General features: G+C 32.4%; 42 protein-coding genes and 1 rRNA gene (1 of these 43 only partly in view). 5 read left to right on the top strand and 38 right to left on the bottom strand.

Features of this window, described 5'->3' with window-relative positions; translation table 11 throughout:
- The 3 genes from ACU68W_RS06865 to ACU68W_RS06855 form a co-directional block, all read right to left on the bottom strand.
- Positions 1-114, bottom strand: a 16S ribosomal RNA gene (locus tag ACU68W_RS06865); the annotation flags it as partial.
- Between the two features lie 397 nt (positions 115-511).
- Positions 512-1,006, bottom strand: a complete 495-nt coding sequence (locus ACU68W_RS06860) for a threonine/serine exporter family protein (RefSeq protein ID WP_094205969.1) — start codon at positions 1,004-1,006, stop codon at positions 512-514.
- On the bottom strand, positions 1,006-1,800 hold the full coding sequence (locus ACU68W_RS06855; RefSeq protein WP_094208846.1) for a threonine/serine ThrE exporter family protein: 795 nt from the start codon (positions 1,798-1,800) through the stop codon (positions 1,006-1,008). Before ACU68W_RS06855 ends, ACU68W_RS06860 begins: the two co-directional genes overlap by 1 nt.
- A 44-nt stretch (positions 1,801-1,844) precedes the next feature.
- On the opposite strand from ACU68W_RS06855, the gene ACU68W_RS06850 reads away from it, so the two are divergent.
- On the top strand, positions 1,845-2,348 hold the full coding sequence (locus ACU68W_RS06850) for a nitroreductase family protein (protein ID WP_094223629.1): 504 nt from the start codon (positions 1,845-1,847) through the stop codon (positions 2,346-2,348).
- Between the two features lie 55 nt (positions 2,349-2,403).
- Here ACU68W_RS06850 and ACU68W_RS06845 read toward each other — a convergent pair whose 3' ends face one another.
- The 7 genes from ACU68W_RS06845 to ileS form a co-directional block, all read right to left on the bottom strand.
- Positions 2,404-3,519, bottom strand: coding sequence for an NADH:ubiquinone reductase (Na(+)-transporting) subunit F (locus tag ACU68W_RS06845; protein ID WP_094205972.1), 1,116 nt, complete (start codon positions 3,517-3,519; stop codon positions 2,404-2,406).
- Positions 3,520-3,528: 9 nt separating this feature from the next.
- Positions 3,529-4,113, bottom strand: coding sequence for an NADH:ubiquinone reductase (Na(+)-transporting) subunit E (locus ACU68W_RS06840; RefSeq protein ID WP_002837117.1), 585 nt, complete (start codon positions 4,111-4,113; stop codon positions 3,529-3,531).
- A complete protein-coding gene (gene nqrD / locus ACU68W_RS06835; RefSeq protein WP_094205973.1) occupies positions 4,113-4,727 on the bottom strand; it encodes an NADH:ubiquinone reductase (Na(+)-transporting) subunit D in 615 nt (204 codons plus the stop codon). Before nqrD ends, ACU68W_RS06840 begins: the two co-directional genes overlap by 1 nt.
- The gene (locus tag ACU68W_RS06830; RefSeq protein WP_094224904.1) at positions 4,727-5,332 is read right to left on the bottom strand and encodes an FMN-binding protein; all 606 of its coding nucleotides are present in this window, start codon (positions 5,330-5,332) and stop codon (positions 4,727-4,729) included. Before ACU68W_RS06830 ends, nqrD begins: the two co-directional genes overlap by 1 nt.
- A complete protein-coding gene (locus ACU68W_RS06825; RefSeq protein WP_242430483.1) occupies positions 5,325-6,320 on the bottom strand; it encodes an RnfABCDGE type electron transport complex subunit D in 996 nt (331 codons plus the stop codon). The genes ACU68W_RS06830 and ACU68W_RS06825 overlap by 8 nt, the downstream gene beginning before the upstream one ends.
- Positions 6,321-6,587: 267 nt before the next feature.
- Positions 6,588-7,643 carry a lysylphosphatidylglycerol synthase transmembrane domain-containing protein gene (locus ACU68W_RS06820; protein WP_278725593.1) on the bottom strand — a complete coding sequence of 352 codons (1,056 nt, stop codon included), beginning with the start codon at positions 7,641-7,643 and terminating at the stop codon, positions 6,588-6,590.
- Positions 7,644-7,771: 128 nt separating this feature from the next.
- Positions 7,772-10,879 carry an isoleucine--tRNA ligase gene (gene ileS / locus ACU68W_RS06815; RefSeq protein ID WP_446756317.1) on the bottom strand — a complete coding sequence of 1,036 codons (3,108 nt, stop codon included), beginning with the start codon at positions 10,877-10,879 and terminating at the stop codon, positions 7,772-7,774.
- Between the two features lie 369 nt (positions 10,880-11,248).
- Here ileS and ACU68W_RS06810 point away from each other — a divergent pair, with 369 nt between their 5' ends.
- Together ACU68W_RS06810 and ACU68W_RS06805 are read left to right on the top strand one after the other, a co-directional pair.
- Positions 11,249-11,593, top strand: coding sequence for a DUF5684 domain-containing protein (locus ACU68W_RS06810; protein WP_094207361.1), 345 nt, complete (start codon positions 11,249-11,251; stop codon positions 11,591-11,593).
- A 9-nt stretch (positions 11,594-11,602) separates the two neighbouring features.
- The gene (locus ACU68W_RS06805) at positions 11,603-13,150 is read left to right on the top strand and encodes a cell wall-binding repeat-containing protein (RefSeq protein WP_446756316.1); all 1,548 of its coding nucleotides are present in this window, start codon (positions 11,603-11,605) and stop codon (positions 13,148-13,150) included.
- Positions 13,151-13,224: 74 nt separating this feature from the next.
- Here ACU68W_RS06805 and ACU68W_RS06800 read toward each other — a convergent pair whose 3' ends face one another.
- The 3 genes from ACU68W_RS06800 to ACU68W_RS06790 are packed head-to-tail and all read right to left on the bottom strand — an operon-like array spanning position 13,225 to position 18,350.
- On the bottom strand, positions 13,225-14,202 hold the full coding sequence (locus ACU68W_RS06800; RefSeq protein WP_102164646.1) for a CAMP factor family pore-forming toxin: 978 nt from the start codon (positions 14,200-14,202) through the stop codon (positions 13,225-13,227).
- A gap of 12 nt (positions 14,203-14,214) precedes the next feature.
- Positions 14,215-15,927 (bottom strand): CAMP factor family pore-forming toxin, encoded by a 1,713-nt coding sequence (locus tag ACU68W_RS06795; RefSeq protein ID WP_094223635.1) that lies wholly within the window; start codon positions 15,925-15,927, stop codon positions 14,215-14,217.
- Positions 15,928-15,983: 56 nt separating this feature from the next.
- Positions 15,984-18,350, bottom strand: coding sequence for a lectin like domain-containing protein (locus tag ACU68W_RS06790; RefSeq protein WP_446756315.1), 2,367 nt, complete (start codon positions 18,348-18,350; stop codon positions 15,984-15,986).
- Positions 18,351-18,744: 394 nt separating this feature from the next.
- Here ACU68W_RS06790 and ACU68W_RS06785 point away from each other — a divergent pair, with 394 nt between their 5' ends.
- Positions 18,745-21,876 (top strand): lectin like domain-containing protein, encoded by a 3,132-nt coding sequence (locus ACU68W_RS06785; RefSeq protein WP_094223637.1) that lies wholly within the window; start codon positions 18,745-18,747, stop codon positions 21,874-21,876.
- A gap of 93 nt (positions 21,877-21,969) precedes the next feature.
- Here ACU68W_RS06785 and ACU68W_RS06780 read toward each other — a convergent pair whose 3' ends face one another.
- From ACU68W_RS06780 to ACU68W_RS06680, 21 genes are all read right to left on the bottom strand, one after another.
- Positions 21,970-22,710, bottom strand: a complete 741-nt coding sequence (locus ACU68W_RS06780; protein WP_094205984.1) for an amino acid ABC transporter ATP-binding protein — start codon at positions 22,708-22,710, stop codon at positions 21,970-21,972.
- Complete coding sequence (locus ACU68W_RS06775) at positions 22,700-24,280, bottom strand: ABC transporter permease subunit (RefSeq protein WP_094223638.1); 1,581 nt, start codon at positions 24,278-24,280, stop codon at positions 22,700-22,702. Before ACU68W_RS06775 ends, ACU68W_RS06780 begins: the two co-directional genes overlap by 11 nt.
- 12 nt (positions 24,281-24,292) lie before the next feature.
- Entirely contained in the window at positions 24,293-25,027 is a 735-nt protein-coding gene (truA, locus tag ACU68W_RS06770; protein ID WP_094223639.1) for a tRNA pseudouridine(38-40) synthase TruA, read from the bottom strand.
- Positions 25,024-25,821 (bottom strand): energy-coupling factor transporter transmembrane component T family protein, encoded by a 798-nt coding sequence (locus ACU68W_RS06765; RefSeq protein WP_094223640.1) that lies wholly within the window; start codon positions 25,819-25,821, stop codon positions 25,024-25,026. The genes truA and ACU68W_RS06765 overlap by 4 nt, the downstream gene beginning before the upstream one ends.
- Entirely contained in the window at positions 25,818-26,669 is an 852-nt protein-coding gene (locus tag ACU68W_RS06760) for an energy-coupling factor transporter ATPase (protein ID WP_094223664.1), read from the bottom strand. The genes ACU68W_RS06765 and ACU68W_RS06760 overlap by 4 nt, the downstream gene beginning before the upstream one ends.
- A gap of 5 nt (positions 26,670-26,674) precedes the next feature.
- Positions 26,675-27,511, bottom strand: a complete 837-nt coding sequence (locus ACU68W_RS06755) for an energy-coupling factor transporter ATPase (protein WP_094208858.1) — start codon at positions 27,509-27,511, stop codon at positions 26,675-26,677.
- A gap of 60 nt (positions 27,512-27,571) precedes the next feature.
- Entirely contained in the window at positions 27,572-31,180 is a 3,609-nt protein-coding gene (gene rpoC / locus ACU68W_RS06750; RefSeq protein ID WP_094223641.1) for a DNA-directed RNA polymerase subunit beta', read from the bottom strand.
- 16 nt (positions 31,181-31,196) lie between these two features.
- Positions 31,197-34,751, bottom strand: a complete 3,555-nt coding sequence (gene rpoB / locus ACU68W_RS06745) for a DNA-directed RNA polymerase subunit beta (protein ID WP_094208859.1) — start codon at positions 34,749-34,751, stop codon at positions 31,197-31,199.
- A gap of 196 nt (positions 34,752-34,947) precedes the next feature.
- The gene (locus ACU68W_RS06740) at positions 34,948-35,634 is read right to left on the bottom strand and encodes an acyl-[acyl-carrier-protein] thioesterase (RefSeq protein ID WP_094208860.1); all 687 of its coding nucleotides are present in this window, start codon (positions 35,632-35,634) and stop codon (positions 34,948-34,950) included.
- A 1-nt stretch (position 35,635) separates the two neighbouring features.
- Complete coding sequence (locus ACU68W_RS06735; protein ID WP_446756314.1) at positions 35,636-37,456, bottom strand: ATP-binding protein; 1,821 nt, start codon at positions 37,454-37,456, stop codon at positions 35,636-35,638.
- On the bottom strand, positions 37,456-38,409 hold the full coding sequence (locus ACU68W_RS06730; protein WP_094208862.1) for a DNA double-strand break repair nuclease NurA: 954 nt from the start codon (positions 38,407-38,409) through the stop codon (positions 37,456-37,458). The genes ACU68W_RS06735 and ACU68W_RS06730 overlap by 1 nt, the downstream gene beginning before the upstream one ends.
- Positions 38,406-39,233, bottom strand: coding sequence for a 16S rRNA (cytidine(1402)-2'-O)-methyltransferase (gene rsmI / locus ACU68W_RS06725; RefSeq protein WP_446756313.1), 828 nt, complete (start codon positions 39,231-39,233; stop codon positions 38,406-38,408). Before rsmI ends, ACU68W_RS06730 begins: the two co-directional genes overlap by 4 nt.
- A complete protein-coding gene (locus ACU68W_RS06720) occupies positions 39,214-39,927 on the bottom strand; it encodes a tRNA1(Val) (adenine(37)-N6)-methyltransferase (protein ID WP_094208985.1) in 714 nt (237 codons plus the stop codon). Before ACU68W_RS06720 ends, rsmI begins: the two co-directional genes overlap by 20 nt.
- Before the next feature lie 50 nt (positions 39,928-39,977).
- Complete coding sequence (locus tag ACU68W_RS06715; protein WP_002835022.1) at positions 39,978-40,148, bottom strand: DUF362 domain-containing protein; 171 nt, start codon at positions 40,146-40,148, stop codon at positions 39,978-39,980.
- A gap of 88 nt (positions 40,149-40,236) precedes the next feature.
- The gene (locus ACU68W_RS06710; protein ID WP_094208864.1) at positions 40,237-41,079 is read right to left on the bottom strand and encodes a PSP1 domain-containing protein; all 843 of its coding nucleotides are present in this window, start codon (positions 41,077-41,079) and stop codon (positions 40,237-40,239) included.
- Positions 41,072-41,890: a DNA polymerase III subunit delta' gene (locus ACU68W_RS06705; RefSeq protein ID WP_094208865.1), complete on the bottom strand. Its 819-nt coding sequence runs from the start codon at positions 41,888-41,890 to the stop codon at positions 41,072-41,074. Before ACU68W_RS06705 ends, ACU68W_RS06710 begins: the two co-directional genes overlap by 8 nt.
- Positions 41,890-42,162, bottom strand: a complete 273-nt coding sequence (locus ACU68W_RS06700) for a cyclic-di-AMP receptor (RefSeq protein WP_094208866.1) — start codon at positions 42,160-42,162, stop codon at positions 41,890-41,892. The genes ACU68W_RS06705 and ACU68W_RS06700 overlap by 1 nt, the downstream gene beginning before the upstream one ends.
- Before the next feature lie 8 nt (positions 42,163-42,170).
- A complete protein-coding gene (locus tag ACU68W_RS06695) occupies positions 42,171-42,497 on the bottom strand; it encodes a cyclic-di-AMP receptor (protein WP_002837271.1) in 327 nt (108 codons plus the stop codon).
- Positions 42,494-43,105 carry a dTMP kinase gene (tmk, locus tag ACU68W_RS06690; RefSeq protein ID WP_094208867.1) on the bottom strand — a complete coding sequence of 204 codons (612 nt, stop codon included), beginning with the start codon at positions 43,103-43,105 and terminating at the stop codon, positions 42,494-42,496. The genes ACU68W_RS06695 and tmk overlap by 4 nt, the downstream gene beginning before the upstream one ends.
- A gap of 50 nt (positions 43,106-43,155) precedes the next feature.
- Positions 43,156-43,794: a 50S ribosomal protein L25 gene (locus ACU68W_RS06685; protein ID WP_094208868.1), complete on the bottom strand. Its 639-nt coding sequence runs from the start codon at positions 43,792-43,794 to the stop codon at positions 43,156-43,158.
- A gap of 95 nt (positions 43,795-43,889) precedes the next feature.
- A complete protein-coding gene (locus tag ACU68W_RS06680) occupies positions 43,890-44,129 on the bottom strand; it encodes a pro-sigmaK processing inhibitor BofA family protein (protein WP_094208869.1) in 240 nt (79 codons plus the stop codon).
- A gap of 86 nt (positions 44,130-44,215) precedes the next feature.
- Between ACU68W_RS06680 and tpx the strand changes: the two genes are divergently transcribed.
- A complete protein-coding gene (tpx, locus tag ACU68W_RS06675) occupies positions 44,216-44,722 on the top strand; it encodes a thiol peroxidase (protein WP_094208870.1) in 507 nt (168 codons plus the stop codon).
- Positions 44,723-44,838: 116 nt separating this feature from the next.
- On the opposite strand, the gene ACU68W_RS06670 is transcribed toward tpx, so the two are convergent.
- From ACU68W_RS06670 to ACU68W_RS06655, 4 genes are all read right to left on the bottom strand, one after another.
- Complete coding sequence (locus ACU68W_RS06670; protein ID WP_094208871.1) at positions 44,839-46,914, bottom strand: heavy metal translocating P-type ATPase; 2,076 nt, start codon at positions 46,912-46,914, stop codon at positions 44,839-44,841.
- Positions 46,914-47,240 (bottom strand): DUF6110 family protein, encoded by a 327-nt coding sequence (locus tag ACU68W_RS06665; RefSeq protein WP_094208872.1) that lies wholly within the window; start codon positions 47,238-47,240, stop codon positions 46,914-46,916. Before ACU68W_RS06665 ends, ACU68W_RS06670 begins: the two co-directional genes overlap by 1 nt.
- 202 nt (positions 47,241-47,442) lie before the next feature.
- The gene (gene trxA, locus ACU68W_RS06660) at positions 47,443-47,751 is read right to left on the bottom strand and encodes a thioredoxin (RefSeq protein WP_094208873.1); all 309 of its coding nucleotides are present in this window, start codon (positions 47,749-47,751) and stop codon (positions 47,443-47,445) included.
- Between the two features lie 9 nt (positions 47,752-47,760).
- Positions 47,761-48,980 carry the 3' portion of a D-alanyl-D-alanine carboxypeptidase family protein gene (locus ACU68W_RS06655; protein ID WP_446756312.1) on the bottom strand. Its footprint extends 154 nt past the window's final position, so only the last 1,220 of its 1,374 coding nucleotides appear in the window; its start codon lies off the right edge, out of view; its stop codon occupies positions 47,761-47,763.

The raw sequence follows: 48,980 nt of genomic DNA, 5'->3' as shown, positions 1-48,980 counted from the left end.
CACTCTCATTAGTAATCTTCCACCGAGGCTTCTGTTTACTAAATCCCGTTCGACTTGCATGTGTTAAGCACGCCGCCAGCGTTCGTCCTGAGCCAGGATCAAACTCTCAATTTAATGTTTGTTTGAAGCTAGCTTTTCAGCTGACTTTTGCTTTTTTATTCTCACCGAATTATTGTTTGGTTTGTACTTCTCTCAAAGTATTTACTTTATTTAATTTATTAAGGTTCTATAGTTTGTTGTCTTAATGACAACTTTCTTCGCACTTTCGTAACGACTTTGTTAGTATATCACACTAACTTTTCTTTGTCAACACTTTTTTTCGAAATATTTTTCATTCAAAATGTGTTTTCTTGAAATGTTACTTTAGTGAACTATTATAGTTTACTATCATCATTTCATTTTGTCAAGTGTTTTGTAAAACTTTTTTTATTTTCGTTTTACATGCATTACTTGCTTTTGAGTAATTTAAAAAGCACTTAACTCAAAGTGCTTATTTATAATATCAAGGTTTTTATTTTTTGTCAAGTGTTTTTTTGTTTTTTATTTTAAAAATAGAATTTGTTTGTAAATGCTCTATTGTATTATGCTTAATCGACTTAGATGATAAGGATGCTACAAGTATTCCAAGAGCTATACTGGCGGCAAATAACATTGCATTTCTCGCATGTGAAAAAGCTAGTTTAGAATTTTGCTGAATTGTGTAATACATTGTGTAATACATATCTGCCCCTGGAACCAAAGAAATTATTCCTGGTATTACAAAAACCGTGACTGGCATGTGAACTTTTCTTGAAGCTATCTCTCCTATTATTCCTACGGCAATTGATGCAAACAGAGCTGCGATAAATTTGTTGTTTAAAATCATTGTTAAATATTTGTAAACAAACCACGCTACAAATCCAGATACCATAACTATTTTATAAGATCTTTTTGGTGAATCGTAAAATAGTGAGAATCCTAATGTGGCAAATGATGAAATGATTGATTCTATAATTATATATAACATTAAATCGCCTCCATCATAACCGCAAAATACAATATACTACCAACACCTAGAGCTATACTCAACGCTGTAATCACAGCGTTAATCATAGAACTTATCCCAGATAATAAGTCCCCACTAAGTACATCTCTTACAGAGTTTGTGATGGAAACACCAGGAACAAATGGCATGATACAACCAACGATAATACTGTTCATATCCAAAGCCACATTAAACATTCCAAAAATTTTCAATGTAAATAAAGTTAGAAATGTCATAAACGCAACTGTAATATATGTATTAACAAATTGTGGGTTTTCTTTTCGTTGAAAAAATCTAAAAACTAGCATTTCTAATATAGATATAAAGAAAGCTACGACAGGTTCAATAATGCCACCTACTAATAAATGTGCGAATAATCCTGAAGCTGCGGATGCCCCTATGATGTACAATTTTTTATCTACAGCTCTATTATCTATTTTGTTTATTATTTCTATTGATTCATCCAAAGTGTACACATCTTTTACAAAATTTCTGGAAAAATTATTGATTTCATGAATTTTCCACAAATTTGTAGCCTTTGGAATTGTTCTTCTCATAGTAACAAGATCTCCAAAATCAAAACTCAAACATATAATGATACATGTATAAGATACAAATACATTTATTTTATTAACTTTTTGAATACTTTTACTCATTCTAAAAGCTGTATCTTCTACACGATATGTTTCTGCACCACTCTCGAGCAAAATTCTTGCAGTGTCAGCGACGACATCCATTAGATTTTGGCAATCTTCTTTTGTTTTAACAAATTGCAAAATATCTCCTCCAGTATTAAAATTATAACATATAGGAGGCAATTATGGATATTATCAAAAACAGAAGATCGAGAAGAAAATTTACATCTAAAAAAGTATCACTAGAAAATATGAAAAAAATCGTAGAAGCTGGAACCTATGCTCCAACCGGTATGAATAAACAAGACAACATAATCGTCGCTATTTCTGATGATAGTACAATCGAAAATTTATTAAAATCCATCAGAAAGCACTTAAACAATGAAAACTACAACGGATTTTATAATTGCAAAAATATAATTTTGATTTTGAGTCCACACGATAACAGAAATAGAAAATTCGACTGTGGATGTATAATGCAAAATATGATGTTAAAAGCTTGTGAATTAAATGTAGCAAATGTTTGGATTAATCAATTTTATGATTCTTATGATAGCAAACATATTAGAAAATTCTTAGAATCTATAGACATCGATGATCATTATGAAATAACTTGTGCACTTGCTTTAGGTCACAGCGAAGAAACCCCAAAAATCAAGCCAAACAAATTTAAAACTAAATTTATCTAAAAAAAAGATCGATTGAATTCTGACTCACAATCAGTTTTCAATCGATCTTTGTATTTTAGAAGTTATCGTAATAAATTCTGTCGTCAGTTACTCCAACTTCGTTCAATGCTTTTGTCAAAGACTCTATCATTCTTGGTGAACCGCATAGGTAAGCTGAGCTGTTCTTACCAGTTTCTTTGCAATATTTCTTGATTGCATCGTCAGCATGTCCAGTTTCTCCTTCCCAATTCATTTCAGGAGTTGTTCTTGACAATACTGGGATAAATTTGAAATCGTACAAATCTTCTTCAAATTCTTTCAATTCATCTAACAAGAATAAATCATCTGGAGTTTTGGCCCCAAAGTAGAATCTTGCTTTTCTCTTAACATCATGATCTCTCATATGGTTAAGGATAGATCTTATTGGTGCGAAGCCAGTTCCAGCTGCTCCCAATATAATTTCAGTATCTTCATCATGATAGTAGAAATCACCATAAGGACCATTAATAGTAACCTTATCGCCTTCTTTAAGAACTTTGTGGCAATAAGTTGTACAGATACCCTTGGTATAACCAATTAACAATTCTATATGTTTTTCATCTCTAATACTAGATGCAATAGAATATGCTCTGAATACTTCTTCATCTGATCCCTCATATCCATCGCCTTTTGGATATTCTTCTGCTTTTAATTGTACATATTGACCTGGCTTAAATTTGATTGTTTCTCCTTCTGGAAGTTCAAATCTAAACTTAGTTATTCTATCAGTCAAAGGTAACTTTTCAACAAGAGTTGTTTCGTATTCTTTTACATTAAATAATTCTTCTGGAATTTGAATCGAAATATCTTTTTTAACTTTTACTTGACAAGATAATCTAACGCTATCGTTAAGTTCATCTTCTGTTAACATTGGTTTTTCTGTAGCAAGTACAGGACCTGCTCCATCCAAAACTTTTACTTTACAGTAACCGCATGATCCCTTTCCACCACAAGCTGATGGAATGAATACTTTTTGGTTTCTAAGTGTAGATAATAAACTATCTCCACCATCTACCGTAAATTCTTTATCGTTATTAATAGTTAGTTTTACTTCACCATAATCTGCAATGTATTTATCTGCAAATGAAAGTAGCAATGCAAATAATGCACATAACACAGACACTACAATTGTTGTTATAATTATTTGTCCCATGATTCCTCCTTATGATATTTGAACTATACCAGAGAATCCGATGAATGCCATCGCCATGATTCCAGTTATAATTAAAGTTAGAGGAGATCCTTGGAGACCTTTTGGTACAGATGAATCTTTGATTTTGGATCTAATCCCTGCCATTGATACAATTGCTAGCATCCAACCAAGTCCACTTCCTATTGCAAATCCAACTGTTTGCAAGAAGTTGTAGTTTCTGATTACCATGAACAAACTTACACCTAAAATCGCACAGTTTACTGTGATAAGTGGCAAGAATATTCCCAATGCGTAATACAAGTTCGGAATGTATTTTTCCAAAATCATTTCCAATAATTGAACAAATGCTGCTATCGATATAATAAATATTATATATCTCAAATATTCTATATTAAATCTAACAACTAATTTGTATAAGAAAAAGTTGATTATAGTTGTGATTGTCAATACGAATGTTACAGCTATTCCTAATCCTGTTGCAGTTTCAATTTCTTTACTTACTGCTATGAATGAACACATTCCCAAAAAGTTTGAGAAAATCATGTTTGAAGTAAAGATTGATGCAAAAAATATAACTAAAGGACTAATTGTCATTACTTAGCATCTCCTTCCTTTTTTAGATGAGCATTAGCAATCCACATAACAATAGGTAAAATGAAGAATGCTGCTGGTGGCATAACCATCATTGTCCAAGGCACAAAACTTTCAGGCATTATTCTGAATCCAAATACACTACCGAATCCCAATAATTCTCTGATTAAAGCTATAAGCACAAGTACTACAGTATAACCCAAACCTGATGCCACACCATCTACAAAACTACTTACAGGATCGTTACTAATAGCAAATGCTTCTGCACGTCCCATTATTATACAGTTGGTAATAATCAATCCAACATAAGGTCCTAATGTTTTACTCATTTCTGGCATGTAAGCCTTTAAGAAAATATCAACTATTATTACGAAGAACGAAATAATAAATACTTGAACCATCATACGAATGTGTTTTGGAGTTACTTTTCTAAGTAAACTAATCAAAAACGATGAACATCCTGTAACAAACGCTAGGGCGAGTCCCATAACCAAGGAGTTCATACACAAGTTTGTTACTGCTAATGTGGAACAAATTCCAATAACTTGAATAAGAACAGGGTTGTCATCAAGCAATCCATTTTTCAATAATTTGGTATATTTATTTGAATTAGCCATTATTTACCTCCATTCTCAATAAACTCATTCACATCTTCATTAATCATATTAACAACAAATGTAGATGTTTGAGTTGCACCACTTATAGCATCAATGTTACCGCCGTTTGCTGGTTTATTGATTACAATTTTACCGTCAACTGGCTTTGAAATATCCAAATCTCTATATTGGTTTTTGTATTCATCTTCTGTAATACGTCCACCCAAACCAGGAGTTTCGTCTTGTTTAATGAATTCTATTCCAACAAGTTTTTTCATATCTTTACTTATCCCTACATATCCACTGATTGAACCCCAAAGACCAGGTCCGTTGATAGGAACTGCATAAGCTTTTTCTTCGCCATCTTGTTTTAAAATGTAAAGTTTATTGCCTTTATAGTCTTCTTCTTCGACATTGTCTTTAAAAGTCTTGTCAATGTTTGATGCAGAAGTATCTTCAGGTAAGATATTAAATACATTTAAAATTTTTTGTTTTAATTCGATATCTTGATTGAATTCTATTGTAGGAGTTGTAACATGATTTAACAAAGCCAACGCTAATGTCAAAACTAGTGTCAATCCCAACATAAAAATTACTGGATATACAACTGATTTTTTCTTAGCCATTAACCTTGACCTCCTTATTTGCTTTTGCTTTTTTATTAGCTTGAACTTTATTTACACAATAATCAATTATTGGTGCAAAAGTGTTGCCAATAAGAACTGCAAACATAACACCACCTGCAAATAGTGCAAATCCTCTTATAATTACAGTTACAATTCCTATTATGAAACCATAAATCCATTTACCAATTGGAGTCTTAGCTGCAGATACTGGATCTGTTGCCATGAACACTGTACCGAATAAGAATCCTCCCATTAACATTCCGTAAATAGGATTAGGAACAGAGGTTACACCTACTGCGTTAAAAATTAAACTTAATGTGCAAAAACCAAGCACACTTCCTGCCATAATTTGCCAACTTGCAACTTTTTTATAAATCAAATAAATCGCTCCAATAATAATCAAAACTTTGCAAGTTTCACCGATAACGCCAGGAATTTGTCCTAAAAGCATAGTTGGAATTGTTTCAAATGCTGAGTTAACCTTAAATGCTGTCATTGGAGTTGGTTGTGTCATAGAATCCAATGATTGAGTTAAGTAAGTTCCAAATCCTCCAGGAAAACCACCTACAGCTTTGTTCCAATAAATAGTCATTTGTTGAGGAAAATTAACATAAATAAATACACGAGCCACTAAGGCTGGATTGAAAACATTTTTTGCAAATCCTCCAAAAACCATCTTCCCGAAAAATATACCAAACGCTATACCAACCGCTGAAATCCAAAAAGGAATAGATGGTGGTAATGTCATTGTATACAAACAGGATGTGACAATAGCTGCTTCAGATATTTTGTTTCTTTTGAATATCTTCGCGTTAGATAAATACTCAACAAGGCATGCAACAATTATGTTTAGCAAAAACAAAGCTAACACTCTTAGCCCATAAAAATATATCGCCACTACAGCAATCGGCAAAAGAGCAAACATAACAGGATGCATCATTTTTTGTTTCATAAAATACTTATTATAAAACTCTTTCAAACCTTTCACCCCTTATAAAATTTTTTATATATAAAATCCATAAAATACGGATTTGTTTTCATAAATAAAAGCTTTTCATTATGTACTTAAAAAAATATTTCTTTTATTTATCATATCATAAGCCCTCTCAAAATCAATGATAAAATTTGTTATTTTTAATAAGTACAATATCATGCACCAAATATATTGACCATATATAATATACCCATTTGATTAAAAAATATTTAACACGTATCATTTTTTAATAAAAAAATCGATCTAAATTAATAGATCGATCTACTGTTCTTGATTCAGTTTTATAAGACTGTTGTTTTTCTGATAATTTTTACGATTAGTCTTCACTAATAAAAAGTATAGCCCTGCAAAAGGAACCGCTAAGTAAAATGTAACAAATCTATTGATTGCCATAATACTAAATGCCAATGATTTTGGCATAAAAGAAGAATACACAAGCATCATGCTACCTTCGATAACTCCTACACCTCCAGGAATGTGAACACTTTCGAATGAAATTGTAACCACAGCTTGAATCAGAACCAGAGTCATAAAATTATATGAATTTAGTCCAAATGATTTGTATAAGATTGCAGGAATTGCAAATGAAAACAAAAGCATCGGCATCGAAATGCACAATAATTTCGCAAAAACTTTTTTGTTATTTATCAAAAATTTTCCGAAATTTTTGTGTTCTTCAATTGTTTTTGTAATATCTTCTTCTGATTTACTGAAACGTTTCAAAAGTTTAAATTTAGAAAATACCGTATTAAAAAATCTAATTACTCTAGCCGCCAATTCACTATCAAACATCAAAAATCCTATTCCGATTACCAAGACCAATTGACACACTATTCCATAAATAACCAAGTATTTAAATTCAGAAATCGCCGCAATTTTACCTACTAATCCAAAAATCATTGCTACAAAGAAAATAATTACCATAGACAAATGATAAATCCAATTAAAAGAAAGTAGTGAATTAATTGTAGTCAATGAATCAATGTTATCCGTTCTCATTGTGTGATATTGCAACGGTTGTCCAAGGCTACCACCTGGAGATATCATACTAAAAAAATAATCCGTAAATGTATATCCGAAGCACCTTTTAAACGATACATCATAACCTTGTATACTTAGAAGATATTTGTATGATATAGCTTCCAGTAGAAAAAACATAAACATAGTCAAAACACATGCTGCTATGAAAACTGGTCCTATCTTTTTTATTACGTCAAAAGCATCATCTGCTCCAATTTTATTTTTTATGAAAAAAATTACTCCTACACTAAATGCAAATACTAAAATTGCTCTTAAAATTGTGTTTTTGTTTTTCATCTTCCACCTCATATGATATAAGTATACCATTAGTGTAGTACAGTTTGCAATTAGTTTTTTTCATTGTTGACTTTTTGTATACTTTTGAAAGTAAAAAGCCTACCGAAATTAATCAGTAGGCTAATTCGTTATTTTCTTATAACTTCAATTCTAACATTTTCTCCATTCAAATCAACATCTTCACCATCTACATTTTCATCAATAATTATATCGACAGTCAATGTTTCATCTTTTATGAAGTCTTCATATTGTTCAATTGCTTTTTTAATATCATCTGTAGGATTGATTTTGATGATGATATTATCTAAAACATCAAAGTCATTTGATTTTCTCATTTGTTGAACTTTACTTACAAGTTCACGCGCATATCCTTCCATCAATAATTCATCAGTGATTTCTGTGTCCAAGATTACAAAATAATCTCCTTGCATTGTCACATCGAAGCCTTCTTTTGAATTAATTCTTACATCAACGTAATCTCTCTTAATGTCGATGTCTTCATCGTCTAATTTAATATTCAAATCTGATTTGTCTAGTTTTGATACGAAATCCTTGGCGTTTATATCTTTCAAATAATTTCCAAAAGATTTGATGTGTTTACCAAGAATACTACCTGAAACTTTGAAGTTTGGTTTTAGTTCGTAATTCATAAATTCAGACAAATCCTTCTTGTATTCGATATCTTTTAAGTTGATTTCTTCTTTGATTAAATCCTTGAACTCTTCAATCTTATCCTTAAATCTTTCATCTAGGACGATTTTCTTCAATGGTTGACGAACTTTAATATTCACTTCTTCACGAGAAGCTCTTGCAAGAGTTACAAAAGTTCTTACCATTTCCATCTTTTCTTCTAATTTATTGTCGATTAAATCTTCATTTACCTTATCGAAATAAGCTAAGTGAACTGATTTTTCGCCTGTTAAATCGTGATACATTTCTTCTGCTATAAATGGAGTAAATGGAGCAATTAATTTTGTAAGTCCAACTAATATTTCGTAAGTTGTGTTGTAAACAGCTTTTTTGTCATCATCCATTTCTGTTTTCCAGAATCTTCTTCTGTTACGTCTGATGTACCAGTTTGATAAATCTTCTATTACAAAGTTAGAAATTTCTCTTGCAACTTTTGTATATTCAAATTGATCCATATTTTCAAAGTAGAATTTTTGTAGATTTGTAAACTTAGACAAAATCCATTTGTCAATTACAGCTCTGTCTTCGTATTCTACAAAATATTCTGTAGGATCTGTTTCATCAGTTGTTGCATACATTTGGAAGAAGTTATAAGTGTTTCTGAATGATCTGAAGAATTTACTTTCAACTTCTTGTAAACCACTTACATCGAATTTTGTTGGAATCCATGGTGGTGATACATAAAGTGAGTAGAATCTAACAACGTCTGCTCCATATTTATCGAATAATTCGATTGGATCAATTGTGTTTCCTCTGGATTTACTCATTTTCTTTCCATCTTTATCCAAGATTAAATCATTTACCAAAACATTCTTGTATGGTGCTTTTCCTGTAATCATTGTAGAAATAGCTAACAATGAATAGAACCATCCACGTGTTTGGTCGATTCCTTCGTTGATGAAATCTGCTGGGAACACTTTATCAAAATCATCTGTATGTTCAAATGGCCAGTGTTGTTGTGCAAATGGCATAGCTCCAGAGTCAAACCAAACGTCTATAACGTCTTTTTCTCTAGTCATAATTTCGCCACATTCTGGACATCTAATATGAACGTCGTCAACGTATGGTCTGTGAAGTTCGATATTTTCATCTATATCTTCAATAGCTAACTCTTTTAATTCTTTTCTTGAGCCAACAGAAAGTGTATGATCACATTTATCACATTTCCAAATATTTAATGGAGTTCCCCAGTATCTGTTTCTAGAAATTGCCCAGTCTTTAATATTTTCAAGCCAATTTCCAAATCTACCTTCTCCAACATGTTCTGGATACCAATTTACACCGTTATTGTTCTCAACTAATTTATCTTTTAATTTGCTAACTTCAATGTACCATGATGGTTTTGAATAATAGATAAGTGGTGTGTGGCATCTCCAGCAGTGAGGATAATTGTGTTCAATTTTTTGTTTCCTAAATAATTTGTTTTCTTCTTTTAATCTTTGTAAAACTTCTGGATCTGTATCCATAACATGTTGACCATCCCATGGACCGCCAACGAATTTTCCTTCTTCATCAACAGGATTGATTAATGGCAAATCGTATCTTCTTCCTGTTTGATAGTCGTCTTCCCCAAAAGCTGGCGCTGTGTGAACAATTCCTGTACCATCTTCAACAGTTACATAATCTGCCAAAGTCACATAAAATGCTTTTTTGTTAACATCATAAATAGGTAAAAGTTGTTCGTATTCCATATACTCCATGTCTTTACCTTTTAATTCTTTGATTAAAGTGTAGTCTTCGTCTTCGTGACCCAACAAATCGTGTGCTTTGTTTTTTGCAAGATATATTTTTTCGCCGTCTTTTTCTGCCAAAATATAGTCAATATCTGGATGTACTGTCAAACAAACATTTGATGGCAATGTCCAAGGAGTTGTAGTCCATGCCAAGAAGTACTCATCTGCATCTTTTCTTTTGAATTTAACATATGCTGTTGTAGTTTTGATATTTTCATATCCTTGTGCAACTTCGTGTGATGCAAGACCGGTACCACATCTTGGACAATATGGAAGGATTTTCGCTCCTTCATAAATCAATCCGTCCTTGTACATTTTGTCAAGCAATGCCCATACTGATTCAATATAATTATTGTCCAAAGTAATATATGGATCATCCATATCCACATTGTATGCCATTCTATCTGACATTTCTTGCCATTTTTCTCTGTAAGAAAATACAGATTTCTTACATTCTTCGTTGAACTTTTCTACTCCGTAATTTTCGATTTCTTTTTTATCGTGAAGACCAAGCTTCTTTTCAACTTCAATCTCAACTGGAAGACCATGAGTATCCCAACCAGCTTTTTTATATACTTTGTATCCTTGCATAGTTTTATATCTGCAAGTCATATCTTTTAAAGTTCTACTTATAACGTGATGAATTCCTGGCTTTCCATTTGCAGTTGGAGGACCATCGTAAAATACATATCTATTTTCTTCATCTCTACTGTTGTAAGTTTCATTCAAAAGATCAATCTCTTTCCAATACTTACTAGTAGCCTGTTCACGTTCTTTAACAGGTTTCTTAGAAAGCTCCTTAAACTTTTTCATAAACAAATCTCCTTATAAAATAATTAAAAAATCCCTTGGAAAATTAATTCCAAGGGACGAATAAACCGCGGTACCACCCTAATTGTGTTAACCTCTCATTTCTTATAACGTCAAGTAATACGCACAGACCTATTAGATCTGTGAGCTTCTTTCAGATGATTCGAATATTTCTTAATTTATCCCTCTCACCAAACAGGATTCTCTGTAAAATCAATCAAAATATTCCGTTCTGATCACAGCTTTTAATAGAATTATAATAATATATTTTTAATAATTTGTCAAATATTTATGAAAATTATACAAAATTTCCCACCCTAATGCCAATAAATTGTTTTAAAAATGCTATAATAATATAAAGGAGTGATTAAAGTGATTACAACAACAATTGTATTATTTTTATATGTAATAAATGCAATAGGATTGTGGAAAATGTTTGAAAAAGCTGGAATATTTGGATTGTGGAGTTTTGTACCATTATTAAATATCTGGCTATTGTTCAAAATAGTTTATGGAACAGGAATCGCATCCCTGGCACTACTAATTCCAATAATAAATTTCTTTGTAATTTTGCATCTAAACTACTCACAAGTAAGAGTCTACGGACAAGAGGATTTGCTTTTCAAAATAATTTCAGTATTCTTTCCTCATCTTACAAGAGTATATATTGGATGGAGTGAGCTTGAATATATCGGACCCCTTAGATCTTTAGGTTAGGAATTAAAAATGAAAAACTTTAAAAATTTTAAAATCATTGCATTAGCTTTTGTATTATCGATTTTCATATCACAACCAACATCAGCTATAAAGCAAATCGAAAAAGCTTCAATTGAAGGAAAAAATAGATACGAAACAGCAATACAAATATCAAAAAAATCTTATCCAAAAACATCCGACAAAGCTATAATCGTAAATTCTGAAAGAATAGCAGATTCGTTGTCTGTAGGAGTGTTGGCACATAAAATAAATTGCCCGATACTTTTAACAGATTTTGCTAAAATTAACCAATCTACATTAAAAGAAATCCAAAGACTTAAATCTACAAATATTATACTTGTAGGCGGCACTCAAAGTATTTCCAAATCACAAGAAACAAGTCTAATAAAACAAGGTTATAATGTAAGAAGAATATCTGGAAAAGACAGAATTGATACATCATTTGAAATAGCAAAAGAACTTTCTAATCTCAACCAAACAAAACAGTTCGACAATGCATTTGTAGTTCACTCTACCAAATCAATCGTAGATTCAGCAAGTGTCAGTGCAGCTGCATGTCGTATGAATAGTCCAATTTTATTTGTAGGAAATGATCTAAAATCATTTAAAGAAAAATATGCAAACTATACATTCAATAACACATATCTAATAGGCGGAGCTACAGCAAAATTATTCAAAAATTTCCCAAATCCAATAATCATTTATGGGAAAAACAGAAATGATACAAGTATGAAAATAGCCGACACATTTTTCAAAAATTCAAAATCTATTTTCTTAGCAAAAAACGGCGATCAAAGATTTTCTGAATTGATAGACTGCGTAACAGTAGCACCATTTGCAGCTAATGAAAAAAGTCCGATAATATTTGCATCAACAAAAAACAATCTAACAAAAACAGAGAAAAATTTCTTCAATAAATTAAATCCAAATAAAATAACATTAATCGGTGGTGGACTTCATCATAAATATGATGAAATAATCGGAAAAACTCCACCTAAAAAAGACTACGTATTATTAAATGTTGCACAAATCAACCAAAACAAAGCAGGTTTACCAATGGGATGCGAAGCGGCATCACTACTTCAAAGTCTACACTACAAAAACATCAAAACTAACACGAATATTAACCAATTTATAAAAGAAATGCCACTAGCAAAAGACAACAACCCAAATCACGGATTTGCAGGCTCTCCTTTTAATATCGATGAAAGAATTTACCAATCAATTTTACCAGAACCTCTAACAAAATGGGCAAACAGATACGCAAACGCAGAAAATATTTCTGGCAAATCCTCTGAATATATAAGAGAAGAAATTTCAAAAGGAAATCCAGTAATATTCTTTGCGACATACAAATTTAGAAATCCAACATTTAAAGATTATTTCTGGGGAAAAAATGCCCTCTACAACGCACACGTCATGGTAGTTGATGGCTATGATAAAAACAGAATGCATATCGTAGACCCAGCAGAAGATAAGCCAAACGGATATTGGATATCCCGTTCACTTTTCGATAAAAGATACAACATCAAAAAATACGCCGTCGTTGTGAGATGACTTTATAGTAAATACAATAAAAGCCACCGTATGGTGGCTTTTTTCATTAGATTATTTTCTAATCTCAATAAATTTTATTCATAGTAAGTTTGGAATTGTTGTACTAATTGAGCTGCGATTACACTTGATGGTCTAATTTTAGCTAATTCTTGTTTTGCACGGTCAATTGCTTTACCAACTTCTGCTCTCTTATCGCCATGTCTTCTTGCTTGAATAGCTTTGTTCATAGCTTCTTTTAAAGCTTCTATTTCAGTTTTACTTGCTCTGTAATCTTCACTGTTTAGTGCTTCGAATACTGCTTGGTCTAATCTGTCTCCTAATTGATAAATTTCAGCTACTGTTTCTTGTGGTCTAAGTCTCATTAATGTAATTTCGTGAATTTCTGCATTTAATTTGTCAATTACTGCTCCTGACATGTTTTTTAATTCATGATATTTTAATGATCTAGCTTTTGCTAATTTGTGATCCAAATCAGATCTTACATAGATATTTGCAGTATCATTTAATCCTGCATCTGGGTAGCTTAATAATTTTTGTGATAATGCTTCGAATTGTGCCATGTAAACTTTCATATCTTCAACTGTGTGGAATGGAGATGCTGCAATAACAAATCCTCCGAAGATATATTCAGCGATTTCTGCGTGAGCTGCATCTACTTTGTATCTTAATTGAGTTGTAGCAAATCTGATTGCTCTTCCCATTCTACCTAATAATAATAATCTTTGTGGAATAGATGATAAATCATAAATATCTGCTACTCCCATTCCTACTGCTGTTTGGTCAATTTTGTCGCTAATTTCAAGAGAAGTTTCGTTAAATTTATCAACCATTTGTTTTTCGTCTTCTCTTTTAACTTGGATTGAGTTTACTTCGTTTTGAATTGATTTGATTTGTCTTTTGTAAACTTCTGCTTCATCAATTCCTAATTTTTCAGTTTCTTCTGCTCCTTGAACGATTTCAAGTTTATCTTCTTGTGCATAAGATACTGCTGGTGCTACTGTTCCCAATAACATACTAGATAGTAATACTACTGATAATGCTTTTTTTAACATATTTTTCATCTCCTAATAATTAAGTTCAAATGTTTTTACTTGGTCTTTTAATTCGATTTTCACGTTGAAATCTTTAACCCATGTTCCAAATTCAAATCCGTTGTATTTAACTGATGCAACTCCGTTGTTGAAGTAAACGTCTCTTTTAATTGCTTTTTTAGTGTAAGACACTGTTACTTTTGCAGGTCCGTTGTACTTTTTACCATTTTTAGTTGCTTTGAATTCGATTGAGAATATTCCTGCTTTTCTTTCAGAAGGGTTGATTTCTGTTATTTGATATTCATCTTTATCAATTTTTTTGATTACGTTTAATTTGAATTTATTTGTTACGCCGTTTTTTGTAGTTGCAGTAATTGTTGTTGAGCCTTCTGCAACTGCTTTGATTGTTCCTTTTTCATTAACTGTAGCTATAGCTTCGTTATCTGATTTGTATGAAACTTCTTTTTCTAATGCATTTTCTGGGAATACAAATGTCTTTGAAGCCAAATCAAATGTATCTCCAACTTTTAATGTAGTAGATTTTACTGAGAAACCAATATTTTTAACTTCATAAGTGTCTTTTCCAACTAATGAATTGTTTACAACTCCGCCACCATTTGTATTAGTGTTAAGGTATTCAGAGTTTTCTCCTGTAGCTTGTAAGAATGGAATTCCTTCTACGCTGTGACCAGGTTCTACGATGTGAAGTTCAAAGTTTGATTTTGCATAACCATCTTTTGAAATTACTGTAATCATAACAGTTCCAGTTCTTAGTGGAATGATTGTTTTTCCAACGACTCTTGCCATGAATGCATTAGATGAGTAGATGAATACTTCTTTGTCTTTAACTTCGTTAGGTCTTACTACTGGGCTGATTGTTGTTGTTTTATTAATTGAGATGGCTCCCAAATTGCCTTCTTTAAATTCAATTTTTTCAGCTTTTATTTTTGGTCCAGTAATTTTTTCCATTGCTTCGTGAAGTTTCTTAACTTGTTCGTCTAATTCACCACATTTTACTGTGATTCTGAATTGCAAACCTACTGTTTTTGAAATTTCTTCACTTAATTCTCTTACGATAAATGAATTACCGAATTTTGTTCTTGAAGCACGTACTTTTTTAGCTTCTCCGATTTCTCTCCAAACTGCAGCTTTTTTGTATATAGTAGCTATATCATTTGGTCCTAAATCAGGATAAGCTAACAATTCTTGTTCTAATTTGTCAAATTGTTGGATGTAATCCATAATTTGTTGTTCACTAGCAAAAGGGTTAACAGCATATAATAATCCAGTAATTATATATTCTGTTATTTTAGTGTGAGCTGCTATAACTTTGTTAGATAGTTCTGTAGTTGCAAATCTAATTGCTCTACCAATTCTAATCATTAATTGAACTCTGACTGGAATTGTAGTTAAATCGTAGATTGTATTTTCTAATGCTCCTACTGCTCCTGCACTTCCTACTGCTTGGCGTTGTTTCATTTCAGCAATTTTGATTTCTTTGTCTAAGAAATCATGTGCTTCATAAAACTGATCCATAACTTCCTTGTACTTTTCATCAGCTGGTTCTATGTCTTCAACTGATTTTACAGCTTGTGTCAAACCTTCTTTTAATTCTGAGATTTCAAGTTTAGGTTCTTCTTGTTTCACTTCCAAAGAATCTGCGAAAACTTCACTCAAAGGTGCAACAGCTATAAAAGTCATAGCGAACACTAAAATCATTGCTAATGATTTTTTTAAATGTTTCATATTTCCCTCCTATGAACTAAATATTTTATTTAACAATCGGCATTATCCGTTATTGATTAAAACCCAAATTTAACTGTTTCTTTGTGGTCTCTAATAGTTATTGTAGCTTCGAAATCTTTTCTCCAAACTCCAAATTGTCCTCCATGGAATTTAGATTGTGCATGACCTGAGTTGAAATATATTGTTCGATTTAACTCTCTATTTCCGCTTTTTACTGTAAGTTTTGCAGGTCCAGAATAACCTCTGTCCCCTTCTTTTGCATCTATAAATACTTTAAATATACCTGCATGTCTTTTTGATGGAGCAAATTTTTCTACAGTAATTCCGCCTTTTTCTTTTGGTATTACAATTATTGTAATGCTTGTTTGTAATCCTTCTTTTGTTTTAATATCTAACTTTGTTCTTCCGATTTTTTTAGCAGTAATCACTGATTTTGAATCGATGTCAATTATGTCAGTGTTACTTATATTGAAATCAAAATTTCTTATAGCAGTTTGTGGATAAGTTAAAATTTTTGGATCCAAATTAAACTTATCGCCTTGTTTAATAGTCACTGATGGAACTGATACTCCCAAACTCCTTATAACTTTAGGATCTAGTTCTTGATTATCTATTGGTGGTTTAGGAGGAATAACTGGGATTTCTGTATTATCAGGATCTGTTTTTGGATCATAATCATTATCCCCTATGATCTCAATCATTTTTCTATCAGGAACTCTAATTCCCTCCGGAGCTACTAATAGATTAAACCTTTGTGTAATATTTCCATCGACTGTTTTTATCAAAATATTTGCATTACCAACATTTACTGGATAAACTGTTCCGTCGTTTTTTACAACTGCAACATTTTTATCCAATGACTCAAAAACAACTGGATCGTTGTTGAATTTTTCTGGTTGAACTGTCGCGTGAAGTTTTCCTTTTTTCTTGACGCTTATAAATCCTTGACTACCTTCTTTTACAGTGATTGAAGTTGGCTCTTCGATTACTTCATCAGGATCAACTTCTGGAACTGTATCTCTTGGAAGAACTTCTCCAGTAGTTCCGATAGCTTTTATACAAGCATTTGCGTTTTTAACTTCTTTAGTCAAATCAGTCCATTTGTCGCCTTGTGATGAAACATAAGATTGACCTTCTTGCGCTTTTGCTTTGGAAGCATAATCTGCAATCGGCATTTCAATAGGCATTGGATATTTGTAATTAGCAGCTGAAGAGTCCATGTATGCTACTATTGCAAATTTTTCGCCTTTTTTTACTTTGATTTGGGTAGTATCTAATGTGTAGTATCCTGGGTATTCAATCACACCGCTGCCGATTTCTTCTCTTTTAGCTGCTAAATCATCTGTAGATTGCAAATCTCTTACAATGTACAATCTGTATTGTGTATTCATCGCAACTGTGAACAAACCTGCTTGGTAAATTGTTTGATCTTCTTCTGATGTGAATACATTTGCTATGTAGCCTTGCATATTGTATCCAACACTTCTTGTTGCTCCGAAATCATCGTATTGTGAAATTACTGCATTAGGATCTTTTCTTTGAGGGATAAATACCGCATTGGATTTACCACAGAAACCATCGTAATATGATACATAATAGTAACCGCCATCCATAAAACTTGTTCCCCAGCTGTTTTTTACAATCCATGCGCCATCTCCAGGAGCTTTTGCTTGGAATAAATTTTTTGAAAAATTATCATCCCATCCTACAATAGTTCCTGCGTGGTCTGCTTTCCCGCTTCCTGGATTGTAATAACTTTTAGTTTCTTTCTTTTCGTAATATTTTTGAGAACTTAAAGTTGTGTACACTCCACCGTATTCCATAATAGCTTGTTTGATAACATTAGTTTCATTTGCATTGTGAACATCAGGTAGATAAATAACTTTATCCAAATCAAATGCTCTTTTGACATTTGTAGGTGAAACATTAATGTAAGCATCGTAAGGATCGTCTTTTTCTAAAATCGGACCTGTCCCTCTTGCAAGATATGATGTTGCAATATCTCTATTACCTCCATCATTTGGACCCCAATCGAATCCATGCAAATTTCTCATGTGTTTTTCACTAAAATCAAATTCTTTTCCAAATAATTTTAAATAAGACTCCATGGAACCATATGTCGCAAATGTCCAGCAAGAACCATTTTGTCCTTGATTTTTGACTGAGGAAACTCTGTTAGTTTTTCTCAAATCATATTTTGCTGGTAATGCTGCCCTAGAAGCTGAACGAACTGAATCGTAAGATGTCTTCAATGGAGAGATTAACAATTCGTCATCCTTGGAATTTTCTTTAAAACTATTTTCAACAGGACTTAATTCTAGTTTAGAATTTTTGTTTTCATCTGCAAACGTTGGACCAGTAACTAATATTGATGAAACTAGAACTGTTCCTAGTAGTAGACTCAGAATTTTTTTAATTTTCATAACGCCCTCCTATTGAAATATGCTACTAAATTAATAGTCTTAATAAATATGCTCCAATTCTTAGAATTATTTCTTAGAATTATTTTAAATATAGATATTTATTAATTTAGTTTTTGGTATTTGTTGAGTTTATTATATCACATAATTTCAAAAAATCTATATTATTAAGTAAATTTTACATTAATTATTTAAAAAATTACATTTTTTAAAATGGATTTTAACATACTACAGCATTAAATGATTAGAAATCACAATATCCCACTTTTTTATGAATTTATTAAGATATATATTTATTCTTCCAAAAGTAGTATAATATAGTTGTTAATTCTTAATAGTGTTAAGTATACTATTTTAACCCTGAATTAATATTTAAAATCATTGCAAGGAGTTGAATATGAAAAGAAAAAATTTATTGCTTTTTATTGCGGTTTTTACGTTGCAATCACTATTTTCTACAAGTTTTGCAGAAAGTCAAAGCAAATTCAAATTAAACGATGATTTAACTGTAAAAGAAATCGATTTTTCTGAAGCACCACGTAATCCAGCATTTAATAGGCAAAAGAGTAGTCCTAAAACTACTAAAAACTACGGTTCAAACGAAGATCCTTTCTTGGTTAATACAAACTACGATTTGTTTAATCAAAAGGAAGACATCCCAAGACAAAAGGCTTATGGAATTCCTGCAAACTACGATTTGCGTCAACACAACAGAGTTACTCCCGTAAAAGCTCAGGGACCAAACGGATCATGTTGGGCGTTTGCTACTTATGGTTCTGCAGAATCTAATATGCTCACGAATGGTCAATTCACAGATTTTTCTGAAAAACATTTGAGAAACACTCATGGTTTTGACTGGGCTCCTGATCAAGGTGGTACAAGAGCAGTAGCCGCAGCTTACTTAGCAAGATGGTCTGGCCCTGTTTGGGAAAAAGACGATCCTTATTCTGCTTATGATTTCAGCTCACCTTATAATTTACTTCCACAAAAAGAATTGAAGGAAGCTTTGTACATTCCAGATGTAAATAACAATCTAGATCGTGACAGATTAAAAAGAGCGATTATGAGATATGGTGCATCTTACACAACTATAAATGGAGACACAAATTATACCAATTTTTATTCTATGAGCCACTATAATCCTGGTTACGGTTGGCAAAACCACGCCGTAACTATAGTTGGATGGGATGATGATTATTCACGATACAATTTTGGCATAACTCCTCCTGGTGATGGAGCGTGGCTTGTAAAAAATAGTTGGGGTGATCGTTGGGGAAATCAAGGCGGATATTATCATGTATCATATTATGATGCACACGTTGCAAAAGGAAATTGCATTTTTGTTTTGAAAAATAAAGATAGAAATAAATCTATCTGGTATTATGATGATTTGGGAATGACTGATAGTATTGGTTACAATCAAACTGGTTGGTTTTCAAATATTTTTGGTCCTGTAAGTAGAACAAGCCAAATCGACGAGGTAGGCTTCTTCGTTCCATCAAACGGTGCGCAATACGAAATTTATGTAAATACAAATATCGGCGGAAATAGTGGTTTCAATGATAAAGTTTTGGTTGCACGTGGAACTGTGGAAAACGCAGGATATACAACTGTCAAATTCAATCCACAAAAAATAAATGCAGGAGCTTATTTTGCACCAATTGTAAAACTTACAACTCCTGGTTACAGCTACCCTATTCCAATTGAATCTATGATTTACGGATATTCTTCAAGAGCAAGAGCTGGATACAACCAATCATTTATTTCTAACGATGGATATAATTGGTCTGATTTGGCGAGAAACAGAGCAAACGCAAATGTATGCTTGAAAGCTTTTACAAAACCTTATTCAGGAACCAATATCGATCCAACACCAGAGCCTGATCCAGTGGATCCTACTCCTCAACCAGATGTTCCTGAACCTGATCAAGAAATTAGAGTAAATAAAATTGCGGTATCTGAAGACAATATTACTTTAAGAGAAGGAGAAGATTCTCAAATCAATACAAAAGTTTATCCAGAAAATGCGACAAACAAGGAATTGATGTGGTCATCCTCTAATACAAATGTGTGTGCTGTAGATAATTCTGGATTAATAAGAGCTTTAAGTCCCGGACAATGTTATGTAACTGTTAAGTCTGCAGACAACCCTAGAATTTTGCAATACATCAGAGTTAACGTACTAGAAAACGAAAAGCCAAATATTGATGATAGTGTTGACAAGGATGTTAAAGTTCAAAACATTATAATTTATCCTTCCTATAAAAAAACCAAAGTAGGAGATAAGTTCAGAATAGACACTAGGATATTACCATCAAATGCGAAAAATCCTCAAATAACTTTGGAAAGTTCAGACGAAAACATTGCATCAGTAGATAATGCTATGGTTGTATGTAAAAATCCAGGTAAAGTTAAAATAATTGCAAAATCAACTGATGGTTCAAACGTTTCAAACTTTGCTGCAATTTATGTAGAAGGCGACAGTCCAGAAAGCAAAAATGCTGTAAATATCAAATCAAATGTTTACAGAAACTCAATATCTATCGGTAATAACGATAATATTTCTGCTGTAGTAACAGACTCCAATAAAAGAAATATTAAGGGTGCTAAGGTAAAATTCACTATCAATAAGCCATCTAAGAAAATTATAGAAAAAGAATTGACTACAAACTATCGCGGTCAAACAATTTTATATTTAAAGGCGAATGAATTAGATGAAGCTGGCACTTATAGCGTGAACATATTGGCTTCTGATTCTAAAGGAAACACAAACGAAGATAATGTAAGTTTTGAAGTAAAAGATAACAGAGTTTCTTTTGAAACAAAAGTGGATTTAGATAGTCCTGAAATTCAGTTAAATCAAGCATCAATGATAACTGTAAATTGCAAAAATAATACTTCAAGAATTTCAGGTGCTGATGTCGTACTAAGTATAACTGATGAAAATGACAACAAAGAAGAAAAAACATTTAAAACAGATAGATACGGTAATAGCTACTATACATTTAGACCACAAAAAGCTGGAAGATATTACATTGAAGCCACTGTTTCGAAAAATGGATACAAAAATTCTTCTGCAAATGCAACTTTAATCGTCAAAGAATCAGAAACAAAACCTGAGACAAAACAAACCGTAAAATTAAAATTTGAAGCTGATAAAACTTCATATAATCTTACAGATACAGCTAACATTAATATATTTGCATCAGATAAAAACGGCAAGAAACTCTCTAATTTAAAATTATATCTAAGAATTAGAAATCAAAAAGGATTCGACCAAACAATAACTAAAACTACTGATTCAAATGGAGTTGCAAAGATGTTCATAAAACAACAAACTGGAACTTCACCTACAGAATTTACAATAATAGCTTGGCCGGAATCAGATTCAAACAATACGTTTGATTTCAGCGTTTCATTTGGTAATTCAGACAAACTAGAAATAAATTCTATTTACAGTCCGTATAATATATATACGAAATATAACAAGAATTATGTGGTTCACAATTACATTAGAAACATTAGATAAAAATAACCGCCCTTTATCATATGATGTGTACCCATAAAACTGGACAAACCAGTAAGGAGGGTACATATCACATATTGATAAAGGGCGGTTTTTTTAATTATTCAAATAATTTTTCAAGAATTCTTTGACTCTTTCTTGTTTTGGATTTGTAAACATTGTATGCGGATCTGTATCTTCGATAATGTAGCCTTCATTCATGAAACAAACTCTAGTGGAAACATCTCTTGCAAATTGCATTTCATGTGTTACAACTACCATTGTCATTCCAGTTTCAGCAAGCTTTGACATTACTTTTAATACATCATTAACCATTTCAGGATCCAGCGCAGATGTTGGTTCGTCAAACAACAAAACTTCTGGATTCATGCACAATGCTCTTGCAATGGCAACTCTTTGTTTTTGTCCGCCAGATAGCATGCTTGGTTTTTTGTGGGCATGTTCAATCATTCCTACAAGTTCTAAATATTTTTTAGCTTCTTTAACAGCCGATTCCTTGTCTCTATTCAAAACTTTGATTTGAGCGACAGTGCAATTATCCATTACACTCATGTTTTCAAACAAATAAAATTGTTGAAATACCATACCTACTTTAGATCTGAATTTATTTTGATTAAATTTGGAAGAAAGTATGGATTCTCCATGATATAAAATATCTCCACCTGTTGGTTTTTCAAGTAAATTGATGCATCTTAACATAGTAGACTTACCAGAACCTGATGATCCGATTATAGATAGAACTTCTCCTTTTGATATCGTAAAGTTGATATCTTTTAGAACTTCTACTCCATTGTAACTTTTTTTCAAATGTTGTAACTCTATTATTTTATTTTCCATTGAACATTCCTCCAGTTGTAGCTTCCATTACGTATTCTCTGTTATTTGATTTCTTTTCAATAAATAATAAAAGTCTAGTCAAAGAGAATGTCAACACGAAATAAATAATGCAAGTAACTGCATAAGTTTCAAATATATTATAAGTTGAGCCTGCAATTGATTTAGATACGAAGAATAATTCTGTAACACTGATTACGTTCAATACCGATGTATCCTTAATGTTAATTACAAACTCATTTCCTATAGAAGGCAAAATATTTTTGATTGCTTGTGGCAATATTACATTAATCATGGATTGACCGTGTGTCATTCCCAAAGCCTTACAAGCCTCCATTTGTCCGACATCGACAGAATTAATTCCACCACGTACAACTTCTGACAAATAAGCTCCTGTGTTGACACTAACAATGAACAAAGCTGCACTAATTGGCGCCATATCAATTCCAAGATATAATTTGGCTCCAAAATAAATCAACATTGATTGTACCATCATTGGTGTTCCTCTGAATATTTCAACATAACAAGCTAGAATAAAATTGATAACTTTGTGAAGATAATAAGTGAATTTGTTTTTATCTTTATCTAGTTTCATATTTCTAATAACTGCAACAAGTATTCCGATTAGAAATCCAATAATTGTCGATACACTGGCTATAAACAATGTCATCAAAGCCCCTTTTAAGAAAAGTGATCCGTATTCATTAAAAATGCTTTTTACTTTTGATAAGAATCCTTGTGGTTGGTCTTTTTCTACGTTCAATCTTACCATTTCCTGCATCAACTTATCTCTTTCTTCTGGACTTATTTTCTTCAAAGCTCCGTTGATTTTTTCTGTCAAATCAGAATTTTTCTTCACACCGATTGCAATTGATGTATCTTCAGCTGATGTTTCAAATCCCGAACCTTTTTCAAATTCAATGTATGAAAGCTCAGCATTAGATGCTTTTGCACTTAATGCTTGTGGTTTTTCTGCGACATATCCGTCTATCTTCTCTGCCAAAACTGCAGACAGCATTGATGGAAAACTTTCCATTGCTGGTAGTTTGTCGCAATCTTTGATTTGATCAATTACTGTATAGTGGAATGTGTTCAATTGACCAGTAATTTTAAAGTCTTTTAAATCATTTAATGATTTTGCTTTGATATATTTACTATCTTTTTTTGTTACAATTACCAAATCAGAACTATAATAAGTATCTGAGAAATCAATTTGTTCTTTTCTTTCTTTTGTTGGACTCATTCCTGCAATTATCGCATCAACTTTTCCGCTCATAACTGCCGGTGCAAGTCCGTCCCACTCCATTTTTACTACAACTAATTTCTTGCCCAAACTGTCGGCGATTTTTCTAGCTATTTGCAAGTCGTATCCGTTTGCATATTCACCTTTGCTGTTTTCAATAGGATAGGCTCCATTTTCATCTGTCGATTGTGACCAGTTAAACGGTGCGTAGTTCCCCTCCATTCCTATTACAAATGTATCTTTTTCTGCAAAAGATTCGGTGTCAATGAAAACAAACATCATCATTAGTATCATAAGTACGCTGATGAGTTTTCTGGTAAAGTTTTTCATTTACTCCCCCTTTTAATATTCGATATCCATTAAATACAATCCACAAGGTTCAATCGTGATTCCCGCAGACTGTCTGTCTTTGTTTTCCAAAGCATTTTTAAGCCATTCTATGCTTTTTCTCCCTCTGGCTACATCAACCATGCTTCCAACCAAAATTCTAACCATATTCCTAAGAAAGCTTTCCGCCTTAAATGTAAATACAATATCGTCGTCTATTCTTTCGATTGTAATTTCATCAATAGTTCTAATTGGATTGGTATCTTCTTCCAAATCATTAACGAATGATGTAAAATCATGTTTTCCAATGAGCATATCTCTGCATTTTAGCAACAAATCAAAATCTAAGTAGTATTTTCGGTGACCTTTATAATCATTAAACCAAGGCTCCATATAGTATTTGTTGCATAAAATGTATTTATATGTCTTTGATTTTGCACTAAATCTCGCATGAAAATCCAAATCCACTTCTTCTGATTTTACTATGACAATTGAATCACTCGTGAAGTGGTTGACTCCCATTAGAAATTGGTTTGCTGAAATATCTGTGTCAACAATGAAATTACATACTTGACCTTTTGCATGAACTCCTTTGTCAGTTCTTCCAGCTCCATTTATTTTGACTGGTTGATGAACCATTTTTGTCACTGCTTTTTCTATTTCTAATTGTACGGATGGCAAATGATTCAACTTCTGCCATCCGTAAAATTTTGAACCGTCATATTGAACTGTCAATTTTATGTTTTTCATATTATCCTACTCACAATAATTAAAATGAATAATAAAATAATAACAGCATAAGCTATAAAATCTCGCTTTTGATAGGATAATTCATTCAGCCTTGTCCTTCCTTTTCCTCCACGATAACATCTAGCTTCCATGGCTACTGCAAGTTCTCCTGCTATTTTTAAAGCATTTATAAATAGTGGAACTAGAAGTGGTACGAGGTTTTTAGCTCTCTTGATTATATTTCCCGATTCAAAATCTGCGCCTCTAGCCATTTGAGCTTTCATTATTTTGTCTGTTTCTTCAAATAGTGTCGGAATAAACCTAAGTGCTATTGTCATCATCATTGCAAATTGATGAGCAGGAAATCCTATTTTAGCAAAAGGATGAAGCATTTTTTCCATAGCATCTGTCAATTCAATAGGTGATGTTGTCAATGTCAATAAACTTGTACCTAAAACCAAAAAAATCAATCTAAATGCCATAAAAAATCCCAAGTTCAATCCTGATTTCGTAACAGTAAATATTTTCCATTTCCAAACAACTTCACCCGGCGTCATCAATACGTTAAGTATAAATGTCAACAAAATAATTGGGAGAAGTGGTTTCACTCCTTTGAATACAAATTTCGGTTTTATTTTCGAAATTTTGATTATAGTTATTAAGAATACCAATACTGGTGCATATACCCAAAGTTTACTTATAAGAAATATAGCAATAATATACAAAAACACAAAAGTGACTTTGACTCTTGGATCAAGCTTGTGAATTATACTATCAGATGCAAAATATTGACCAATTGTTATATCTTTAATCATGATTTTGCCTCCATAGCATTTTTGATGCTTTCATAAGCTTGCTCAACATTCAAGCAATCTGTTTTTAAATCTATTCCCTTTTCTTTCAATCTTCTCACAACTTGTGTAGATTGTGGAATACTAAGTCCAATTTCTTGTAGCTCTTTTTCTTTACTAAACACAACTTCTGGTTTATCGTCCATAAAGATCTGACTTTTATCGATAACAATTACTCTGTTACAAAGTTTTGCGATATCTTCCATGCTATGGCTGACTAAAATGACTGTCATATCTTCTCTTTCAAAAAGTTGTTTTATTTGATTTAAAATCATATCTCTTCCCAATGGATCAAGACCTGCAGTTGGCTCATCTAATACCAAAAACTTTGGCTTCATCGCCAAAACACCTGCAATTGCAACTCTTCTTTTTTGTCCTCCGGATAATTCGAATGGTGATTTTTCTTTCATGTGATCTACATCCAAACCAACAGCATCGCAAGCCCACTCTACACGTTCTTTGATTTCTTTATCTGTAAGTCCCAAATTCTTCGGTCCAAATTCAATATCTTTGTAACAAGTTTCTTCAAATAGTTGATACTCTGGATATTGAAATACTAATCCGACATTTTTTCTTATATCTGTTTTAACTTTTGTCTTTGTCGATATACCGTCAACTAAAACATCGCCACCTGTTGGTTCCAATAATCCATTCAAATGTTGTGCGAGTGTTGATTTACCGCTTCCAGTGTGTCCTATAATTCCAATAAATTCTCCGAGATTTATGTCTAAATTGATATCTTTGAGGGCTACTTTTTCAAATGGATTTGATTTGTTATAAATATGTTCTAAATTTTTGCATTCTATCTTCATATCTATCACCTAACACCCTCCAAAGCTTCAACTAGTTCGTCTACAGTAAGAACATCAGCTCTCACATTTATATTTGATTTATTTAAAAGATAGCTTATTTCTGTAGGCTCTGGAACATCTAGTCCAATTTCTTTCATTTGTACAACATTTGAGAAAACTTCCCTAGGAGTTCCTTCTAGAACTACATTTCCCTCATTGATCACGATTATTCTGTCTGCATTTACACATTCTTCCATGTAATGAGTAATATGGATTATAGTTTTGCCCATTTCTCTTAGTTTCAACACAGTATCTAAGATGTCTTTTCGTCCTTGTGGATCGAGCATTGCTGTCGGCTCATCCATTAGCAAACACTTTGGATTCATTGCTAGTATACCTGCAATTGCAATTCTTTGTTTTTGACCGCCAGATAATAGCGCTGGTGAATGTCTCTTGTACTCACTCATTCCCACAAGTTCAAGGCATTCATCTACTCTTTTTCTAAGTTCTTCTCTTGGTACTCCCAAGTTTTCGGGACCAAATGCAACGTCCTCTTCAACAATTGTCGCTACCAATTGATTGTCAGGATTTTGGAACACCATCCCGCACATTTCACGAATATTCCACAAATTATCGTCATCTTTTGTATTCATATTCCCAACTAAGATATCACCTTCTGTTGGAATATATTGAGCATTAATGAGTTTTGCTAATGTAGACTTTCCAGACCCGTTATGACCTAATACGCAGATGAATTCTCCTTCTTTAATATCTATGTTTAAGTTTTTTAATACTTTTTTTGATGAACCTTCATATTGAAAACTTAAGTTTTTTATTTCTATGATGTTTGTATCCTTTTTCATCAAAACTCCTCAATTTTATAAAAAAAGGGATGCGAATTCACATCCCTTAATTCTTAAATATTATTTATCTTCATCTTGTAATGATTCGTAATTTCCAGATTTTACTGTAGATTCTTCCTCTACTTCAGATTCATTTATTTCTTGTGCTTTTTCAGCTTCAATCATATCTTCTTCAGCTTTACCGTCATAATCTACTTCAATTCTGTCATATTTTGCTATTCCTGTACCGGCAGGTATTAGTTTACCAATTATTACATTTTCTTTTAAGCCTATTAAGTGATCAACTTTTCCTTTAATAGATGTTTCTGTTAATACTCTTGTAGTTTCTTGGAATGATGCTGCAGATAAGAAACTTTCAGTTGCAAGTGATGCTTTTGTGATACCCATTAACGAATGAGTTCCTGTTGCAGGAGTTTTTCCTTCTTTGACAAGTTGTTCATTAGTCATCTTGAAATCTCTCGCATCTACTACACTACCTGATAAGAATCCTGAATCTCCGCTTTCTTCGATTTTAATTTTGCTCATCATTTGTCTGATTATAATTTCAATGTGCTTATCGTCAATGTCTACACCTTGTAATCTGTAAACTTTTTGAACTTCTCTAATTATATAATCACGAACGCCTTCAGCCCCGTTAACTCTAAGAATATCTTGTGGGTTGATTGAACCTTCTGTTAATGGTTCTCCCTTTTCAACATGATCTCCTTCGTTAACTTTAATGTGAGCGCCGTATGGAATTTGATAAACTTTTTCTTCGCCGTCTTCAGCAGTTACGATAACATCATTTCTCTTTTTGTTTTCTTGGATTTTTACAGTACCTTCTATTTCAGTAATGTAAGCAAGTCCTTTTGGTTTACGAGCTTCAAATAACTCTTCAACTCTAGGAAGACCGGATGTGATTCCTACTCCAGCGATACCACCTGAGTGGAAAGTTCTCATTGTCAACTGTGTACCCGGTTCACCTATTGATTGTGCTGCGATTATACCAACTGCTTCGCCAATGTTTACAGGCTTACCAGTAGCTAAGTTTCTACCGTAGCATTTAGCACAAACACCGTGTTTCATCTTACATCCAAGAACACTTCTTACCTTAACTTCTTTGATACCTTGTGATTCTATTCTTTCAGCAATAGCTTCATTGATCATATCATTTTTATGAACGATGATTTCTCCAGTATCCAAATCGAGAATATCTTCGAATGCGTATCTACCAATAATTCTAGATTTCAAATCTTCAACTTGTCTGTTGCCGTCTTTGATTTCTTTTGCAACAATATATTCATCAGTACCACAATCATCTTCAGTTATGATTACATCTTGTGATACATCTACAAGTCTTCTTGTCAAATATCCTGAGTCTGCAGTTCTAAGAGCGGTATCTGATAGACCTTTTCTTGAACCGTGAGTGGAAATAAAGAATTCTTGTACTGAAAGACCTTCACGGAAGTTTGATGTGATAGGAATTTCGATAGTGTTACCAGCAGTATCTGACATAAGACCACGCATACCACCTAATTGTCTGATTTGGTTTTCACTACCACGGGCTCCAGAAACGGCCATTATATTCAAGTTGTTATCAGCAGGAAGGTTTGTCATCAACGCTTTAGTTACATCTTTAATACATTGTTCCCAAATTTCGATAACTTTCTTATATCTTTCTTCGTTTGTAATATCCCCTTGAAGGTATATATCTTGAACCATATCAATTCTTTGTTCAGCTTGTTCGATGATAACTTTTTTCGAATCAGGAATTGTAATATCTCCCATTGATATTGTCAAAGCACCAATTGTAGAATACTTGTATCCCATAGATTTGATGTAATCTAACAATTCAGCAGTTCTGATGTTTCCGTATTTTCTGAAAGTTAAATCGATGATTTTAGATAGCATTTTCTTGTCAACTTGCAAATCAACTTCAAGTGAATATGGATCTTCTTCTCTGTTTACCATACCCAAGTCTTGAGGGATTCCTTCGTTGAAGATAAATCTACCAACAGTGCTTTTTACAATTTTGCTTGTTCCATCGTTATTCACACTGTTTCGTCTAACTTTTACTATTGTTTGTAAAGTTACATAATGCATAGCATACGCTAACATCATTTCATCTATATCTTTGAAGATTAAGCCTTCTCCTTTTTGACGCTCTTTTCTAGTAGTCATGTAGAATGAACCCAATACCATATCTTGTGAAGGAGTTGTGATTGGCTTACCATCTTTTGGTGCAAGAATGTTGTTTGTACTTAACATCAAAAGTCTAGCTTCTGCTTGTGCTTCTGGAGATAGTGGCAAATGGACTGCCATTTGGTCACCGTCAAAGTCCGCATTGTATGCAGTACATACTAATGGGTGAAGTTTGATAGCTTTTCCTTCAACTAATATTGGTTCAAATGCTTGAATACCAAGTCTGTGCAATGTCGGTGCACGGTTTAATAATACTGGATGATCGACTATAATATCTTCCAAGACATCCCACACTCTGTCGTTTTCTCTTTCAACTAATTTCTTAGCATTTTTAACGTTATGTGAAATTTCTCTTTTAACTAATTCTCTAATTACAAATGGTTTGAATAATTCAAGAGCCATTTTCTTAGGAAGACCGCATTGATAGAATTTCAAGTTTGGTCCGATAACTATTACTGAACGACCAGAATAGTCAACTCTCTTACCTAACAAGTTTTGTCTGAAACGACCAGATTTACCTTTAAGCATATCTGACAAACTCTTTAATGGTCTATTACCAGGTCCTGTTACAGGTTTACCACGTCTACCATTGTCGATAAGAGCATCTACTGCTTCTTGAAGCATTCTTTTTTCGTTTCTTACAATGATTTCAGGAGATCCAATATCCAATAATCTTTTTAGACGATTGTTTCTATTAATTACTCTTCTATACAAATCATTCAAATCACTTGTAGCAAATCTTCCACCTTCAAGTTGTACCATTGGTCTGATATCTGGTGGAATTACTGGAATTACATCCATAATCATCCATGAAGGATCATTTTTTGATTCAATGAATGCTTCTACAACTTCAAGTCTTCTTAAAATTCTAACTTTCTTTTGTCCAGTTGCGCCTTCGAAATTTTCAGTTAAATTTTTGTATTCTTCTTGTAAGTCTATTTTTTGAAGAAGTTCTTTGATTGCTTCAGCTCCCATTTTGGCTCTGAAATCAACATCTTCTTCGTACTTATCACAGTATTCTTCGTATTCTTGTTCAGTTAATAATTGTTTTTCGTATAAATCAGTTTTACCTGGATCTATTACTACAAATGATGCAAAATAAAGAACTTTTTCAAGTGCTCTAGGACTCATATCCAATAACAATCCCATACGTGATGGAATTCCTTTGAAATACCAGATATGACTTACAGGAGTCGCAAGTTCAATGTGGCCCATTCTTTCACGTCTAACTTTTGATTTAGTAACTTCTACACCACATTTTTCGCATACAATACCCTTGTATCTTATTCTTTTGTATTTACCACAATTACATTCGTAATCTTTTGTAGGTCCAAATATTTTTTCACAGAATAAACCTTCTTTTTCAGGTTTTAGTGTTCTATAATTTATAGTTTCTGGTTTTTTAACTTCTCCCCAAGACCATTGTCTGATTTTATCTGGTGAAGCCAAACCAATTTTCATAGCTTCAAAAGTATTTTTTTGTACCAAGGAGCCCTCTCCTTTCTTATAGTCTATCATCGCTGCCGAATTCTGTAGAATCATCATCTTCTTCTATCAATTCGACTTCTTCATTATTTTCATCAAGTAATTTAACATCCAAAGATAATGATTGAAGTTCTTTAATTAAAACTTTGAATGATTCTGGAATTCCTGGTTCAGGAATGTTTTCGCCCTTAATAATAGCTTCGTAAGTTTTAACACGACCTACAACATCATCTGATTTTACTGTTAAAATTTCTTGAAGAGTATGAGCTGCACCATATGCTTCTAATGCCCAAACTTCCATTTCTCCAAATCTTTGACCACCAAATTGAGCTTTACCACCCAATGGTTGTTGAGTTACAAGAGAGTATGGTCCAGTTGATCTAGCGTGGATTTTTTCTGCAACCATGTGATGTAGTTTCAACATATACATGTATCCTACAGTTACTGGGTTGTCGAAGTATTCTCCACTTCTACCATCTCTTAACCAAATCTTTCCTGTCTTTGGATATCCTGCTTCTTCCAAAGCATCTTCTATTTCAATGTCACTTGCACCATCAAATACTGGTGTAGCAACTTTCCAACCTAATTTACTAGCTGCAAGTCCCAAGTGAACTTCAAGTACTTGTCCGATGTTCATACGACTTGGTACCCCTAATGGGTTAAGAACTACTTGAACTGGTGTACCATCTGGTAAGTATGGCATGTCTTCTTCTGGCATAATTCTTGAAACGACACCTTTGTTACCGTGACGACCACACATTTTGTCCCCTACCATGATTTTTCTCTTAGTAGCTACGAATACTCTAACTACCTTGTTAACACCAGGAGATAATTCATCGCCGTTTGCTCTTGAATAAGTTTTAACATCAACAACAACACCTGATTCACCATGAGGAACTCTCAATGAGGTATCTCTTACTTCTCTAGCTTTTTCGCCAAATATAGCTCTCAATAATCTTTCTTCAGCAGATAATTCTGTTTCTCCTTTTGGAGTAACTTTACCAACTAAAATATCTCCTGATTTTACTTCAGCACCAATTCTAATAATTCCTTCATCATCAAGATTCTTTCTCATATCTTCTCCGACATTTGGAATATCTTTAGTGATTTCTTCAGCGCCTAATTTTGTTTCACGAGCTTCTGATTCGTGTTCTTCTATATGAACTGATGTCAATACATCATCAACAACTAATTTTTCGTTTAATAACATCGCATCTTCGTAGTTGTATCCTTCCCAAGTCATGAATGCAATAAGAATGTTCTTACCTAAAGCCATTTCTCCCATGTTTGTACTTGGACCGTCTGCGATTATATCATCAACATCAACCTTGTCCCCTTTATTTACGATAGGTCTTTGGTTGAAAGTTGTACCTTGGTTTGCCTTTTTAAACTTACGAATAGTGTACTTGTCAACTTTTCTATCTTCATCACGAGTTATTTCAATCATATCCGAAGATACCTTAGTAACTGTACCTTTGTGTTTTGCTTTAACTACTACACCAGAGTCCTTAGCAGCTTTATGTTCAATTCCAGTACCGATAATTGGTGCTTGAGTTGCCAACAATGGAACTGCTTGTCTTTGCATGTTTGAGCCCATCAACGCACGAGTAGCATCGTCGTTTTCCAAGAAAGGAATCATAGCTGTACCTACAGATACGATTTGTTGCGGACTAACGTCCATGTAGTCGATAAGTTCTCTTGGATAAATATCATTTTCGCCGTTGATACCACGACCAGAAACTCTTTCATTTATAAATCTAGAATTTTCATCCAATGGTTCGTTCGCTTGAGCAATTATATATTTATCTTCTTCATCAGCAGTCAAATAAACAATATCTTCAGTAACTTCTCCAGTTTCTTTATCAACACGTCTGTATGGAGTTTCTAAGAATCCATATTCATTAGTAGTAGAATAAGTTGTCATGGAAGTTATAAGACCGATGTTTGGTCCTTCTGGTGTTTCTATCGGACAGATTCTACCGTAGTGAGAGTCGTGAACGTCACGAACTTCAACGCCTGCTCTGTCTCTTGACAAACCACCTGGTCCTAAAGCTGACAATCTTCTCTTGTGAGTAAGTTCTGCCAATGGATTTGTTTGTTCCATGAATTGTGACAACTGACTTGAACCAAAGAATTCTTTGATTGCCGCAGTAACTGGACGAACGTTGATTAATGATTGTGGCGTTGCCAAGTCTGGATCTTGTGTACTCATTCTTTCTCTTACAACTCTTTCCATTCTTGATAGACCAATTCTAAATTGATTTTGCAATAATTCACCAATAGTTCTTACACGTCTGTTACCTAAATGGTCGATATCATCAGTTGAACCAATTCCAAAGAATAAATTGAATTCGTAGTTAATGGATGCCAAAATATCTGAATGGATTATATGAATTGGAGATAATTGATGAACATTTTCTTCAATTGCTCTTCTGATTGATTTTTCGTCATCATTTTCTTCCAAGATTTTTTCCATAATAGGATAATAAACTTTTTCTGACAAATTCAAATCAGACAAATCCATATCCAAACCAAAACTATCCAAATCAACAAAGTGGTTACCAATAACACGAACACTTTGACCTTCGTGTCCGATAACATCAACAACATTTATACCTGCGTTTTCGATTTCGATTGCCATTTCTTCAGTAATCAAATCTCCTGCAGTAGCTAATATTTCTCCTGTTGATGTATCCACAACATCTTCTTTTGCTTTTTGATTAGTAATTCTGTCTCTTAAAGATAATTTTTTATTAAATTTGTAACGTCCTACCTTTGCTAAGTCATATCTTCTACTGTCGAAGAACATGTTGTTTATCAAAGGTTCTGCACTTTCTAAAGATGCAGGATCTCCTGGTTTTAATTTCTTATAAATTTCAATTAAAGCACTTTCTCTGTCTTTTGAAATTTCTTTTTCGAGAGTTTTTCTTAAAATTTCAGAATCTCCCATAGCTTCAATTATTTCATCATCAGTGTCAAATAATAAAGCTCTAAGTAATGTAGTAACAGGTAGTTTTCTAGTTCTGTCGATTCTAATATTCACTACACCACTTGCATCAGTATCCATTTCAAGCCAAGCACCTCTGTTTGGAATAACTGTAGATGCGAAGTTGCTGTTACCTGATTTATCAATTTCTTCGGCGAAGTAAACACCAGGACTTCTTACAAGTTGGCTTACAATTACCCTTTCAGCACCATTGATGATAAATGTACCACTGTCTGTCATCAAAGGGAAATCACCCATAAAAACTTCTTGTTCTTTTACTTCTTCTGTGTCGGTGTTAATTAATCTTACTTTCACTTTTAACGGGCAAGAATAGTTAGTATCTCTGTCTTTTGCCTCTTGGATTGTATATTTTGGATTTTCCTCAAAATAATAATCCACAAATTCCAAAACAAGACTTCCCGCATAATCTTTTATAGGACTAATATCTTCAAAAACTTCCTTAATACCTTTTTTTACAAACCAATCGAAACTATCAGTTTGAATACCAATAAGATTTGGAAGTCCCAAAACATTTTCGTTCCTAGAAAAGCTAACTCTGTCCGTTACTCCATACTTTTCAGTATGCATATACTTCACCCCTTATACTATCTTAAACTCCTAAATAATCTACTTTATAGCATAATTATCCATTTTTATACTGTATCTTAGAATTATATAACAACAGTTTTATTTTGTCAATTATTTTTTAAGAAATTTTTGCTACTTCCTAAAATTCAAAATAAAAAAACTCACAAAACAAAAAAATTCATTTTGTGAGCTAAATTTATTTCGTAATTTTTATAATTGTTTTCAAAACTCCATCAGAAATTAATTTGAAATAAAAGATGGAATCTTCAACTAATCTATAAATCTCCACACTTTCATCTAATTTAAGTTCTTTTTTATATAAAACTTCCACTTTTTTAATCGTGTCATCATCCAGATAATTTTCAATCCATTCTATATATCGAGCATTATTCGCGTGATAATTATAATCTATATCTGTTTTTCTTACTGTGTATTCGCCACACTTTTCATAATCTCCGTCTATTAGTTTCAAATCCTTTTGAACAATATCATAACCATCTTCTCTTCCGTAAATCACTCCAAGTTCATCATCTATTCTCATAGGAAGCTTCTTTTCAGGATTAACAAGCAACCATTTTGTTTTAGCTCGTACAATTAGTTTTCCGTTTCTGAAAACATCATAGTTACGAAAAGCGTAGAATTTTCTAGTATAAGTATGGTAAGTTTGAATTGTCAAATCGTCAAACTTTTCGGGCATGTCAGTTATATCAACATCCCATTGATATATAATCCAACTTCCATTCAAATCTTTTAGTTCTTCTTTAAGAATTTCTTCTTGTTTAATGGAACATTCAAGCATATAATCGAATAACTTGTTCAATCTTATTTTTGAATTTGTACCACAAAACACGTTCATAACTTTCGTATTTAAACTAACTTTCATATTACTCCTCTTTTAAAAAGTAACTTTCTCCCATGATAGATTTTTTCTTGGTAATATATCCATCATTGCTAAGTTTATTTAACTTGTCTTCCAATTCACTAACACTCAGTTTTACATTATGTCTTTCTTCGATTATCTTACAAATCCTAAATAAATCAAGAGTTATTGGAAATACGTTATCTTCTTTCAACATTTTAAATAATTCCATATCCGATTCATTTTTCTTTTGAACATTTATTTCCAACATTCGATACATTTCATCAAAAGGATTTTTGAATTTTGGTTGTGTAGTATAAGCCAATCTAATTCTGGCAAACAATGTTTTTCCGATTTGAGCTTGAGAGATAAATACATCACCATTTGATAGATATGGAAGTCTTCGTATTTCTTCTGAGGACAAATCAGTTTCTTTTCTGATAACTTCAAGGTCTTTTTCGGTTGAAATTCTAAAAATAAACTTTGTGGACAACTGTGCAATTGTAGTCTGTTCGATTGCAGCCATTCTTTGCGATGCTAATATTAGGAACACTCCGTATTTTCTACCTTCTTGGGCAATCTCCTTAATTATTCTTCTTATAACAGATATTTGATCGCTGCCACAGAAATTGTGAGCTTCATCAAAAACCATACAAATAATCGGAAAATATTCGTTTGTCATAGCATCTACATATCTTCTTCTTTTTCTGTAGCAAGAATTCACTGCGTAGGATGCGTACAAGTTAAGCATCTTTTGCGTACCCTGAATTATAACTGTTTTGCCATCTTTTAACGCTTCGAAAAGCTTTTGTGAAGTGTTCAAAAATATATCTGTATTCAGTAATCTATTAAATCTTCTGATAACAGCTTGTAGTGAATCCACATTTACAAGTTGTGAAAATCTTTCATAGTATCCCGTCGTGTCATCTTCCTTATCAGACAAGGCTGTGGATATTGTTGTCAAATAACCCAAAAAAGCATTTGCACTGGATTGAGTGATGGAGTCTTTGTCAATGATAGCTTCATAAGCAGATTTCATGGATTCTGTGAGTTCTCCTTGTGTTTCTATCAAACTTATAAGCTCATATCTGTTCAAATCGGGAAAATTAATTCCCAAATCTTCCCCAACTTTTAAAACTTCAAATTTGCCAGAAAAATCTATCCCGTAATTTTCCATAGTTCTATCTCTAAAAACCATTTGATTGTGTGGATCAAACACTATCGTAGGAACAGATTTTTTCATTAGCTCTTCAATTACTACTCTCAGCCCGTATGATTTACCAGATCCTGATCCTCCAAAAATACCAATATGCGGATATTCAATCATGTTGTAGTAGTTAAATAAATACACCAATTCTTCTTGATTGTGAACTTTTTGATTAGAATCCATGATTTTAAGCAAATTTTTGTATTCAACAGGACATGTTTTATAAATCTCTTCAGTATTTTTTATAATTCCTATTTCAAGTGATTTGTCAATTGTACCAGAATAAAACAAGTGTTTAATCTCATCGAACTTTGGTTTTCTAACTGTTGATCCTGCTTCAATCGCAAACGCTGGATCGTCCATCACTCTGAATTTGTAAATGTATTTGATCCCTTCAGAAATGTTGTATCCTACTGCTTGAAGTTTTAGAATTTGTTCTTTGGTTATATAAGAATCAGCAGTGTTTGACTCCATAAATTCATTAACACTGTGAGTTTCTGTGACTTGACACAAAATATCCCCTTGTTTGATATCTTCCACAATCATATACTCATTGATTCTAAGTCTATCGTATTTACTAGCTACAAAACATTCGATTTGGTCGGTCATTCCGACTACTCTAAAATCTAAATCATTCATTATATAACTCTTTTACTCCTTTGAGATCTAAATATCGATTGGTACATTTCTGTATCCAAGTATTTCTTCGCCAATATTTCAGCTTGTTTGTTGTCAATCCTAGTTTTCTTGTCAACCAAATCCAACAAAAATGGCACTCCTCTTGTATTTTCATCTGACATCGTAAGCACAAAAGAAATTATTTCATCAAAATCATTCATGTTTTGTGACGGAATGTCGATAGCTATTACGCAAGGATCCTTGGAAGTTCTGATGAAAGCTTGTTCTATATTGTACTCTTCTTTTCTAGATTTATGGTTTTCTACAACAAACCCTTCATTCATATCTAATGCATTGAACAACGCTTCTCTGTCGAAAAGCATCCCCACATTATTATCACTTTCGTTAAACGTGTTCATTATAATCTTCGTACTTATTTCTTCGACAACTCCAACTAATAAAACATGTTCCTCATAACAAAGATCGACCAAATCTTTATATAAGTCTTCCGCTTCAAGACTATATCTCATTAAAGTTCCGTCCATCATAAGTATTTTTACATCATGATTTTTTACAGCTTCAATCGCTACAGCAAGTTCTGTAGCACACAATTTTTCTTTGGAGATTTGGAACTGGTCACGTTCTGAAAATTCATCCACCAATGGACACAAAATATCCGCTTTAACCAAAGGTTCTTGATCAGAACTTAGAAGAGCCAAAGATTGAAAAAACTCCACATAATTAGGATAATTTGCACCGATTCGATTAACAGAGCCATCTACAACGCAAATACTACCTGATTTTTTAATTTCTTTTAACTTATTAACATCAAATCTATCATAAACTTTGATGTTCCCAATCTCATTTGTAACTAAATTTCTTACATCTTTTCTGTTTAATCGAGAGACATTTTTTCTATTTTTAAGTCTCTCATTTAAATGAGAGACTTCATCTATTAAATCTTTTGAAATCATAATTCTAAACTCTCTTTGTAAACATCATTTTTCTTCAAACCGTAAACATCGCTCACAATCTTCACTGCTTGTTTTTTTGACATTCCATCATTAATAAGTTCTGTAAGTTTTTCTTTTACATCTATATCTTCATTATCTTCAACGAGTTTGTCGATTACAATTACAAATTCACCTTTTACAGTTTCGTTCTTCAACATTTCGATAACTTCAGCACAAGTCCCTTTCATAACGGACTCGTAAATTTTAGTAAGCTCTCTTAAAACACAAATTTTTCTATCTCCCAAAAACTCACTGAGTTCTTCGACTGTCGCCTCAATTCTATGGACTGATTCGTATATTATTGTAGTCATAGTAGCGTTTTTGATTTGTTCGTAAAACTTATTTTTGTCAGAATTTTTCCTTGGCACGAATCCCAAGAATGCAAATTGCAAACTATCGAATCCACTTCTCACCAAAGCAGTTATTGCAGCACTTGCACCTGGCAGCACTTCAATGTCAACATCACGATCAATAGCTTTTTCCAGTAAAATTTGTCCTGGATCACTAATAGAAGGCATTCCCGCATCACTTACTACTGCGCAATTTATATTCTCCAACAAAATTTTGTCGATAATTTCTTCTGATCTACTTTGTTCGTTGTGTTTATGATAACTTACAAGAGGCGTTTTGATGTCATAATAATTCAGTAGTTTCGATGTGTTTCTGGTATCTTCACAATAAATCACATCCACATTTTTCAAAACATCTAACGACCTCAAAGTTATATCAGCCAAGTTCCCAATAGGAGTAGGCACGACGTAAATTTTAGACTTTTTTAATTCCATATATATTCATCACTTCTTCCGTGTAGTCTTCGTCATTATAAATAATCAGATTTTTCTCAAAAGTTAAGAATGGTTTCTGATTTTTCACAAATTGTATCATGACAAGATTGGGCTTATCGTCAATTCTCGATTGCACAAACCTAATTCTCTTTGCTTCCATATTATGTTTTCTACTAATACTTAACACATCGACCAATCTCTCACATCTATTTATCATAAATAAAGACCTATTAGATTTGAGCTTCAACTTTGCAAATTCAAATAAATCTTCCAATTTCATCTCATTATCGTATCTCGATGTGTGAAAATTAGTATTCTTGTTAGAAATACCGTGGCCATTTTTTTGATAAGGAGGGTTAACTATTATATTGTCGATTGAATCGTTTTTGATGTAGACACTTTTAAAATCGTCATTGATAACTTCGACATTTGCCATATTATTAATCTCAATGGTTTCAGCCAACATATCTGCAACATCTTTTTGAATTTCAATTCCGATGCATTTTGACAAATTATACATTGCATTACATCTCAACATCAATATTCCTGTCCCACAGCCAATATCAATTAGATTCGTGCCTTTTTTCATTTTTGCAAAATCTGTAAGTAAAATGGAATCAATCGTAAAAGAAAATTTCTCATCATCAGCAATTATTTTTAAATCTGTTTTTGGTATAAAATGTTCTCTTTTCATATTAAAAAAATAGACCACTCAAAAATGAGTAGTCTAATTCTCCCCTAAAATTAGCAGTCTTGATGTGGAGCATCTACTGGACATACGTCAGCACAAGAACCACAATCGATACATGCGTCTTGATCAATTGTATAAATGTCCCCTTCAGAAATACAATCTACTGGACATTCAGGTTTACATTGTCCGCAAGCGATACAATCGTCAGAAATTTTATAAGCCATATTGCTTTACCCCCTTGTAATTTTAGAGCGTATTATGTATTTATGCTCTACATTCATTATTACACAATATTTAAATAAATGCAAGTGCTTAATGACATTTATGATTACAACCACCGCATTTATTAAAATCAATTAATTCGTCGACATTCACTTGAACTAATTCTTCAGTTTGATCCTCTGTCATGACTTTTACCTTTACAGATTCCAAAAGAGTATTAGTTTCAGTAACAACGCCCTCTCCCAGCTCAGTAGTAACTTTTTGACCAACACGTGGCATTTTCTTTAATTTGCATTCATAGCCTTCTTGCTCATAATTCAAACAGCACATAAGTCTTCCACAAAGCCCACTGATTTTTGAAGGATTGAGAGATAATGATTGATCTTTTGCCATTTTGATACTAACTGGATTGAAATTTCTCATATATCTGTTGCAGCAGCATCTTTGGCCACAAGGACCAATTCCTCCTGCAATCTTCGCTTGATCCCTCACTCCAATTTGTCTCAATTCTATTCTGATTCTAAAAATTCTGGCTAATTCTTTTACTAATTCCCTGAAATCAACTCTTTCATCTGAAGTAAAATAAAAAATAACCTTATTGTTATCAAATGTATATTCACAGTCCACTAATTTCATATCCAAGCCGAATTCTTTTACCTTTTCTTTGCAGACTTCGATAGATTCCTTAGCTTTCTTCTTATTTTCCATATAAATATAATCATCTGCACTATCAGCCAATCTTATGATTGGTTTAAGATCAGACGATAATTCTTTTTCATTAATTTCAAAATTTTCTTTTACAACAACCCCATACTCAATACCACGAGCAGTCTCTACAATTACATGATCTCCTAGTTTATATTGAAGATTATTGGAGTCGAAGTAATACACTTTACCAGCTTGTCTAAAACTAACACCAGTTACATCAAGCATAGTTTTCCTCCATTATATACAATAAAAGCTCTTCCATAGAAAGCTCAAAATTCGCATTAACTTTAAAATATCCTCTTACAGACTCAATCTTGTCCAAAGTATCTACTATGATTCTCTCATTAGCCTTTGGATATTTACTGTACAATTTAACGAAATCTTTGTTCAAAGAAGACCCGTCCTTAGTCTTCACAAACTTCAGAAACGACGAATAAAACTCCATCAAAAAATCAAACAACACATCTGTCTCTTTTTGAAAATCTGACAAATATTCCTTAGAATCCAACATCGTCAGAAGATTTTGTCCCATAGATTTATCCAAAATGTCCAAAGCTATCGTATAATCAAATTTTTCATTTTCTCTTTCACTTAGATAATTAATTACTTGGCATCTGGAAATAATAGTTTTGAGAAGTTTATTTTTATTGTCTGTAAGTAATATAAAATACACAAAAGGCTTTGGCTCTTCCAAATTTTTTAGAAGAGCGTTAGAAGCCTCCATTCTCATCAAATCAGCCTGTTTTATCAACACGACCTTGTTATTAGATTCAAAAGGCTTTGTGGATACAAATTTTGAAATATCTCTGATTTTCTCTATGGTTATAGAATTTTTCTCAGGTTCTATTACCAATAAATCAGTTAATTTATCCCTATCAAACTTCAACTTCAAATTTGAGTTACTAACAAGCAAATTGTATATCAAAGCCTCAGCATCATAATTTATTTCGTTTAAATTCTCACCATATAGTAAATATTGGTTAGAAATTTTATTATTATTGATTTGATTTATCAAAGTTTTGTTTTTCGGTAACATTAAAACTTTTTAAAATCCTCTAAATCCATAACGAAAATATTAGCCTTTGATTCATTATCAGACTCAATATCATTTTCGTCACATACTTTTTTAATTAAATCTAAAATAGATTGTTCTTTTTCCACATCAGTACCAATCAACGTTGTAGTATTTCCTTTTTTCAAAAAACCACCTGTTGATGATAATTTAGTAGAAGAAATTTTATTCTCCAACAATTCTTTTGAAAGAATATGACTCAAGTCATCTTCCATAATTACAACTATAAGTTTCATAAAATCACCTAAAATCTCAAATACTTATCTACTTCTAGTAAAAATACAGTAGCTCCACCTACCATAACCTCTACAGGATATGATATGTAGTTAGTTCCTGGCATACTAACAGAAAGCATTGAAGTTGTAGTTTCTCTTGATTTGCAATCATTTTCAATGATTTCCAAACATTTATCTACATTTTCATCTTCAGTACCTATTAACAAAGTGCTGTTTCCTGTCTTCAAAAATCCGCCAGTTGAAGCCAACTTTGTAATTCTAAAACCAGCTTCAGTAAGATCTGCATTTAAATTATATACATCTTGATCTTGAACAATTGCAACAACTAGTTTCATAAAACATTTCTCCTTTTTAAAACTTTTATACATTGATTAAATACGTCTTCTACAGATTGAGTTGCATCAATAATTTCTATATTCTTTTCAGAATTTAGAATCTCTTTATATCCATTATATACCCTTTCATGGAAATTATTACCCTCTTTTTCAAGTCTATCTGCCGTATCCAAAGAAGATTTTCTCTTCAAAGTAGTAATAGGATCTACATCGAAAAACAAAACGAAATCAGGAAACACTCCATTTATAGCAAATTCGTTAATTTTTCTAACATTTTCAATTCCTAAATCTCTTCCTACACCTTGGTATGCAAGAGAAGATATAAGAAATCTGTCACACAAAACAATTTTATTTTCGTTTAATGCAGGTAGAATTGTTTCTTCAACATGTTGTGCCCTAGAAGCCGCATATAACAAAGCTTCCGTTCTATAACCCATTTCGGTGTTTTCAGTATCAAGTATCAAATTTCTGATCTTTTCAGCAATGGGACTTCCACCAGGTTCTCTAGTTTTAATTACATCGTAATTATTTTCGATTAAATAATCGTAAACTTTTTGAATTATGGTTGATTTCCCACTGCCATCTGGACCTTCAAAAGTAATAAACATATTTTATCCTATAAAAAAAGCGAGTTAACTCGCTTTATTTTTTCTATTTATTATTCTGCGTCTTCTTCTTCAGTTTCGCCAACTGTTGGAACATCTGCAGATACTTCTTCATCTTCATCATCAATTACTTCTTCTTTTGGTTCAGATAATGAACATACTGCTTCTGTTTCGTCTTCAAGAACTGTTATGTCAGCATTTTTGAATACGTCCAAGTCTTTTACTTCTAAAGTATCACCAATTTGCATATCGATAACTGATACAACAGCTTCGTTTGGTAAGTTCTTTGGTAAACATTCGATTTCGACTTCGTCTAATAATTGCATCAATACAGATGGTTGAACTCTGATTTCATCTCTTCCTTCTAATACAACTGGAATAGTAAAGTTTGCAACTTCTCCCATTTTGATTGCTTTGAAATCAACGTGAACATATTGATTTTTAAATGGATGCTTTTGAACTTCTCTTATAATTACAGTGTGATCTTCACCATCAACTTTAACATCGATTAAGCTTGAAGTTCCTGCCATTAAGTGAACTTTTCTTAATTCTTTTTCATCAACACATACATTAATTGGTTCTAAGTCTTTTCCGTAAATAACTCCTGGAACCATTTCTTTTACTCTTAATTTTCTAACTGCATTAGAGCCAACTTTGTCTCTTTTTTGCATATCTAATTTATAGTTAGTCATTTATTTTCCTCCTAAGTAATCTAAAATCTCTATTAATTATACCAAATAAGTGATTTCTTCGCAACAAATTTAATATTTTAGTTGATAATTTCTTGCTAGATAATAAAGTAATATAAAAACAAAATAATCAATCCCGGAACTCCAAAAATACCGACAATTAACATATCAAGCAAATTATATGGAATATGCATATTAAAAAAACTTAAGAAAATATTTAAAATAAAAATTCCCACAAAACCAGAAAGGGCATGCATCCCCAATTTAAAAGAAATCTTAAAGAATAACGCCAAAATTGCAACGCTAATTAATACAATAATAATTGTAGCTGTGCTCATTAAAATCAACTCCTCTTGTTTATTTAAATAATTTTTTGGGTATAAACCATTGTGAATGAAAATAAAATTATAAGGAGGTCTATAACATGGACAAAAGACAAGAAACAACATTTGGAAACAACCCTGTGACATTATTAGGAACTAAAGTAAACGTAGGTGATAAAGCTCAAGATTTCACTTGCTTAAACGCAGAATTAAAACCAGTAAAATTATCTGATTACGACGGAAAGAAAAAATTAATTTCTGTAGTACCATCAATTGATACTGGCGTTTGCGAATTCCAAACAAAAGAATTCAACAAAAAAGCTAGTGAATTTGACAACACAATTATATTTACAATTAGCTGTGATTTACCATTTGCACAATCAAGATTCTGTGCAGCTGAAGGAATCGACAACCTATTAGTCCTAAGCGATCACAAAGATTTAGATTTTGGTTTGAAATATGGTTTCGTTATGGAAGAATTCCGTCTTCTTAACAGAGGTATTGTAATACTAGATGAAAACAACGAAGTTATATACGTTGAATACGTAAAAGAAAATACAAATCATCCTGATTACGACAAAGCTATAGAAGCCTTAAAATCACTTTAATAAATTATACCATACAAAAAATCGATAATACTTTCGAAAAGTATACAAAATATTAAAGATTAATAAACAAAAATCTCGTAACCGATATAACCGATTACGAGATTTTTTTATTTAAATTAGATTTTGTATTTATTCATATTTTTACCGGCAATCATAACCGTTGATAAATTGTGAAGGAGTGCCGATGAAGTATTGGTCAATATTCCCATAACTCCTAATATTATCAAAGTTGAATTGAATCCTACGATTTGTCTATAATCAGAATCAATTCTTTTTTTCATTGCTTTTGATAATTTTACAACATCAACAAGCCCTTCTAAGCTGTCTGATCCAATCGAAATATCCGAGATTTCCTTCGCAATATCTGCTCCTTGATGCATTGAAATTCCCACATCTGCGCTAGATAATGCAACAGAGTCGTTAATACCATCGCCAATCATTACAACCTTATTGCCCTTTTCTTTTTCTTGCAAAATATAGTTTTGCTTATCTTCAGGTAAAACTTGTGATTGATAATAATCCAAATCCAATAGTGAAGCAACACTGTGAGCAGAATTTTCTGCATCGCCAGTTAACATCGTGATGTTTGTAAACGACAAATCTCTCAATGATTTTACAACATCACAAGCCTCATCTCTTAGAGGATCTTCAATACAAATTACAGCGATTAATCTACCGGCAAATGCCAAGTACAATAGCGAATAATCTTCTTTTAATTTATCTATAATTTGTTTTGTTTCATCATTAATTTTTATTCCCTCATCATCAAGAATAAAATGTTCAGATCCAATCAAGGCATCCTTGTCAACAATCTTAGTTCTGATTCCATGAGCAACAATGTACTCTGGTTTAGAGTGCATTTCTTCGTGCTTCAAATTTTTATGCTTTGCGTGTTCAACCACAGCTTTAGCAATCGAATGTGGGAAATGTTCTTCAAGACAAGCCGCTATTCTTAAGCACTCATTTCCCGAAATTTTATCGAGAGCTATTACTTTTGCTACTCTTGGCTCAGATTTTGTCAACGTACCAGTTTTGTCAAACACGATTGTATTTGCTTCAGACAAGTTTTCCAAATATTTTCCGCCCTTTACAAGGATTTTTTCTTCAGATGCTTGACTAATCGCCTTCATTACGGCAATTGGAATAGTTAATTTTAATGCACATGAGAAATCCACCATTAAGAAGGACTTAGCTTTTTGAAGATTTCTTGTGAATAAATAAGTCAATGCTGCGCCTATAAATGAATACTTCACAAGACTATCAGCCGTGTTCTCAGCTTTCTTTTGAGCGAGTGACTTGTTCTTTTCACTTTCTGAAATCAAACTGATAATATGAGATAATCTTGAATCATCGTGTTTTTTCGCCGTTTCGATTAGAATAGAACCTTCTTCAATTGCAGTTCCAGCAAATACAACACTACCCGACGTTTTCTTGACAGGATTTGATTCTCCAGTGAATGAAGATTCGTTAACCATGGCAACACCCTTGATTACTTTCCCATCAACAGGAATGCTATTACCCATTTCAACTTCTACAATATCTCCAATTTCAACATCTTTAATATTTTTAATGATTTTTTCGTCATTTTCAATGACAAATACATTATCGATATTCAAAGCCAAAGAATGTGCCAAATTTTCTTGAGATTTTTTCATTGTATAATCTTCTATTTCTTCACCTAATCCCAACAAGAACATAATATTCGCAGCATCTGCAAATTGTCTTGTTGCAAGAGATACTGAAATAGCTGTTGCATCCAACAATTCAACATTTAGTTTTCTATTGAGTAAAGATTTGATTCCATTTTTTATGAACGGATAAGCTCTAAAGAACAATGCAACTGTTCCGATTGGAGCAGGAAGCATATATTTGAAAAAGATTCTTCGATACATCGCATTTCTCAGAATATCAAACAAATCATTTTCTGATTGTGCTTGAAAATCTACATTATCTATTGATGTATTCTCAATTGTATCCATATCTAAATCAAGAATAAACTTCGCCAATTTCGAAACACAGTTTTCATCATAATTAACAGTAATAGAATTAGTAAGAAGTGAAATCTTGCATGATTTCACTCCACTAACTTCTTCTATACAATATTTAAGTTTATTAAGATTTTCTTTTTTTAAATTATCTTCATAAACAAAACGGCATCTGCCCTTTATTCTGTGGGCTATTGACGCTCTCATTATTTATTTTCTTCCTCTTTTTTATCTTCAACTTTTTCTTCAGTTTTTTCTTCTTGTTCTTCAGCTACTTTATCGATGTCCATTTCATCGTTTTTCTTGGCTTCTTCTTTTTCTTCTCTTTCTTTTACATCTTTTGCTTCTGCAATAACATCCTCTGCAGAAACTCTAATATTTTCAACAGTTTTATCGATAGATTCTTTAACTTTTAATCCTCCAACAACTGTACTAACAGCAGCTTTTTTAGCTAGCTTTGAATTTAAAACTTTTCCACCAATAGCTCCTGCTATTATTCCTGCACCTACGCTAATTATTTTTTTGTTTATCATAATATACCTCCATAATTTTATACATTAAAATATTTGTAAGTTTTTACATAAAATTTACAATTTCTTTATATTCTATCTCACCATTATTATACAATTTTTTTCTTAAAAATATAAGTGTTTTCTTCGATTTTTTACTTTTTAATAAAAAAAGAACTAATCTATTTGTCCTAGATTAGATCTCATTTGTTTATATTTAATTTTTTTATTTTAGCATATCCAAAATATATTCTTTTTCTACCATACCTACAGTAGATTTTATGATTTCTCCATCTTCAAATACCAAAATTGTAGGAATACTCATTACTTTGTATTTTCTGGAAATTTCTTGTGCTCCATCTACATTTAATTTACAGATTTTGATGTTTTCGTCTTTGTTTTCTTTATCAATCTCTTCAATTATTGGAGCAAGTCCTTGGCATGGTCCACACCAATCCGCATAGAAATCTACCAAAATTTTGCCTTTAGATTGAATTACTTCTTCATCAAAGTTTTCATTGTTTAAATAAATCATATTTCACCTCTAATTATTGTTATCATTGTTGTCGTTGTTGTCGTTATTTCTGTCATTTTGATTATTATTTTGTCCATTATCTTCAGAATTTTGATTGTTATTTCTCTTTTTGTCAGAGTTTTCTGAGTTTTCGTTATCAGAATTATCTCTGTTATTATTTGAGTTTTCACTATCCGATTTTCTCTCAGAGTTTTCTTCAGAATTTGATGGTTCTTTTTCTTCGTTGTTTTGTTTGTCGCTATCTTCTTTCTTGTTGTCTGTATTTGTTACATTTTCATCAGCAACTTTAAGGTATTCTTCCAATGTCAAATTTTGATCGTGTAGAATTTTAGCCAAATCAATCCCAACATATCTGAAATGCCATGGAGCAAAGCTTAACCCTGTGATGTCTTTCTTTCCTTCAGGATATCTCAATACGAAACCGTATTTATAAGCATTGTCCATCAACCACTTGTATTCTTTTGATTTTGAGAAATCTAATTTGTATTTAAGTGTGTAATCTTCACCTATCAAATCATAAGCAAGTCCTGTTTGATGTTCAGAAGTACCAGCTTTTACAAATTTTACATCTTCTACATCTTCTAACTTAGATTGTTGTTCGAATGATCTATAATCGCTAACACTTCTTAGTATTACGCCGTCTTTGTTTGCATCATTAACCATTAATGTAAAAGATTTACGAGCGTCTTCATCAATACCTGGATCGTAATCTGATGGCAATGTGTAGTCACTGTTTACAATCAAAACTCCTTTTATTACTTTGAATTGATTTTTGTTTTCTATATCTGACAAATCAGATTTTAAAATATATCCTTTTTTGCCATTATACACTACGTATGAGAAATCTCCTTGATCTGAGTAATACTTTACATATGCATTGTTAGGGATTTGTTCAAGGACAGTGGATACTTTTTCGCTCTTTTCATACAAATTAGTCATTTTATTTGTCTTTGAGAACTTAACTAATGATTGAACAATCGGTTGTGGTTTTACTGGTGTTTGGTTAGTTATTGTTGTTTGTTGTTTTGGTTTTGCGTTATTTTTATTTGCAACTTTCTTAACCGCAAAAACTATTAAAAGTATCAAAACTATTGCCACGATTGCGGAAATAATTCTTCTTCTTCTCAACTTTTTCTGTCTAGCTATTCTTTTTTGTCTGGCTATTCTTTTTCTTTCCATTTCAACCATTTCTGGGGTCAAAACTATTGTTTTGCCCATGTCTTGTTCAT

The organism is Finegoldia sp. P2-F-LR (genome assembly GCF_052932265.1).
Note: the sequence above shows the minus strand (reverse complement) of the source record. Positions and strands in the feature narration are given on the sequence as shown.

Excerpts from the sequence above, each read along its gene's own strand:
- ACU68W_RS06845 (WP_094205972.1), bottom strand. The coding sequence starts at position 3,519 with ATGGGACAAATAATTATAACAACAATTGTAGTGTCTGTGTTATGTGCA.
- ACU68W_RS06700 (WP_094208866.1), bottom strand. The coding sequence starts at position 42,162 with ATGAAACTTATAGTTGTAATTATGGAAGATGACTTGAGTCATATTCTT.
- ACU68W_RS06830 (WP_094224904.1), bottom strand. The coding sequence starts at position 5,332 with ATGGCTAAGAAAAAATCAGTTGTATATCCAGTAATTTTTATGTTGGGA.
- ACU68W_RS06775 (WP_094223638.1), bottom strand. The coding sequence starts at position 24,280 with ATGAAAAACTTTACCAGAAAACTCATCAGCGTACTTATGATACTAATG.
- rsmI (WP_446756313.1), bottom strand. The coding sequence starts at position 39,233 with ATGGAATTAAAAAAGTCTAAAATTTACGTCGTGCCTACTCCTATTGGG.
- ACU68W_RS06765 (WP_094223640.1), bottom strand. The coding sequence starts at position 25,821 with ATGATTAAAGATATAACAATTGGTCAATATTTTGCATCTGATAGTATA.
- ACU68W_RS06795 (WP_094223635.1), bottom strand. The coding sequence starts at position 15,927 with ATGAAACATTTAAAAAAATCATTAGCAATGATTTTAGTGTTCGCTATG.
- ACU68W_RS06860 (WP_094205969.1), bottom strand. The coding sequence starts at position 1,006 with ATGTTATATATAATTATAGAATCAATCATTTCATCATTTGCCACATTA.
- trxA (WP_094208873.1), bottom strand. The coding sequence starts at position 47,751 with ATGATTTATTTAAACAATGAAAACTTTGATGAAGAAGTAATTCAATCT.
- ACU68W_RS06790 (WP_446756315.1), bottom strand. The coding sequence starts at position 18,350 with ATGAAAATTAAAAAAATTCTGAGTCTACTACTAGGAACAGTTCTAGTT.
- ACU68W_RS06785 (WP_094223637.1), top strand. The coding sequence starts at position 18,745 with ATGAAAAGAAAAAATTTATTGCTTTTTATTGCGGTTTTTACGTTGCAA.
- ACU68W_RS06670 (WP_094208871.1), bottom strand. The coding sequence starts at position 46,914 with ATGAGAGCGTCAATAGCCCACAGAATAAAGGGCAGATGCCGTTTTGTT.
- ACU68W_RS06850 (WP_094223629.1), top strand. The coding sequence starts at position 1,845 with ATGGATATTATCAAAAACAGAAGATCGAGAAGAAAATTTACATCTAAA.
- ACU68W_RS06820 (WP_278725593.1), bottom strand. The coding sequence starts at position 7,643 with ATGAAAAACAAAAACACAATTTTAAGAGCAATTTTAGTATTTGCATTT.
- ACU68W_RS06740 (WP_094208860.1), bottom strand. The coding sequence starts at position 35,634 with ATGAAAGTTAGTTTAAATACGAAAGTTATGAACGTGTTTTGTGGTACA.
- ACU68W_RS06800 (WP_102164646.1), bottom strand. The coding sequence starts at position 14,202 with ATGTTAAAAAAAGCATTATCAGTAGTATTACTATCTAGTATGTTATTG.
- rpoB (WP_094208859.1), bottom strand. The coding sequence starts at position 34,751 with ATGCATACTGAAAAGTATGGAGTAACGGACAGAGTTAGCTTTTCTAGG.
- nqrD (WP_094205973.1), bottom strand. The coding sequence starts at position 4,727 with ATGGCTAATTCAAATAAATATACCAAATTATTGAAAAATGGATTGCTT.
- ACU68W_RS06720 (WP_094208985.1), bottom strand. The coding sequence starts at position 39,927 with ATGAAAAGAGAACATTTTATACCAAAAACAGATTTAAAAATAATTGCT.
- ACU68W_RS06710 (WP_094208864.1), bottom strand. The coding sequence starts at position 41,079 with ATGCTTGATGTAACTGGTGTTAGTTTTAGACAAGCTGGTAAAGTGTAT.
- ACU68W_RS06805 (WP_446756316.1), top strand. The coding sequence starts at position 11,603 with ATGAAAAACTTTAAAAATTTTAAAATCATTGCATTAGCTTTTGTATTA.
- ACU68W_RS06755 (WP_094208858.1), bottom strand. The coding sequence starts at position 27,511 with ATGAAAAAGGATACAAACATCATAGAAATAAAAAACTTAAGTTTTCAA.
- ACU68W_RS06680 (WP_094208869.1), bottom strand. The coding sequence starts at position 44,129 with ATGAGCACAGCTACAATTATTATTGTATTAATTAGCGTTGCAATTTTG.
- ACU68W_RS06665 (WP_094208872.1), bottom strand. The coding sequence starts at position 47,240 with ATGATAAACAAAAAAATAATTAGCGTAGGTGCAGGAATAATAGCAGGA.
- ACU68W_RS06730 (WP_094208862.1), bottom strand. The coding sequence starts at position 38,409 with ATGATTTCAAAAGATTTAATAGATGAAGTCTCTCATTTAAATGAGAGA.
- ACU68W_RS06685 (WP_094208868.1), bottom strand. The coding sequence starts at position 43,794 with ATGACTAACTATAAATTAGATATGCAAAAAAGAGACAAAGTTGGCTCT.
- ACU68W_RS06715 (WP_002835022.1), bottom strand. The coding sequence starts at position 40,148 with ATGGCTTATAAAATTTCTGACGATTGTATCGCTTGCGGACAATGTAAA.
- ACU68W_RS06780 (WP_094205984.1), bottom strand. The coding sequence starts at position 22,710 with ATGGAAAATAAAATAATAGAGTTACAACATTTGAAAAAAAGTTACAAT.
- tpx (WP_094208870.1), top strand. The coding sequence starts at position 44,216 with ATGGACAAAAGACAAGAAACAACATTTGGAAACAACCCTGTGACATTA.
- ACU68W_RS06840 (WP_002837117.1), bottom strand. The coding sequence starts at position 4,113 with ATGACAATTAGTCCTTTAGTTATATTTTTTGCATCAATCTTTACTTCA.
- ileS (WP_446756317.1), bottom strand. The coding sequence starts at position 10,879 with ATGAAAAAGTTTAAGGAGCTTTCTAAGAAACCTGTTAAAGAACGTGAA.
- tmk (WP_094208867.1), bottom strand. The coding sequence starts at position 43,105 with ATGTTTATTACTTTTGAAGGTCCAGATGGCAGTGGGAAATCAACCATA.
- ACU68W_RS06760 (WP_094223664.1), bottom strand. The coding sequence starts at position 26,669 with ATGAAGATAGAATGCAAAAATTTAGAACATATTTATAACAAATCAAAT.
- ACU68W_RS06735 (WP_446756314.1), bottom strand. The coding sequence starts at position 37,456 with ATGAATGATTTAGATTTTAGAGTAGTCGGAATGACCGACCAAATCGAA.
- truA (WP_094223639.1), bottom strand. The coding sequence starts at position 25,027 with ATGAAAAACATAAAATTGACAGTTCAATATGACGGTTCAAAATTTTAC.
- ACU68W_RS06695 (WP_002837271.1), bottom strand. The coding sequence starts at position 42,497 with ATGAAACTAGTTGTTGCAATTGTTCAAGATCAAGATGTATATAATTTA.
- ACU68W_RS06705 (WP_094208865.1), bottom strand. The coding sequence starts at position 41,890 with ATGTTACCGAAAAACAAAACTTTGATAAATCAAATCAATAATAATAAA.